The 57,671-nt window shown below is 44.2% G+C and carries 50 protein-coding genes, 1 tRNA gene and 2 other annotated features (2 of these 53 cut by a window edge); of the genes, 36 read left to right on the forward strand and 15 right to left on the reverse strand.

Annotation, left to right across the window (positions count from 1 at the left end):
• The 8 genes from arcC to IGJ44_RS04630 form a co-directional block, all read left to right on the forward strand.
• Window positions 1-689, forward strand: partial view of a carbamate kinase gene (gene arcC / locus IGJ44_RS04595; RefSeq protein ID WP_008379201.1) — the 3' portion only. Its footprint begins 244 nt before the window's first position; only the last 689 of its 933 coding nucleotides appear in the window; its start codon lies off the left edge, out of view; its stop codon occupies window positions 687-689.
• Between the two features lie 13 nt (window positions 690-702).
• Window positions 703-1,920, forward strand: a complete 1,218-nt coding sequence (locus tag IGJ44_RS04600) for a dicarboxylate/amino acid:cation symporter (RefSeq protein ID WP_015509197.1) — start codon at window positions 703-705, stop codon at window positions 1,918-1,920.
• A 48-nt stretch (window positions 1,921-1,968) separates the two neighbouring features.
• Entirely contained in the window at window positions 1,969-3,030 is a 1,062-nt protein-coding gene (gene allD / locus IGJ44_RS04605) for an ureidoglycolate dehydrogenase (RefSeq protein WP_167826869.1), read from the forward strand.
• A 227-nt stretch (window positions 3,031-3,257) separates the two neighbouring features.
• Entirely contained in the window at window positions 3,258-3,740 is a 483-nt protein-coding gene (ssb, locus tag IGJ44_RS04610) for a single-stranded DNA-binding protein (protein ID WP_167826868.1), read from the forward strand.
• A gap of 293 nt (window positions 3,741-4,033) precedes the next feature.
• Window positions 4,034-4,744 carry a gamma-glutamyl-gamma-aminobutyrate hydrolase family protein gene (locus tag IGJ44_RS04615; protein WP_167826866.1) on the forward strand — a complete coding sequence of 237 codons (711 nt, stop codon included), beginning with the start codon at window positions 4,034-4,036 and terminating at the stop codon, window positions 4,742-4,744.
• A gap of 28 nt (window positions 4,745-4,772) precedes the next feature.
• Window positions 4,773-6,416, forward strand: a complete 1,644-nt coding sequence (locus IGJ44_RS04620; RefSeq protein WP_167826865.1) for a peptide ABC transporter substrate-binding protein — start codon at window positions 4,773-4,775, stop codon at window positions 6,414-6,416.
• Between the two features lie 463 nt (window positions 6,417-6,879).
• Window positions 6,880-8,634, forward strand: coding sequence for an ABC transporter ATP-binding protein (locus IGJ44_RS04625; RefSeq protein ID WP_087627081.1), 1,755 nt, complete (start codon window positions 6,880-6,882; stop codon window positions 8,632-8,634).
• Entirely contained in the window at window positions 8,618-10,366 is a 1,749-nt protein-coding gene (locus tag IGJ44_RS04630; RefSeq protein ID WP_016610628.1) for an ABC transporter ATP-binding protein, read from the forward strand. The genes IGJ44_RS04625 and IGJ44_RS04630 overlap by 17 nt, the downstream gene beginning before the upstream one ends.
• A 137-nt stretch (window positions 10,367-10,503) precedes the next feature.
• On the opposite strand, the gene IGJ44_RS04635 is transcribed toward IGJ44_RS04630, so the two are convergent.
• Window positions 10,504-11,415 (reverse strand): LysR family transcriptional regulator, encoded by a 912-nt coding sequence (locus tag IGJ44_RS04635; protein ID WP_167826864.1) that lies wholly within the window; start codon window positions 11,413-11,415, stop codon window positions 10,504-10,506.
• A gap of 135 nt (window positions 11,416-11,550) precedes the next feature.
• A complete protein-coding gene (locus IGJ44_RS04640; protein WP_167826863.1) occupies window positions 11,551-12,390 on the reverse strand; it encodes a MetQ/NlpA family ABC transporter substrate-binding protein in 840 nt (279 codons plus the stop codon).
• 49 nt (window positions 12,391-12,439) lie between these two features.
• Window positions 12,440-12,671: a binding site (T-box leader), on the reverse strand.
• 201 nt (window positions 12,672-12,872) lie between these two features.
• Between IGJ44_RS04640 and IGJ44_RS04645 the strand changes: the two genes are divergently transcribed.
• A complete protein-coding gene (locus IGJ44_RS04645) occupies window positions 12,873-13,478 on the forward strand; it encodes a short chain dehydrogenase (RefSeq protein WP_167826862.1) in 606 nt (201 codons plus the stop codon).
• Between the two features lie 81 nt (window positions 13,479-13,559).
• Here the strand turns inward: IGJ44_RS04645 and IGJ44_RS04650 are convergent, their stop codons facing one another.
• The 4 genes from IGJ44_RS04650 to IGJ44_RS04665 all read right to left on the reverse strand — a co-directional run bounded on the left by IGJ44_RS04650 (window position 13,560) and on the right by IGJ44_RS04665 (window position 17,659).
• Window positions 13,560-14,144 carry an SOS response-associated peptidase gene (locus IGJ44_RS04650; protein WP_005225388.1) on the reverse strand — a complete coding sequence of 195 codons (585 nt, stop codon included), beginning with the start codon at window positions 14,142-14,144 and terminating at the stop codon, window positions 13,560-13,562.
• A 218-nt stretch (window positions 14,145-14,362) separates the two neighbouring features.
• A complete protein-coding gene (locus tag IGJ44_RS04655) occupies window positions 14,363-14,509 on the reverse strand; it encodes a hypothetical protein (protein WP_005234527.1) in 147 nt (48 codons plus the stop codon).
• 465 nt (window positions 14,510-14,974) lie between these two features.
• The gene (locus IGJ44_RS04660) at window positions 14,975-16,579 is read right to left on the reverse strand and encodes an amidohydrolase (protein ID WP_167826861.1); all 1,605 of its coding nucleotides are present in this window, start codon (window positions 16,577-16,579) and stop codon (window positions 14,975-14,977) included.
• Entirely contained in the window at window positions 16,580-17,659 is a 1,080-nt protein-coding gene (locus tag IGJ44_RS04665; protein WP_115232034.1) for an ABC transporter substrate-binding protein, read from the reverse strand.
• Between the two features lie 267 nt (window positions 17,660-17,926).
• Between IGJ44_RS04665 and IGJ44_RS04670 the strand changes: the two genes are divergently transcribed.
• The 4 genes from IGJ44_RS04670 (at window position 17,927) to IGJ44_RS04685 (ending at window position 21,195) form a co-directional block, all read left to right on the forward strand.
• Entirely contained in the window at window positions 17,927-18,895 is a 969-nt protein-coding gene (locus IGJ44_RS04670; protein WP_167826860.1) for an NADP-dependent oxidoreductase, read from the forward strand.
• A gap of 14 nt (window positions 18,896-18,909) precedes the next feature.
• Window positions 18,910-19,272, forward strand: a complete 363-nt coding sequence (locus IGJ44_RS04675; protein ID WP_167826859.1) for a TIGR02328 family protein — start codon at window positions 18,910-18,912, stop codon at window positions 19,270-19,272.
• 152 nt (window positions 19,273-19,424) lie between these two features.
• Window positions 19,425-20,486, forward strand: a complete 1,062-nt coding sequence (locus IGJ44_RS04680; RefSeq protein WP_167826858.1) for an LLM class flavin-dependent oxidoreductase — start codon at window positions 19,425-19,427, stop codon at window positions 20,484-20,486.
• Entirely contained in the window at window positions 20,479-21,195 is a 717-nt protein-coding gene (locus IGJ44_RS04685; protein ID WP_167826883.1) for an NADPH-dependent F420 reductase, read from the forward strand. Before IGJ44_RS04680 ends, IGJ44_RS04685 begins: the two co-directional genes overlap by 8 nt.
• 235 nt (window positions 21,196-21,430) lie before the next feature.
• Here the strand turns inward: IGJ44_RS04685 and IGJ44_RS04690 are convergent, their stop codons facing one another.
• A complete protein-coding gene (locus IGJ44_RS04690; protein ID WP_167826857.1) occupies window positions 21,431-21,883 on the reverse strand; it encodes a DIP1984 family protein in 453 nt (150 codons plus the stop codon).
• 561 nt (window positions 21,884-22,444) lie between these two features.
• Here IGJ44_RS04690 and IGJ44_RS04695 point away from each other — a divergent pair.
• Window positions 22,445-24,097 carry a peptide ABC transporter substrate-binding protein gene (locus IGJ44_RS04695; RefSeq protein ID WP_167826856.1) on the forward strand — a complete coding sequence of 551 codons (1,653 nt, stop codon included), beginning with the start codon at window positions 22,445-22,447 and terminating at the stop codon, window positions 24,095-24,097.
• Between the two features lie 93 nt (window positions 24,098-24,190).
• On the opposite strand, the gene IGJ44_RS04700 is transcribed toward IGJ44_RS04695, so the two are convergent.
• Window positions 24,191-24,272: transfer RNA gene (locus IGJ44_RS04700), tRNA-Leu, on the reverse strand.
• Window positions 24,273-24,902: 630 nt separating this feature from the next.
• Window positions 24,903-25,142: a binding site (T-box leader), on the forward strand.
• Window positions 25,143-25,233: 91 nt separating this feature from the next.
• On the opposite strand from IGJ44_RS04700, the gene IGJ44_RS04705 reads away from it, so the two are divergent.
• The 6 genes from IGJ44_RS04705 (at window position 25,234) to IGJ44_RS04730 (ending at window position 31,330) form a co-directional block, all read left to right on the forward strand.
• Window positions 25,234-26,076 carry an SAM hydrolase/SAM-dependent halogenase family protein gene (locus IGJ44_RS04705; RefSeq protein WP_151195832.1) on the forward strand — a complete coding sequence of 281 codons (843 nt, stop codon included), beginning with the start codon at window positions 25,234-25,236 and terminating at the stop codon, window positions 26,074-26,076.
• A 3-nt stretch (window positions 26,077-26,079) separates the two neighbouring features.
• Entirely contained in the window at window positions 26,080-26,634 is a 555-nt protein-coding gene (locus IGJ44_RS04710; protein WP_005225401.1) for an ECF-type riboflavin transporter substrate-binding protein, read from the forward strand.
• A 26-nt stretch (window positions 26,635-26,660) separates the two neighbouring features.
• Window positions 26,661-28,370, forward strand: coding sequence for an ABC transporter ATP-binding protein (locus IGJ44_RS04715; RefSeq protein ID WP_167826854.1), 1,710 nt, complete (start codon window positions 26,661-26,663; stop codon window positions 28,368-28,370).
• Window positions 28,360-29,190, forward strand: coding sequence for an energy-coupling factor transporter transmembrane component T family protein (locus IGJ44_RS04720; protein WP_151195831.1), 831 nt, complete (start codon window positions 28,360-28,362; stop codon window positions 29,188-29,190). Before IGJ44_RS04715 ends, IGJ44_RS04720 begins: the two co-directional genes overlap by 11 nt.
• A 443-nt stretch (window positions 29,191-29,633) precedes the next feature.
• Window positions 29,634-30,518: an ABC transporter ATP-binding protein gene (locus IGJ44_RS04725; protein ID WP_167826853.1), complete on the forward strand. Its 885-nt coding sequence runs from the start codon at window positions 29,634-29,636 to the stop codon at window positions 30,516-30,518.
• The gene (locus IGJ44_RS04730; protein ID WP_167826852.1) at window positions 30,515-31,330 is read left to right on the forward strand and encodes an ABC transporter permease subunit; all 816 of its coding nucleotides are present in this window, start codon (window positions 30,515-30,517) and stop codon (window positions 31,328-31,330) included. The genes IGJ44_RS04725 and IGJ44_RS04730 overlap by 4 nt, the downstream gene beginning before the upstream one ends.
• Window positions 31,331-31,615: 285 nt before the next feature.
• On the opposite strand, the gene ypfJ is transcribed toward IGJ44_RS04730, so the two are convergent.
• Entirely contained in the window at window positions 31,616-32,506 is an 891-nt protein-coding gene (ypfJ, locus tag IGJ44_RS04735) for a KPN_02809 family neutral zinc metallopeptidase (protein ID WP_167826851.1), read from the reverse strand.
• A 201-nt stretch (window positions 32,507-32,707) separates the two neighbouring features.
• On the opposite strand from ypfJ, the gene IGJ44_RS04740 reads away from it, so the two are divergent.
• From IGJ44_RS04740 to IGJ44_RS04780, 9 genes are all read left to right on the forward strand, one after another.
• Entirely contained in the window at window positions 32,708-34,348 is a 1,641-nt protein-coding gene (locus IGJ44_RS04740; RefSeq protein ID WP_008379149.1) for a BglG family transcription antiterminator, read from the forward strand.
• Window positions 34,345-34,773: a PTS sugar transporter subunit IIA gene (locus IGJ44_RS04745; protein ID WP_016610653.1), complete on the forward strand. Its 429-nt coding sequence runs from the start codon at window positions 34,345-34,347 to the stop codon at window positions 34,771-34,773. Before IGJ44_RS04740 ends, IGJ44_RS04745 begins: the two co-directional genes overlap by 4 nt.
• Before the next feature lie 12 nt (window positions 34,774-34,785).
• Window positions 34,786-35,067: a PTS sugar transporter subunit IIB gene (locus IGJ44_RS04750; RefSeq protein ID WP_005225413.1), complete on the forward strand. Its 282-nt coding sequence runs from the start codon at window positions 34,786-34,788 to the stop codon at window positions 35,065-35,067.
• 2 nt (window positions 35,068-35,069) lie between these two features.
• Window positions 35,070-36,320, forward strand: a complete 1,251-nt coding sequence (locus tag IGJ44_RS04755; RefSeq protein WP_060791761.1) for a PTS ascorbate transporter subunit IIC — start codon at window positions 35,070-35,072, stop codon at window positions 36,318-36,320.
• Entirely contained in the window at window positions 36,321-37,058 is a 738-nt protein-coding gene (locus tag IGJ44_RS04760; RefSeq protein WP_005225415.1) for an SIS domain-containing protein, read from the forward strand.
• A 399-nt stretch (window positions 37,059-37,457) separates the two neighbouring features.
• Window positions 37,458-41,585 (forward strand): S8 family serine peptidase, encoded by a 4,128-nt coding sequence (locus tag IGJ44_RS04765; RefSeq protein ID WP_167826850.1) that lies wholly within the window; start codon window positions 37,458-37,460, stop codon window positions 41,583-41,585.
• 136 nt (window positions 41,586-41,721) lie between these two features.
• On the forward strand, window positions 41,722-43,248 hold the full coding sequence (locus IGJ44_RS04770) for a hypothetical protein (RefSeq protein WP_167826849.1): 1,527 nt from the start codon (window positions 41,722-41,724) through the stop codon (window positions 43,246-43,248).
• A gap of 188 nt (window positions 43,249-43,436) precedes the next feature.
• Window positions 43,437-44,969, forward strand: a complete 1,533-nt coding sequence (locus tag IGJ44_RS04775; RefSeq protein ID WP_151195822.1) for a hypothetical protein — start codon at window positions 43,437-43,439, stop codon at window positions 44,967-44,969.
• Window positions 44,970-45,036: 67 nt separating this feature from the next.
• On the forward strand, window positions 45,037-46,566 hold the full coding sequence (locus IGJ44_RS04780; protein ID WP_430606210.1) for a hypothetical protein: 1,530 nt from the start codon (window positions 45,037-45,039) through the stop codon (window positions 46,564-46,566).
• A 352-nt stretch (window positions 46,567-46,918) separates the two neighbouring features.
• Here the strand turns inward: IGJ44_RS04780 and IGJ44_RS04785 are convergent, their stop codons facing one another.
• Together IGJ44_RS04785 and IGJ44_RS04790 are read right to left on the reverse strand one after the other, a co-directional pair.
• Entirely contained in the window at window positions 46,919-47,758 is an 840-nt protein-coding gene (locus tag IGJ44_RS04785) for an aldo/keto reductase (RefSeq protein WP_016610001.1), read from the reverse strand.
• A gap of 135 nt (window positions 47,759-47,893) precedes the next feature.
• Window positions 47,894-48,721: a manganese catalase family protein gene (locus IGJ44_RS04790; protein WP_005225417.1), complete on the reverse strand. Its 828-nt coding sequence runs from the start codon at window positions 48,719-48,721 to the stop codon at window positions 47,894-47,896.
• 186 nt (window positions 48,722-48,907) lie between these two features.
• Between IGJ44_RS04790 and IGJ44_RS04795 the strand changes: the two genes are divergently transcribed.
• Window positions 48,908-49,849 (forward strand): magnesium transporter CorA family protein, encoded by a 942-nt coding sequence (locus IGJ44_RS04795; RefSeq protein ID WP_167826847.1) that lies wholly within the window; start codon window positions 48,908-48,910, stop codon window positions 49,847-49,849.
• Window positions 49,850-49,921: 72 nt separating this feature from the next.
• Here IGJ44_RS04795 and IGJ44_RS04800 read toward each other — a convergent pair whose 3' ends face one another.
• From IGJ44_RS04800 to IGJ44_RS04810, 3 genes are all read right to left on the reverse strand, one after another.
• Window positions 49,922-50,773 carry a carbohydrate ABC transporter permease gene (locus IGJ44_RS04800; RefSeq protein WP_010747711.1) on the reverse strand — a complete coding sequence of 284 codons (852 nt, stop codon included), beginning with the start codon at window positions 50,771-50,773 and terminating at the stop codon, window positions 49,922-49,924.
• Window positions 50,763-51,635 carry a carbohydrate ABC transporter permease gene (locus tag IGJ44_RS04805; RefSeq protein WP_270287932.1) on the reverse strand — a complete coding sequence of 291 codons (873 nt, stop codon included), beginning with the start codon at window positions 51,633-51,635 and terminating at the stop codon, window positions 50,763-50,765. Before IGJ44_RS04805 ends, IGJ44_RS04800 begins: the two co-directional genes overlap by 11 nt.
• A gap of 91 nt (window positions 51,636-51,726) precedes the next feature.
• Window positions 51,727-52,986, reverse strand: a complete 1,260-nt coding sequence (locus IGJ44_RS04810; protein ID WP_087627106.1) for an ABC transporter substrate-binding protein — start codon at window positions 52,984-52,986, stop codon at window positions 51,727-51,729.
• 407 nt (window positions 52,987-53,393) lie between these two features.
• Between IGJ44_RS04810 and IGJ44_RS04815 the strand changes: the two genes are divergently transcribed.
• From IGJ44_RS04815 to IGJ44_RS04825, 3 genes are all read left to right on the forward strand, one after another.
• A complete protein-coding gene (locus IGJ44_RS04815) occupies window positions 53,394-53,642 on the forward strand; it encodes a GlsB/YeaQ/YmgE family stress response membrane protein (protein ID WP_005225422.1) in 249 nt (82 codons plus the stop codon).
• 184 nt (window positions 53,643-53,826) lie between these two features.
• Window positions 53,827-54,228, forward strand: coding sequence for an Ohr family peroxiredoxin (locus IGJ44_RS04820; RefSeq protein WP_430606214.1), 402 nt, complete (start codon window positions 53,827-53,829; stop codon window positions 54,226-54,228).
• A 77-nt stretch (window positions 54,229-54,305) separates the two neighbouring features.
• Window positions 54,306-55,331, forward strand: a complete 1,026-nt coding sequence (locus tag IGJ44_RS04825) for a hypothetical protein (RefSeq protein ID WP_430606215.1) — start codon at window positions 54,306-54,308, stop codon at window positions 55,329-55,331.
• A 60-nt stretch (window positions 55,332-55,391) separates the two neighbouring features.
• On the opposite strand, the gene IGJ44_RS04830 is transcribed toward IGJ44_RS04825, so the two are convergent.
• Entirely contained in the window at window positions 55,392-55,736 is a 345-nt protein-coding gene (locus tag IGJ44_RS04830) for a peptidase (RefSeq protein WP_005225425.1), read from the reverse strand.
• A gap of 292 nt (window positions 55,737-56,028) precedes the next feature.
• Between IGJ44_RS04830 and pepA the strand changes: the two genes are divergently transcribed.
• From pepA to IGJ44_RS04845, 3 genes are all read left to right on the forward strand, one after another.
• Window positions 56,029-57,105, forward strand: coding sequence for a glutamyl aminopeptidase (gene pepA, locus IGJ44_RS04835; protein WP_151195856.1), 1,077 nt, complete (start codon window positions 56,029-56,031; stop codon window positions 57,103-57,105).
• A 134-nt stretch (window positions 57,106-57,239) separates the two neighbouring features.
• Window positions 57,240-57,560 (forward strand): thioredoxin family protein, encoded by a 321-nt coding sequence (locus tag IGJ44_RS04840; protein WP_026008043.1) that lies wholly within the window; start codon window positions 57,240-57,242, stop codon window positions 57,558-57,560.
• 12 nt (window positions 57,561-57,572) lie between these two features.
• Window positions 57,573-57,671, forward strand: the start of a protein-coding gene (locus tag IGJ44_RS04845; RefSeq protein ID WP_005225429.1) for a universal stress protein. It continues 363 nt past the right edge of the window; 99 of the gene's 462 nt are visible here — the first part of the coding sequence; its start codon is at window positions 57,573-57,575; its stop codon lies beyond the right edge, outside the window.

Raw genomic sequence — 57,671 nt, forward strand, 5'->3', positions numbered from 1 at the left:
AAGGAAGTATCGGTTATTGGCTGCAAAATGCCTTGATCAATGAGTTTGCCACACGTCAAGCACATCCATCGGTGATCTCATTAGTCACCCAAGTTCGTGTCGATCCAGCAGATCCATCCTTTGAGAAACCTTCCAAACCAGTCGGACCTTTTTATAGTGAAGAGGAAGCCAATGCTGCGATGGCAGCCAATGGTGGGGTATATCAAGAAGATGCAGGGCGTGGTTACCGGAAAGTGGTTCCATCCCCGAAACCGCAAGAAATCGTTGAAAAAGAAGCCATCAAAACATTGGTCGATGCTGGTGTGATCACGATTTGCGCCGGTGGTGGTGGCGTACCTGTCGTTCGCAATGACAATGGGTTTACTGGCGTGGAAGCCGTCAACGACAAAGACTTTACCGCTAGTGTCTTAGCAAAAGATGTGCAGGCCGATCGCCTGATCATTTTGACTGGTGTCGACAATATCTACATCAATTACAACCAGCCGAATCAGCAAGCCCTAGGGGAAATCAGTGTGGCACAAGCCAAGGGCTACATCGAGGAAGGCCATTTTGCAGCGGGCAGTATGTTGCCAAAAATAGAAGCTGCGATTGATTTTGTTGAAGAAGATGCAGCCAGAACCGCGATTATTACCTCAATCGAAAAGTTAGCTGAACTGGATCAGCATACAGGAACCATACTTCGAAAATAAAGAGGGGATCAAAGTGAAAGCAAAAAAACTACCGATGGTGACGCAGATCGTTATTGCCGTTCTTCTAGGGATTCTTTGCGGTTTGTTCTTTGGGCAAGCCGCTTCGTTCCTAAAAATTTTGGGCGATCTTTTCTTGCGTCTGATGCAAATGGCGATCCCATTATTGATCGTTGGACAAATCATTCAAGCAGTTGGGGGGATTGCCCCGAAAGAACTCACTCGTTTGGGTGGAAAAACGATCGCTGTCTTTGGGATTTCCTCCTTATTCGCTGCTGCATGGGGCGTGCTGATGGCGCTCTTCTTTGCTCCAGGCAAAGGGATCGACTTTTCACAAGCTGCCGGCGAACCTCTGCAAGCACAAGAAATTTCTATATCAGAGACAGTGATCAACTTTATTCCCACGAATATTTTCGATGCGTTGAGTAAAGGGTCAATTATTCAAATCATCGTTTTTGGGTTATTTTTTGGTGTTGCTCTCAATCGCTTTATGCAAAAGAAACCTGAGTCAGCTCTTTATGGGCTGATCGTGGATCTGAATGAGGTCGTCATTGCCATCATTCGTTACGTGATGATCGTGGCACCAATCGGTATTTTTGCTTTGATCGCTTCAACGATCAGCTCCCTGGGCTTGCAGATCATTTTGCCATTAGGCAGCTATTTGCTTGTCTACGGTCTAGCCACCGTCACGTTCCTTGGGCTGTGGCTAGTCTTGTTGACCGTGTATTGTCGGATCAATCCGTTACGATTGATCAAAAATATGAAAAATATGTCGGTCATGGCATTGGCGACAACCTCCTCTGCCATCACGCTGCCGATCGCTATGGAAGAATCCCAGAATAAATTAGGACTCAGTAGCCGCATCACCAATTTGGTATTGCCGTTAGGGATGTCTTTGAACAGCAATGGGTCAGCGATGCATATGGCGATTACAGTCATGACGATCGCCCAAATGTATCAAATCAACTTTGACGGGATCCAAATGGTGACGGTAGCTGTAACTGCGACTTTCGTTTCTTTAGCCAATGCAGTTGTTCCCGGAGCGGGGTTAGTTTCCTTGGCAATCATTGTTCCCCAGCTCGGTTTACCAATCGAAAGCATTGCGCTATTTGCTGGTGTCGAATGGTTTGTTGGCATGCTGCGGACGATCTTGAACGTGAACTCAGATGTCTATTCAGCGCTTTTGATCGCTAAATCAGCTGATGAACTCGATCATCGCGTGTTTAATCAATAAGAGAAGCCGTTGCCAAGCGTGCTTCTCTTTTTCTAAGGAGGAAAAAAGATGGAAGAAATGAGCAGACGTTCTCTGCTGGAATTAGAAGCATTGATGAAAAAGAAACTCTTGGCTGCTGGTTTGCCAGAAGCCGCTGCCAGTGAAACAGCGGCACATTTGACCTTTGCGGATGCGTGCGGGATCCATTCTCATGGTGCCGTGCGGATGGACTACTATGCCGAGCGCTTAGTAAAAGGCGGCATCACGCTAGAACCAAACATGTCTTTTGAAAAAACAGGCGCCGCTACCGGAATTTTTCACGGAGATAACGGCATGGGGCATTATGTGTGCAACGAAGCGATTGCGATCGCCATTCATCTGGCGAAAGAAGCAGGGATCGCTGCAGTAGGAATCGAGCAGACCAGCCATAGCGGGACGATGGCGTATTACGTCAAACAGGCTGCTGAAGCCGACTTAGTGGCGATCGCCATGTGTCAATCGGATCCGATGGCGGTGCCTTTTGGTGGGACCGAAAACTATTTTGGCACCAATCCAATCGCGTTTGCAGCACCACGAGCCAATCATCCGCCGGTGGTTTTTGATATGGCGACAACGGTTCAAGCGTGGGGCAAAATTTTGGACGCTCGCTCGAAGAAGCAGCAGATCCCCGATACTTGGGCCGTAGACGAGCAAGGCTTGCCTACCACCGACCCTTATGCAGTCCAAGGATTATTGCCAATCGCTGGTGCCAAAGGGTATGGCTTGATGATGATGGTGGATATTTTAGCTGGCTCGATGTTGGGCTTGGCTTTTGGTAAACAGGTCACCTCCATGTATGCGGACTTGACGGAAAAACGTCGCTTAGGACAATTCCTTTTGGTGATCGATCCGTCTCGTTTTACGGACACCGAAACCTTCAAGCAAAGCATCGATCGGATGGTGACTGAGCTGCATGCAATCCCGCCAGTAAAAGGGCAATCACAAGTCTACTATCCTGGAGAGATCAGTCAAATACACTTTGAAAAAGCTCAGCAAGAAGGGGTCCTGATCCCCAAAGCGATCATCGATTATCTCGAAAGCGAAACCCTCCATTTTGATCGCTATGGGAGTCAAGATTCCTTTGCTAAATAAAGATTTGCAGAAGACGGTTGGTTCATAGGGGTATTGAACCAACTGTTTTTTGCTGTGTGGAGCAAAAAGGATTTTTCCGTCAAAAAATCGCAGCTTTTTGACAGGAGCAGACGAATTCTTTGAGTTGGTTCATTTTTTTCAAAGCATTTCTTAAGCCATTTAACCTTTGATTGCTTGTTTTTTGGAATATGGTAGAATAGGTCGCATAAGTTTAGATCACTCAAGAAATGAGAGAAAAGCGAGGATGCAGCGTGGCAATGAATAAAGTGGTTCTTACTGGGAAAATCGCAGCGATGCCTAGTAAAGAAGCGTTTGATGCGGCGGACGATCAGGGCGTACGTTTTGATCTTGTCATTGTATCTCAATGGCAAAACAGTGAAGAAGTGCATCATGAATGGTTTGCTTGTGTCGTTCATGGGAAACAGGCAGAGACCTTTTTACGGTATACTCAAAAAGGAGCAAGTATCAAAATCAACGGACACTTGCAAGGCTGTCCGTATGAAACAGCAGAAGGGCAAAGATTTTGTGCGGCAGAAGTCGTGGTGGATACCTTTCAAATTTTAGAGTTAGCAGAAGAACCAGCGTCGCCTTTTCCTAAAAAGCGACCATCGACACTTGATGAACCGACGCAAACAAAGTCGATCCGTAATGAAAAAGATCCCCTAAAAACACAGATGCTGGAGTTTTTAAAAGACAATCGATTATTTTAATGACGAAACATGCGGAAAGCAACGGCTTCTCGCATGTTTTTTTACGTAGAGAAAGCGTTGGTAAAATTCAATTATATCTGACTAGCGGTGTTCTTTATTGCGAATCAAAGAGGCGGTTAAATAGAATGGTGATTGTAATAAATGATCGCGAAAGTGAAAATAGTGTTTCACAAAAAGTGCTGATTGGTTTAGAATAGTTGAAACATATCTTGAGGGAAAAAGCGGCGCTTGCCTTGTTCAACTGCTAGATGTCGCTTTTTTCTGAAAAAATCGTTAATCAGGGAGGGATGTCGATGGGCAAACCAATTATAGGGATCGCTGCGAATGAAGTGCAAGATGCTGGCGATGTGCTGCATCATTTGCCGATCGCCTACACACCATTAGGGTATGTGCGAGCGATCCAGCAAGCGGGCGGACTGCCATTGCTCGTGCCAATCAGTGAGCCAGCTGCAGCCAAGGACTATGTTTCACAGATCGATAAACTGGTATTAGCTGGTGGACAAGATGTTTCACCCAAGTTTTATGGGCAGGAAGCCCATCAGGCAACTGGAAGCGGCTTTTTGGCACGGGATGAGTTTGAACTGGCGCTGATCGATGAAGCGCTGCTGCAAAAAAAACCAATTTTTGCGGTTTGTCGGGGGATGCAGCTGGTCAACGTGGCCTTTGGGGGCACGCTGCAGCAAGACATCAGTACCTTCAGTGAGATCATTCATATGCAGGCGCCGATTCCGAAAGAAGTGCCGACCCATGCCATCGCGACGGCTGAAAAAAGCATGTTGGCTCGTGTTTACGGTCAAAAAACAAAGGTTAATTCCTTTCATCATCAAGCGGTGGATCGATTGGCTCGTCCATTGCAAAAGACAGCTTGGAGTCCTGATGGCATCATTGAAGGCATTGAACACGTGGATCAGCGCTTGTTGGCGGTTCAATGGCATCCTGATTTTGCCTATGATGCGCTTATACAAGAACAAGCGGTTTTCAAGTATGTCGTTGACGTATTGTAAGAAAGAAAATCACGCAAGGAGGAGAAAAATGAAAAAGAAAATGATTGGTATCGCTGCTTTCACAGTATTGGTTTTAAGTGCCTGCAGTACCACGAGTCCCACGACGGATTCTGGACAGCAAGAGGAACAAGGAGCCGTTGCGCAAGAAATTCAAGTGTCAACCGCTGGCGCCTTATCAACCCTTGATAGCGGACAATACACGGATGTCAATAGTTCCGATATGATCGGACAAGTGGCAGAAGGGTTATACCGTCTGGATCAAGAGGGGGATCCTGAGCTTGCGATGGCCGCTGAAGAGCCTACGGTATCAGAAGATGGACTGGTTTATACCTTCACCATTCGTGATGCAAAATGGAGCAATGGCGATCCTGTTACAGCGGATGATTTTGTCTACGCCTTTCAATATGTTGCCAATCCAGAGAACGGTTCTAGCAGCAGCAATCAAATGGATGTGTTGAAAAATGGCAGTCAAGTACGTCAAGGAGATGCTGAGGTCAGTGAGTTAGGAGCCAAAGCATTGGACCAGCAGACGTTAGAGCTGACATTGGCAAGTCCAATCTCGTATTTGGATCAGATTCTGGTCGGGACACCTTTTATGCCAAAAAACCAAGCGTTTGCTGAAGAAAAAGGTGCCGATTATGGGTTATCAGCGGAAAATTTTGTTGGCAATGGCCCATTCTTGATCGAAGGGTGGAACGGAACCAATGAATCATGGACGTTAACGAAAAATCCTGATTATTGGGATGCTGAGAATGTCCAATTGACCAAGATCGACGTGCAAGTAGTGAAGGAAACGGCAACTGGTGTCAGTCTTTTTGAAACAGGAGAACTGGACTACACCACCTTAACGGATACGTACGCGCAGCAATACCAAAACTCAGCTCAAGCCAACTATGTGCCAAAGGCGCTGGTGGGGTATTTAAGTGCCAACCAAAAACGAGAAGTCACAGGCAATGTCAAGGTACGTCAGGCGATTTTACAAGCCATCGACAAAGAGGCATTTGCTGAAAATATCTTAGGCGATGGATCCACTGCATTGAACGGCTTTGTGCCAAGCAACTTTGCCAAAGATCCTGAAACAGACCAAGATTTTCGTGAAGAAAATGGCGATTTACTGCCGTATGATCTCACAGCCGCACAAGCGCTTTGGGCACAAGCCAAAGAAGAGTTGGGACAAGACGAGATCACTTTGGAACTGTTGTCAGCAGATACAGCAGCAGCCAAGAAAACCATCGAATTTGTCCAAGGACAGTTAGAAACCAATTTGCCTGGATTAACCATCGATGCCAAGTCGATTCCTTTACAAAACCGCTTGGACTTGCAATCCCAAGGTGAATTTGATCTCGTCTTCGGGACTTGGACACCAGATTACGCGGACCCGATCAACTTCTTAGAATTTTATGATTCGACAGGTGGCTTGAATACCTCTGGGTATGCTAGTGAAAGGTACGACCAAGGGTTACAAGAAGCACGGACGACTTTAGCAAACGACCCAGCTGCCCGTTGGGACTTATTAAAAGAACTCGAGAAACAATTGATCGTTGAAGATACAGCCGTCTTGCCGTTATATCAAGGAGCGGTAGCGTATTTGAAAACAGATCGTTTGCAAGGGGTGCAAGTGTTTCCTTTTGGACGAACAGTATCCTATCGCCTAGCATCTGTCACAGAATAAACAGGAAGTAAGAAAACAGAGGAACTTTTTTTCAACCAAGTGTGCTGACCATACAACGCTTGTTGAAGAGAGGGGCATCTGTTTTTTTATTTTGCCAGATTCCTTGCAGCGCTTAGGATAAATCGAGAATTCGTTTTCAAAAAATAGTTGTTAAAAAGCGAGAAATTGAGAAACGCCTTTTTAGAAAAGTCAATCTTTTTGAAAAAAAATTAATAAAAGTTGTTGCATTCTCAGAAACTTATCTGTAAAGTGTTAGGTGTAGTCAGCAAAAATAAAAAGAGAAGGAGGGATTACGATGCAAAAAGTATTTGATAAAAAAACAACCAAATTGAATAAAGTGAATCCCTCATTCGGTAACCATTAGTGTACAGATAATGTCTATAATAACGACGTTTATGCTCTGTCCTTTTTCCGAAGGGACAGAGCTTTTTTGTGTACTTTTTTAGAATGTGAGGGATAAAACATGAAGTATGTATTAAAACAATTAACAACGTATTTTAAAGAACATAAGGTGCGCTATACCTTTGTATTCGTCTTTATGGTGATCGCTAGTGCGATGTATGTCGCACCGATCTATATTCTGCGCTTGTTCATCGATGCGTTGATTCAAGATAATTTTGATTACTCCGTATTGATCCAATATGTGAGCCTCTTCGCGGGAGCTATCTTGTTAGGATATTTGGCGGAATTTGTTTGGACGTTTAATTTATTTATTGGTTCCTACGATTTGCAAAAACAATTACGGGAACAATTGATGAGCCACTTTCTCAAAATGGGGGCGCCGTTTTACCATCGTTTCCGAACAGGTGATCTAATGACTCGTTCCAGTGACGATGTCCAAGTGATGGGGATGACCGTTGGGTATGGACTGATGGTTTTCTTAAATACTAGTTTGTATCTAAGCTTTATCGTAGCGATGATGGCTGGGACGGTTTCTTGGCTACTGACCTTGATTGCCTTGATTCCAATGCCGCTTTTAGCCTATTACATTTTCAAATGGGGCTCGCAAGTCGATAAGGCGTTTACGGAAGCGCAGAATTCTGTTTCTGAGATGAACAGTGAAGTGCTGGAGATCATTGATGGCATTCGGGTCGTCCGAGCTTATGGACTAGAAGGAGCCACCACGGAACAGTTTCGAAAGAAAACACTGGAAACACGAGCGAAAAACAATATCGTATCTGAGATCGATTCCCGTTTTGGGCCGCTGATTACCATCATCTTAGCGATCAGTTTCGTGATGAGCTTTGGTGTGGGGGCGTTTCTTGTTGCCAACCAAACGATCACCATCGGTGCGATGGTCTCTTTCCAAGTGTACTTGACAATGGTCGTTTGGCCGATGATCTCGGCAGGAGATCTTGTGAATGTGATGCAGCAAGGTGCCGCATCCTGGCGTCGGATCAATGAAGTGCTGCAGACGGGGGATGAATTAGAAACGCCAGGTGAAGCCGACCTGCAAGCCATCAATACGATCCGTTTTGAAGCATATCATTTCCAATACCCGCAAGCAGCTCGTTATGTGTTAGAAGGACTGGATTTGACGATCACTCGTGGAGAAGTCTTAGGGATCGTTGGGAAGACCGGCAGCGGAAAAACGACGCTGCTAAGACAATTCGGTCACCGCTATCCATACTCTGATCAAGTCCCCTTGATCAACGAGCAGCCGTTGACGGCCTATCAAACAACAGCAGTGCGCAACCACTTTGCAGAAGTACCGCAAGAACATACCTTGTTTTCACGAACGATTCGCGAGAACTTGTTATTCGGACAGCCAGACGCTTCCGAAGAAGTATTGTGGGAAGCACTGGAAGCTGCTTGCTTTAGCGAAGACATCAAGCGGATGCCAGAAGGGCTCGAAACGGTCGTCGGTGAGAAAGGCGTTTCCCTTTCTGGTGGACAAAAACAACGCTTGTCCTTAGCACGGGCGTTTTTACGAAACAGTGAAGTTCTCTTACTGGATGATGCCCTTTCGGCAGTTGATGCCAAAACGGAACAAGCCATCATCACGAATTTGAAAACGATGAAGCAGGCACCGACCTCCATCATCGTGACCCATCGATTGTCCGCCATCACCGAAGCGGATCAAATCATCGTCTTAGAAGACGGACGGATCACACAGCGTGGTACCCATCAGGAGTTGATCGAAACGCCAGGCTGGTACCAAGAACAGTATTACCATCAACAGTTAAAGGAGGACGATACAAGTGTTCTCAACGATTAAGCGTTTGCTCACGTATTTGAGCTATTATAAAAAACAATTTACCGTGGGTGCGATCTTGCTGTTGTTGGCTGCAGCGCTCGAACTGACTTCCCCACTGATTGCCAAGCAGCTGATCGACCGAGTGATGACACCAGCGGTTAACAGTAGCAATTTAGACACGATGCTTTTGATCCAATTGCTCGCTGGGTATTTGCTGGTCAATTTGATTGGTTCCCTCTTTCGTTATATCAGCTTGCTGCAATTGCGAAAAATGTCCAACAGTATCGTCAAAAAAATGCGGGATCAGCTTTTTGACCATATGCACAAATTACCGGTTTCTTACTTTGACCAAATCCCAGCAGGTAAAGTCGTTGCACGAATCACGAATGACACCGAAGTCTTGCGGTCGAATTTCTACGTGATCGTGATCAGTAATTTGTTAAGCAACATCATCCAAATCATTGGTGCGTTTATTGCATTGTTTCTTTTGAACCGCACCTTAGGAGCAGCGATGCTGATTTTGATCCCGATTTTAGGAATCTGGCAGCATTTTTATACCAAATATGCCTCTCGTTACAATTTAGCAATGCGGGAGTACATCTCACAAATCAGTGGGCAGTTGAATGAATTTGTCCAAGGAATGGCGATCATCCAAGCCTTCCAACGAGAAAATCAGTTGCAGAAAGAATTTAATGAAACAGTAGAGAAATGGTTCAAAACTGGACGTAAATATCTTTTGCTCGATTCAAGTATCGCTTGGGGATTAGGCAACTTGTTGCGAAATTCAACGATCTTGATTTTGATCACGACCTTGGCCGCCTTTTTCCTTGATGGCCGCTTGGCGATCTCAGCTGGCTTGCTGTATGCCTTTATTGATTACATCAACCGCCTGTATGATCCCATCGAAGGGCTTGTCCAAACCATCACCAATGTGCAGCAATCATTAGCTGCTGGACAGCGGGTCTTTGAGTTTGCTGATCAGCCGGTTGAAAAACAACAAAGTGAGCGGCTGACTGTCACGAATGGCGATGTTTCTTTCCAACAAGTGACCTTTGGCTACGACCCTGAGCAAGCGATCTTGCACGATATCAACTTTGACGTTGCCGCAGGAGAGACCATTGCTTTAGTTGGTCATACTGGTTCTGGAAAATCGAGTATTTTGAACCTGTTGTTCCGCTTTTATGATCCGCAGCAGGGAAAAATCGTTGTGGATGGACAAGTGATCGCTGATTATGATCGTCATAGTTTAAGAGATTCAATGGCGATCGTCATGCAAGATCCCTATCTATTTACTGGAACGATCGCCAGCAACATCGGGATGAACGATCCAACGATCACCGAAGCGATGATTATCGATGCCTTGAAGCAAGTCGGCGCTGACTACCTTTTGAGCCGCTACGAAAAAGGCATCCATCATCCAGTCGTTGAAAAAGGCAATGAGTTTTCTAGTGGAGAACGCCAGCTGATCAGTTTCGCCCGTGCGCTGGTGTTTGATCCAAAAATCTTGATTCTGGATGAAGCGACGAGCCATGTGGACACTGAAACAGAGTCCATCATTCAAAAGGCGATGACCGTCTTGCAAAAAGGACGGACGACCTTCATGATCGCTCACCGTTTGTCAACGATCAAACAAGCCGATCAAATCTTGGTCCTAGACCAAGGGAAGATCGTGGAACGGGGAACCCATGCGAGTCTTGTCCAAGGGCAAGGAATCTATCAGCAAATGTATCAAATGCAGGCAGAGCAGCTGTAATCAGCGGTGATTGCCGACAACAGTAACCGTAAAAGAAAATCCTTGAGCCTCCTGCATGGGAAGTGGCTCAAGGATTTTTTATATAATGCGAAGGTGCAGCCAATCATCTATGGGGAGTAGGAAGAGGAGGCCTTCGCTTATATATCAGTAGGAAAAGAAGCAAGGTGTTGCCGTAATTTTGTTAAGAAACGCTCGCCGATCACTGATAATGGGCGAGCGTTCTTTTTAATGAGGATGATCTCACCCTCGGACACGTCGTTCAAAGGAAGAAAAGCCAAGCCTTGGCGTTCTGGATGGGCAACGATCCCCGAGCCGGTTCCATAAAGATCCGTCTGCTGTAATAGCTGGACCATCGTGCCTCGATCACTGACATGCATCACTTGGGGGCTTTGAGCAAAGTCGATCAAATCCTCGGAAAAGAACGAATAGCGTTCATCTTCTTGCAAAAAGCGTATTTGCGGATAAGGCGCAAGATCCTTTAAGGAAAGTCGCTTTTTTTCTGTCAAGGGATGAGTCCCTCGTAAAAAGACATGGGGGCGAAACCGTCCCAACGCCTCGAAGGACAATTGGGCGCCTTGTAACAGTCGTTCCAATCCTGCTTGGTTTTGCTCATTCAAATAAAGAACCCCAAATTCACTTCGATATTGCTGCACGTCCGTGATTACCTTTAAGGTCGTGGTTTCTAATAGGCGAAACTGGCGACAGTCGGGAAATTCCTGCAGCAGCTCACTGAAAATTTCAGCCGTGAAATCATAGTGCTGGCTTGCGATAGCGAAGGTTTGATTCGCTGCTTGCTTGCTGGAAAAACGCGTTTGCAGCTGCGCCACTTGACTCAAGATCGGCTGGGCATGGTCTAGAAATTCCGAGCCTTCGGCAGTCAAGCGGGCACCTTGATTCGTACGCTCGAAAAGCTGGACCTCCAATTCTGTTTCCAACTCTTTCACGGCTTGGGAAAGACTTGGCTGTGAGAGATACAGCCGCTTGGCTGCTTCACGAAAACTTCCATGGTCAGCGATCGCTTGCACGATCCGCATTTGTTGAATATTCAATTTTTGACCTCCTTTACAAAGATTCAGACGGAAAAAGGGTCCACCAATCAATAGTAGTCAGTTCTTTTCCTTCTATAATAGAAGCTTCTAAAAAAATAAGACGACAGTTGCTGCTTATTGCTACTTGTGAAGCGGTTATTGCAATTCTTCAGGAATAATCCAATAGCCCGTTTGATTCTCTTCTGCCAGCAGTTCTTTAAAGGCTTCAGAACGATATGCTGCCACCACTGCCTGTGCCCAATCACTGTCTTGGTTGGCTTCTTTGACCGTTGCCACCAGTTCATACTCTTGCAAAATGTCTTCACTTAATAAGCTTTCCTCTGCAGCAATTCCAGCACTGTAAACGATGCTGCCGGGAATCACCGCATAGTCTAAGTCTGCTAAGCTGCGGGGAATTTGCGCAGAATCCATCTCGACGATATCCAGGTTATAAGGATTGTCAGTAATGGTTCTTATCGTCGCGTCAATGGGCGCCACTTCGGGGTCAAGTTCGATCCAGCCAGCTTTTTGCAGCAGCAACAGGGCACGGGCGCTATTTGACGGATCATTGGGAATCCCGATGGTATCGTTTGCTTCAATCGCTGCTAAATTGTCCTTTCTGCCAGGATACAAGCCAGCTGGAACGGTAGGGATCGGTGTGATACCCACCAAATCGGCACCCGTGTTTTCATTAAAGTTCTCTAAATAGGCGGTATGCTGATCGACGTTTAAGTCGATTTCGCCATCGTTCAGTGCAATGTCTGCTTCCAATACCCCAGTAAAGCCAATATCAGTCACGGTATAGCCTGCTTCTTCTAAAATCGGTTTGATTCCCTGAAGAAACAGTTCGCTGTAAGGTCCTGGTGTCGTACCAACTCTGATTTCTGTCTGCTGCTCTTCGGCATTTCCGGTCACTTCTTCTTGGTTGCTACAGCCAGTAAATAAGACCAAGGACAACAGACCAATGCCCATACCTAATCGAATCCTTCGTTTCATACCTCTTCCTCCTTTTTTATAAAAAAAACCTTCCCAAAGACAATTCTTTGGGAAGGACGATCATTTCGCGGTACCACCTTCATTTGTTTTTTGCTGAAACAAAAAACCTCAGTCAGTTCATCAAATAAACTGCATTGCGCTATCGGGCTTTCTCCGTCGGGGATTGTTCGTCCACGAATGCTCAAAGGTCATCTTCGGATCGTCTTCCTTACTCGTTTCCACCAGTTCCGAGCTCTCTTGAAAGAAAGGGGGGATCGTACTCTTCTTCTCACTGCATGTGTATGAAATTAGTAGTATCTTAGAACAAGATGAGAAAGTTGTCAATTGCTTTCGTGATAGGTGATTCCAATCACTACGCAGGTAGTAGGGGAACAAATGGGGAAGGGTAAGAATAGATCAATAAGGCAGGAAAAGCAGATGAATGGTCGAAATCGCTTGGTTGGGTTAGAATCGAAGCACAAAACAAAAAAAGAGGCGAGGAAATGAAATTACTTTTGATTGGACACACCGGCACACTTGGGCAGCTTTTAGTTGAAGGCTTTCAGCAACTGCCAGAGGTGGAGCTGATCACGGCTAGCCGTAGCAGCGGCGATCATCAAGTCGAAATTGCGGATGCAGACAGTGTCAGCCAGCTATTTGCAGCTACTGGGAAAGTGGATGCCATTGTTTCCGCTGCGGGAAGTACAGTGTTTAAATCCTTTGAGGAATTGACGCCAGCAGATATTCAACAATCAGTGGCTTCGAAGCTGCAAGGACAAGTCAATCTTGCGTTGATTGGCCAGCATTTTCTCAATGAAGGCGGCAGTATCACACTGACTTCTGGAATTATCAAAGACGAATTTATCCCAATGGGCACGCCTTCAGCACTGGTCAACGGTGGTTTGGAAGCCTTCGTGGCATCGGCAGCTTTTGAGATCGGTCATGGGATACGAATCAATGCAGTCAGTCCCAATGCGCTTGTGGGCTCTTGGGAAACCTTCGCCGATTCTTTCAAAGGTTTTATTCCCGTTGGCGACGCACCCGTTTTTGCAGCGTATCAAAAAGCAGTCTTTGGGATCATGACTGGCAAAACCTTCACCGTTTATTAAGAAAAAGCAGAAGTAGGAAAAACCGCCAAATCAAAGCTGACTTGGCGGTTTTTGTTCTGCTGAAAAAGAAGTAGCAAGCAGTTAAGAAGAGAGCAATTGGGTTTTCAGCTTGGGCATTTCTGCTTTGAGTTGTTGGCGAGCAAAAGCCAAGTCATTGATCCAAGAAGCAATCGCTTCTTTTTCTAAGAACAGAGGCATTCGATCATGGACTGGTTCAACAGAATCGTTCGCGGCAGTCGTTAGAATGATTGATTCGGTTTCGATTTGATCCTCTTTTTGAAGGATGCGATAAAAACCAGCGGCATAAATCACGTGATCTTGCGAAAAGAGGAACTTTTCCTTTTCATGATTCCATTCATAGAAACCAGACATCGGAAAGACACAGCGATGCTCTTGGAAAGGCTTGCGAAAAGTCGGTTTCTCTTCAACGGTCTCAGAACGCGCATTGATCATCAAATGTCCTTTTTTAAAGCCGGTAAAGCCCCATCTTGTCACACCAGCAACAACTTGTTGTTGTTGATTTGCACCGATGGTTACGACATGATTGGAAGGGAAAACATCATTGACAGCGACAGTCTGTTGGCGCTTGCGGGCTTTCGCCGCGGCTTCTTGATAATATTCTGACAATTCGCCAGTTGTTGGGTCAAATAAGTATCGGCCGCACATGGACGGGTCACTCCTTTTTTTGGATTGGCTGGTGCCTTTGTTTCAGTATAAAGACTCAAGGCGTCAAAACCAACTAACTTGCTTCACTTCTCGATTCAACAAGAAAAGGAGCTTAAACATATGTAAAAAGTCAGGAGTATCGCTTGATTTGCTGGAAATCAGATAACAAAAAAAGGCAGTCACCTACTGAGGTTGACAGCCTTTTTTATTCTAGTTGGTTAGCCAATTTTTTTAACTCTCCCGCCGATTTTATTTGCGAAACGTTCAGCATCTTCTCTGCAAGTATAGGTCAATGCAATTGTTTTGTCCCGTGTTCTTTTTCCTTCGGCGGTTAGATAACCATGAAAGATTTTAATCGCATACAATAGATAAACACCTCCTTATCCTTGGTAATAATAACAAATTTACCGCTTACATTCAAGGTGTATGGTAAAAGTTTATTTTTTGTTAGTTATTTTATTAAGAATTTATTCAAAGGTTTAAGAAACGATTGAAGGAGAAAGGGAGGGGAGTGGAATAGACCAATGATTGCTGTTAAAAGGAAAAAACTCCAAGGAAAAAGAGGCATGTTTCTGAATTTCCATCAAATAAAGAAACTGGCAACCGCTTAAATTATTCTTTTGCTGCACCAATCGAATAGACCAATCCACGCGAATCAAAATGGCCGAAAGAAAACCTATGATAAAGCATAGCTGCCAAGCAGGGAATCCATCGTAAGGGATAGGGGCAAGTACGAAAAGGGAGAGTGGTCCAAACTAAGCACCTGTTTCTGTATTTTTTGATCAAAGAAAAACACCAGACCTTGTACTTTCACAAGATCTGGTGTTTCATCAGTTATCCCGATAAACAAACCGCCCATCAAATACGGTCGCTTCAACGGTCGTTTGAAGCAATTCTTCGGCAGTCAAAGGCAAGATGTTTTGGGACAAAATACAAAGATCGGCTAAACAGCCAACTTCTAATCGCCCGATATCTTGCCGACTCAATGCTTTAGCGGCGCCTGTGGTGTGGGCATAGAGGGCATCCGCGATGGAGATTTTTTCTTGTGGCATCAATCCGCCTGCTGGCTGGCCGTTTTTCTCTTGCCGAGCAACCGCATAATACAGCGAGTCTAAAGGGGTTACGTCGATCACGACTGGCGTATCAGTCCCAAAAGCCAAGGTTGCGCCTTGCTCTAGAAAGGACTGAAAAGGAAACATTTGACTGGCACGCTGAGGGCCTACTTCTTCATCGAGGGTCTCATAACCGACTAATAAATGGCTAGGCTGTACGGAGAGTACCAGTTGTTCTTGGCGAACTAGTGGCAGATCAGCGGCGTCCATCACTTCCAAGTGTTCCAAGGTGTTGGCTTTGCCTTTAGAAAGCGGGTGAGCAGCAGCACTTTCTTGATAAAAGAGGAGTGCTTGTCGAATCGCTTCATCACCGATGGTATGGATGCGCATCGGCCAGTCTTGCTGGTTGGCTTGTAAAATAAAGCGGCGCATCCGTTGAACATCGATCAAGGGCATCCCGACATCACCAGCAAAATACGGTGTTTCATATTCCTCTTTTAAAAAAGCCGTGTGCGTACTCGTCACGCCATCAAAAAATTGTTTGACGCCGCCCATTTGTACTTTTTCGGAGCGATAAGTATGGTAAGTTTCTTTCAGTTGCGTGATGTCTTCTCGCATGGCTGGATAAAAGACAGCGCGCAAGGTCGCTTCTGCTTCTGTTTGCCGATAAAGAGTGGGGTAGACCAAATCGTCCCAGCTTTCTCCTGTCAAGGCAACATCACCGATCGTCGTAATGCCGTATTGATTGAGCTGCTTCATATAGGTCAGAAAGGCAGCAGGGCTTTGTGCTTGGAATGACTGTAAAACCTTTGCTAAATAATGAATGGCGATCGCTTCTAAAAAGCAGCCGCTTAATTGTCCGCTGTTTTCGTCAAGCAGTGCCTCGCCGCTGATCCCTGCTGGTAAGTTCTCAGGTGTGATCCCTAAAGCAGCGATCCCTTGGCTATTCAACCAAATACTGTGGGCATCACCTGAAATCAGCATGACAGGCGTATCGGCACAATAGTTGTCGATCGAATCTTTCGTCGGGTAGACTTGCTGACCGAAATCACTGCTGAACCAGCCGATGCCGATTTTCCATCCATGGGTGATGGGCAAGGCGGGCACTTGCTGGGCAACGGCTTCTTCTGTCACTCCCGTAAGATGGGTCAGTGCCCCTTGATGGAGTAATGCGGAAAGATAAAAATGAACATGAGCATCAATAAAGCCTGGAATGATCATTTGTTCTTTGAGATCAATGACCTGGGTGTCTTCAGCAAGTGTTGGCAGCGCTGAAAGAGGACCCACAGCCGTGATTTTCTGGTCTTCTATCAGGAGAAAGCCCGCAAAAGTCGTTTTTGTTTTGGTATCAAAGATGTGTTCAGATTTTAGTAATAGTGACAATTATAATCCCAACTTCCATTCAAGGAAAAGATCGTTGTAAAGCTCAACCGCTTCTTTTCCTAAGTATTCATAATGTTCCATTTGTTCCATCGCACTTGGCTCAGGGTAGAAAGCCTTGTCAGCAGTCAGTTCTGCTGGCAGCATGGCTTTGGCCGATTCACTCGGCGTGGCGTAGCCCACGTATTCGGCATTTTGTGCGGCATTTTCTGGCCGCAGCATAAAATTGATGAAGGCGTAGGCTCCCTCAAGATTGCCAACGGTTTTCGGGATCGCAAAATTGTCTGTCCAAATCGCACCGCCATCATTGGGAACGATATAGGTGACGGCAGGATTTTCCGCCATCACATAAGCGGCATCGCCCGAATACCCGATTCCTAAAGGGGCATCGTTGTTGATCATCAAGGTTTTGATCTCGTCGGTCAAAACTGCTTTGACGTTGGGACGGATACTTTCCAGCTTCTTCAAGGCTTTGGCGACCTTGGTCGGGTCTTTTTCATTTTGGGAAAGACCGAGCGTCTGTAACGCGATTCCTAAGGTTTCGCGAGCACCATCCACCATCAATACATCATTTTTAAATGCAGGGTCCCATAAATCACTCCAGCCATGGATCGAAGAAACATCAACTTCTTCAGTATTTGCCATGATTCCGATCGTGCCCCAAAAATAGGGGATTGAGTAGGTATTGTCAGGATCAAAGGCTTGATCCATCAAAAAAGGCGACAGATCTTCCGTTCCCGTCAATTTCTGATGGTCTAAAGGCACTAACAATCCTTCTTCGATCATTTTCGGAATGATCGATTCGCTAGGGAAAACCAAATCATAGCGCGAGCCGCCTTGTTTGATTTTGGTTTCCATCGCTTCGTTGGAGTCAAATGTATTATAAATCACTGAGTAACCAGTCTCAGTTTCGAATGTTTTGATCAATTCGGGGTCAATATATTCGCCCCAATTGTAAATAATCACTGTATTTTTGTCGGACGACGTTGCTGCCCCCGATTCTTTCGTTAACACCGAAGCACCTAAAAACAGCAACGCGGTGATGCCGATCACACCGCCAAAAAATACCCACAACCTTTTCAATTCATCAATTCCTTCTTTCTCTACAATTTCGTATTTCTTGAGTAGCGTAATTGATTTTTAAAGAAAAGGCAATAAAAAAATGAAGAAAAAATAAACCCGTTTCTTTCAAGGCTTTGAAGGAGGAACGGCCAAGTGGCTGGGGCAGTTTCCAAACATATCATTTGTCAAATTCCCTCCTTTTGCCTAAGCTAGGGAAGTGAGAAATCAAGGGATGGAAAAACAGGAACCTCTCTTTGATGAAGAATGAATGTAAGGAGTGAAGCATCAATGGAAACACGTGCTGTCGTTATTGAAGCCTATGGTGGAAAAGACCAATTAAAAGAAGCAACGGTCCAATTACCAGAATTAAAAGCAAATCAATTATTAGTCAAAGTTGCCGCAACGTCCATCAACCCGATCGATTGGAAATTAAGAGAAGGCTATTTAAAACAAATGTTTCCGTGGGACTTCCCAATTATTTTAGGTTGGGATGTCGCAGGGGATATCGTAGAAATAGGTGCTGACGTGACAGAATTCAAAGTTGGTGATGCGATCTATGCCCGCCCTGAAACGACTCGTTTTGGGACGTATGCTGATTACGCCATCGTGGATGCTGAGTTAGCAGCGATCAAACCAGAAAACCAAAACTACGCAGAAGCAGCTGCAGTGCCATTAGCTGGTTTGACTGCTTACCAAGCGTTGTTTGAACACGGTCGTTTAAAAGAAGGGGAAAAAGTCTTGATCCATGCCGGAGCAGGCGGAGTTGGTACCTATGCGATCCAACTAGCAAAAGCAGCTGGCGCTTACGTCATCACGACGGCTAGTCCTCGTAACCATGAGTTATTGCAAAAACTTGGTGCCGATGAGATCATCGATTACCATACGACAGATTTTGAAGAAGTCTTGCAAGACATCGATTTGGTCTTTGATACGATGGGGGGCGACACCCAGAAGAAAAGTTTCACTGTCTTAAAACCTAAGGGCCGTCTGATCTCGATTTTGAGTATTGAAGACAAAGACTTGGCAAAAGAAAAAGACATCTTCGCCAAAGCAATTTGGTTACGAACCAACGGCAAACAATTGGCAGAATTGACAGAGCTGATCGAAGCAGAAAAAGTCAACAGTATCATCGGTGCAACCTTCCCATTGACAGCACAAGGAATTTACGATGCCCACGCATTGAGTGAAACACACCATGCAGTCGGCAAGATCGTTATTGAAAACCAAGACAATTTCATCAGCCAAGACGCAGAATAAAGGAGGCTGAACCGATGCGCTTATGGCATGAAGCGCTGATACCTGCTTTGCCTCGGCAGCAGCTGTTAGGCCAGCATCGTGAAGCAGCAGCCTTACGGGGGCTAGGCTGGGGTAAAAAGCACGCAACCGTCGATTACGTTTTTACCCATCCGCCCTATAAATTGTTTCAATACCATCAGTTAGTGCTGGATGAAATGAACCGTCGAGGCTATCGGCCAGCACCTGAATGGTACGATCCAGCGTATCGTGGCAAAAATCTGCCGCTGGAACCCTCCGTTCAAGCTGTTCCTTTGACTACGCCGATCTATCCAGAACATGATGAAGCATACTTGGAAGAATGCTTAGTGAATCTCCATAGTAAAGGGATCTATCTTTAAAGACCAAACACTTTCCTGAATTTTTGTTCGGGAAAGTGTTTTTTTGCTTTAAAATCGGTAACTTACAAAAAGTAAGCATATTGTTCGCAACTTTTTTTGTTCCTTGTTATAGTGAGAACAGAGAATCAGTAATGAGAAATGAGGAAAAGAAAATGACCATCAATCACAGAAATCTTGAATTTGGGTTAGATACGTTTGGCGATCTAGCCTTTGATGATACAACGAAAGAACGGATCAGTTACAGCGAATCGTTGCGCAATATCGTGGCAGAAGGAAAATTAGCCGATGAAGTCGGCATCGATGTCATTGCCTTAGGGGAGCACCATCGGGAAGAATATTCGATCTCAAGTCCTGATACGGTACTGGCGGCTTTAGCGATGGTTACCAAAACCATCAAATTAGGTACCGGTGTAACTGTCTTGAGTTCGGATGATCCCGTGCGGGTCTACGAACGGTTTGCGACCGTTGACGCGTTGTCGAACGGTCGTGCACAAATCATGCTGGGACGAGGATCTTTTACTGAATCATTCCCTCTATTCGGCTATGACTTGCAAGATTATGAAGAACTATTTGAAGAAAAAACAGCGATGTTTAGTGAACTGAGAAAAGGCAAACCATTAACTTGGGAAGGCAAGTTCACGCAATCCTTAAAAAATGTCGACGTTTTTCCAAAAATCGAGGGGCATCAATTAGATACCTATGTGGGTGTTGGTGGAACCCCTGAATCGATCATTCGTGCCGTCCGTTATGGGTTTCCCGTTATGTTAGCGATCATCGGTGGCGAACCTGCTCGTTTTGCGCCCTATGTTGATCTGTATAAAAAGGCAGCGCAGCAACTGGGGCAACCGATTTTGCCAATCGGCATGCACTCCCATGGTGTGATCGCCGACACCGACGAAGAAGCCTATGAAATCGGCTGGAACTACATCAAAAAGAGCATGGACAAAATCGGTCTTGATCGCGGCTGGCCAGCCATGAGCAAAGAGCGCTTTGACTTTGAAGTCGAACATGGTTCTTACTATGTAGGCAGTCCAGAAACTGTGGCGCAAAAAATTGCCCGTATGATGCCGCAAGTCGGTGTAGAACGCTTTGATCTGGTTTACGGTACTGGCGGACAGCTGCAAAAAGACCGTTTCAAAACGATTGAATTGTATGGAACCAAAGTGATTCCACGGGTGAAAGAATTGTTGGCAGCATGTGATGGCAATGCCTAAAACCATCGGTATTTTAGGCGCAGGCAAGTTAGGCTTAGCGCTCGCAAATCTTGGTGCCCAGGCGGGCTATCGGGTCTTGATCGCTAGTACGAAGCCAGCAGAAAAAATCGCCTTGTCCGTTTCTGTGTTGGCTCCGGGAGCGATCGCAAAAAATGCCGCTGAAGTGATGACAGAAGCCCAAACGATCATTTTGGCAATCCCATTGAGTAAGTACCAACAGCTGCCAGCAGAAGCTTTGGCTGGCAAGCTAGTGATCGATGCCATGAATTATTGGTGGGAAGTCGATGGCAAAGAAACAGAATACTCATCCATCGAGCAGACTTCTTCGGAACGTGTGCAACGCTATTTTTCCCAAAGTAAGGTAGTCAAAGGATTCAATCATATGGGGTACCACGACATCCAAGAGGAATCTTTGCTGACGAGAACAGCTGCTCAAGGAACTGCCAAAAAAGCCATCGCCATTGCTGGTGATGACCAAACCGCCCTCGATCAGACAGCAGAAATCGTTGCTGCCTTCGGCTTTGATCCCTTTCCTATCGGTGCTTTAGCTAATGGCATCATGTTAGAACCCGGCAGTCCTTTCTTTGGTGCCAATCAAACCAAAGAGGGATTGACGGCATTGATGAAGGCGTTTTGGAGCAGTGAGAAAGGGCAAGCGTTTCTGGCGCGTCCTTCTGCTGTGAGTAACAAGCAGCAGGCTCCCCAGTAAAAGAGCCGCCTCAAAGTACGGCTGGATACGATAAAAACAACCCTCTTCTCAAAAAAGAAGAGGGTTTTTCCCATCCAGTCAAATCAGCACGTGGTCGCTAAAAAATACAATGTAATTGTTACGATTGTGATTCTTAAGCAGTGGTTGTTACGTTTACGTCTCTGCCAGACGTTCCATAGTGTACATATCAGCCTGTACCTGCTTTGTGCTCGCCTTTGACCCCCACCCATGTTTGTTAAAGATCGACCAGCCAGTTGGTTTGTTGGATCTTTCCATCTAATTCTCGCAGCTGTTTGGCGGTCGTATTCAATTGCTCCGTTAGCGTTTTTGTATCGATCGTGCGCACCAGTCGAATTTCGTTGCGACCCATTCGGGGAGCTGCTTTGGTTTCATCCAGTGCTTGCGTAAGCAGTGCATGCTTGCGGCGCAGCTGTTCTCGCTGTTCTAGTGCTTCCATCAGCAATAACGCACTATCTGCTAAAGAGGCAGTCGCATTTTTCCGGTTGATGGCAACGACTAATTCGGAATACTGTTGATTGATCTCATCGTATTCCTTGAACAATTCTGTGATACTGCGATCCAAGGTATCGCCTTCTTGGACTAACACACTGTTAGAGATTTCATTGCGCAATTGAAACAGACGATTGTTCAAATCTCGTCTTAAAAGTAACGCTTCTGCTAATTTCATTTTGGCACACTCCTTTTTACAAATGAGAAGGCTTATCTAGTTCTTATCCTAGAGAAGAACGTGACGAAAGGCAAGCAAGACGCAAAACAAGCTCTGATAGAAAAATCATAAAAAACTGAATATTCGCAATTCTTGTTGACTTCCAAAAACACCAATAGTATACTTTAAAACAATCATGAAATAGACAAAAAAACGTCATTTACCTGTTTTTTAGATAAAAAGAAAGACGATGAAGAGAAGAGTAGCTTTGGAATCTGTTAGAAGAGAACCCGGATGGTGAGAAAGGGCAGCAGAAAAAAAGTGAAGATGAGCTCTGAGTGATCTGATTTGTTCACGCAAATCAGACGGAAAGCAGCCGTTACCGTGCCAAGTATCTTAGCGTACTGTTGAGGTGCCATTTGTGAGAATGGTGCGAAAAAGGGTGGTAACACGAAAATCTCGTCCCTTTGTTTGTCAAAGTTGATAAGCAAAGGGATGAGGTTTTTTCTTTTTATCGTTGAATGCGTTTTTTGCTGTCATGAAAAACACTTGCGTTGGTTGCGCAATCACATAGGAGGAAGAATGAAAATGATCTGGAAGAAGCGTTTATTGGTTGCAGCAGGAGTGATTGGGTTGACCCTTTCTGGCTGCACGACAACAGGAAATACTGAGGGATCAGAGGCTGAAACTAACGGAGCGCAGAATCAAGCGATCGCGGTGAGTCTACCAGCTGAGCTGACGACTCTCGATACGACCCAAACGACGGATAAAGCAACGTTTACCATCGTACAACATTTATTCGAAGGGCTTTATCGTTTCGATGAAAACAGTGAACCAGTTCCAGGCTTGGCAGAAGGAGTCGAAATCAGTGAAGATGGCAAAACCTATACCTTTACTTTGCGAGACGATGCGAAGTGGAGCAATGGCGAAGCGATCACTTCGGCTGACTTTGCTTATGCGTGGAAAAAGTTAGTCGATCCAGCAACGATGGGACCAAATGCCTATTTGTTGGATAATGTAGTCAATAGTAAAGACATTCGTGAAGGCAATGCAGACGTAGAAACGATTGGTCTAGAAACCCCAGATGACGCGACCTTTATCGTGCAGTTGGAGCAGCCGCAGCCTTCGTTTTTATCCTTGATTTCCATCGGCTGGTTGGCACCGCAAAATCAAGCCTTTGTTGAAGAAAAAGGCGAGACCTATGCCCGGACAAGTGAAGATTTGTTGTATTCTGGGCCCTTTACTTTAACCGATTGGCAACAGACAGGAGACGAGTGGACGCTAGTGAAAAACGACCAATACTACGATGCTGATGTCGTTCAATTGGAGGAGATCAAAGGCTCCACCATCAAAGAAGAAAATACGGGGATCCAATTGTTTGAAAGCGGCGACCTGGATTTGCAAAAAATCAGCGGAATCTATGTTCAACAATACGGGGACAATGAAGAACTAGTTACGCAAAACGATGTGGCGAACTTTTTCTTAGACTTCAATAAAACCGCCAACGATGCCTTAGCAAATGTTCATGTGCGTAAAGCGATCGCGTTGGCGATCGACAAAGAAAGTCTCGTGGATAATGTGTTGAACGATGGAGCGAAAGTTTTAAATGGATTGATCCCTACCGGCTTAGCTGCGAATCCAAATACTGGCGAAGATTTTCGAGCATATAGCGGTGATTATAACCTGTATGATTTAGAGGCTGCCAAGGAAGAGTGGGAAAAAGCCCAAGCGGAAATTGGCGAAAGTACGACGCTGCGTTTGTTAGTGACAGATGATGACAATGGCCAAAAAATCGGGGAGTACTTGCAAAGCCAACTCCAAGAGAACTTGCCAGGCTTGTCGATCTCCATCAACAAACAGCCACGTGCCAGCTTGAATCAATCAAGAGCAAATAGTGATTATGAGCTTTCCGTTTCTGGCTGGATCGCTGGAAGCAGTGATATGGATATGTTCTTTATCTTATACAAAAACGGCGCTTCCTTTAACTACGGCGGCTATGTCAATGAAGAATATACGGCGTTGACGGAAGATGCGCGCACCGTTCATGCCAATGACCCCGATCAATATTTTGAAGATTACAAAGCGGCAGAAGAAATTTTGTTGGAACAAGATGCTGCGCAAGTCCCTCTTTATCAAAGTGCTTCAAATTATCTAATCAAATCAAATGTTAAAGACATCCAATTCCCAGCTTATGGCGCGCATTTCTTTTTCCGCACCGCCTATGTTAGTGAATAAGGGGAAAAATAGTTGAATGAAACGCGCATGTTTATTCGATGAACATGCGCGTTTTGCAACAAAAAAAGCAGTTCAGAAAGCTGAACTGCTAAATGCGGAAGATGGGAGTTGAACCCACACGAGATAAACTCACACGCGCCTGAAGCGTGCGCGTCTGCCATTCCGCCACTTCCGCATAAGATAAAGATAATCCTTTCTAGGAAGAAATGCAAGTCCAATCTCACAAAAAGGAGCCCGCCAGCGGGGACTGGCGGGATAGGAGTAAAAATGAAAAAGTGTTAGGGTTGTTTGTTGGTATGCATTTATAATAGCGGGAAAATGTGAAAAAAAGTTGACGAATCAAACAGAATTCTGAGAAGAAATCGTCAAGAAAAAGTGAAACCATTTAAAACAGTCAGAAGACAAAAAGGAGCCCGCCAGCGGGGACTGGCGGGAAGGAGTAAAAATGAAAAAGTGTTAGGGTTGTTTGTTGGTATGCATTTATAATAGCGGGAAAATGTGAAAAAAAATTGACGAATCAAACAGAATTCTGAGAAGAAATCGCCAAGAAAAAGTGAAACCATCTAAAACGGTCAGAAGACAAAAAGGAGCCCGCCAGCGGGGACTGGCGGGAAGGAGTAAAAATGAAAAAGTGTTAGGGTTGTTTGTTGGTATACAGGTATCATACCGAGAAAATATGAAGAATTTTCGCGTGAAATTTAGAAATTGCGTGAATCTTTTGACAAATTATGGCTTCTGTTTGAATTTTTTCTTAAAAGAGAATTGACAAAAGGCACAAGCTTTGATAATTTAAATGAAACAAAATGCAAACGCGATGAAAAAGAAAGTAGAATCAAGGAAATTGTCTAGCAGAGAGTTCCAGCAGGTGAGAAGGAACGACAACGAATGATTTGAAAATGACTTTGGAGCGGATTTTCTGACTAATTAGGAAAATACGGTTGCCCCGTTAACAAGCGACAGTCTCCGAGTGTTTTCGGGTACTGAATGAGGTGAAGCCTGTGAAGGTTTTGCAGATTAAGGTGGTACCGCAGGTGATGCCCTTAGCTTTGGCTAAGGGCTTTTTTTGTGTCTGTAGGGTCAGCTGTTTCATGCGAAGGTTTTGTTGAAAAGGAGAAAGGTTGTTGGGAGGAGAGAAAATGCACAAATTAGTGGTTCAAACCGATTTTGGTTTGCAAGATGGAGCGGTTAATGCGATGTACGGGGTAGCTTATCAAGTGGCACCGGAGCTGGTCATTGCGGATTTGACTCATGAGATCGAGCCATACAACATTCATGACGCCAGCTATCGCCTGCTGCAAAGCGTCACCTATTGGCCGGCAGGAACGGTCTTTGTTTCAGTGGTGGATCCTGGCGTAGGGTCTGATCGACGAAGTGTGGTTGCCAAGCTGGCGACCGGGCAGTTAGTTTTGACACCAGATAACGGCACCCTGACCTATTTAGCGACTTATATCGGAATCGCTGAACTTCGGGTGATCAATGAGGCAACTGAGCGCTTGGCAGGATCAGCCGAAAGCCATACGTTTCATGGTCGGGATGTTTATATGTATAACGCCGCTCGGCTCGCCAGCGGCGCCATCAGCTTTGAAGAGCTAGGAACACCTGAACCTAAAGAAGCGATCCAAGTTTTTGCCATTGAAAAGCCAAGCCAAACAGCTGAAACGATCACAGGGACGATCGATATTCTCGATATCCGCTTTGGTTCGTTGTGGACGAATATTCCCCACACGTTCTTTAAGCAATGGCAGGTCCAATACAATGAGTCGCTGCTCGTCAGTATCTACTACCAAGATACCCTGCGTTATCAAGAAGAAGTGCGTTTCGGACGCTCCTTTGCGCAAGTGGCAGAACAAGAACCCGTCTTATATGTCAATTCCTTGCTGAATATCGGTTTAGGGCTCAACTTGGCTTCATTTGCTGAAACCTATAAAATCGGGACTGGCACGAATTGGAAAATTACCCTCAAAAAAAAGGAGAAATGAAAAATGAATCAATCAAAATTTACAGTGAAACACATTGTTGCAATCGGTATCGGTGCTGCGGTCTTTTTCGTCTTAAAACGTTTCGTCACGATCCCGACGGGGTTCCCAAATACAGATATCGCCACAGCCTATCCTTTCTTGGCGCTGTTAGGCGTTGTCTACGGTCCGATCGTGGCTGGTTTAGCAGGCTTTATCGGTCATGCTCTAGGAGATTTAACGACTTATGGTCCATGGTGGTCTTGGATCGCCGCCTCTGGGATCTTAGGGGTGTTCTTTGGACTTTTGACTCGTTGGATTCCAATCCAGCAAGGAACCTTTGGCGCGAAAGAAATTCGTACCTTCTTGATCGGTGAAACGATCGCAAATTTGGTCGTCTGGGTGATCATTGCCCCGATCGGGGATATTTTGATCTATGGCGAACCAGCGAACAAAGTCTTTACGCAAGGAGTCATTGCGGGATTGACCAATGCAGTCGTAACTGGGATAATCGGAGTGATCCTGCTAAAAGCCTATGCCCAAACCAAAACCAAAAAAGGCAGCTTGAGCAAGGAATCCTAACCAAAGAAATGTGTGAAGGCTAAAAAATGAAACAAAAAATCATTCAATTTACGAATTTTTCTTTCCAATATGATGCACAAGCGGAACCGACCTTGAAAAACATCGATCTAACGATCTATGAAGGAGAAAAAGTCCTGATCGTCGGTGCCAGCGGTTCTGGCAAAAGTACATTAGGAAAATGTTTGAACGGTTTGATCCCGCAAAACGACAAAGGCAGTAGTACTGGAGAATTGACGATCGGTACCAATGCCTTTGGGCAAGCTTCCATCTACGAGCTGTCTTTGACCGTCGGCACGGTGCTGCAAGACACCGATAGCCAATTTGTAGGCTTGACCGTAGCAGAAGATATCGTGTTTTCATTGGAAAACGATCAGCGCAGTCAAGCAGTGATACAAGAGGCGCTGCGTTTTTGGGCAGAAAAGACCGACTTAATGGATCATTTGGCGAAAAAACCGCAGGAATTATCGGGTGGCCAAAAGCAGCGTGTTTCAATGGCAGGTGTTTTGATCGATGAAACACCGATTCTACTGTTTGATGAGCCGCTAGCCAACTTGGATCCGCAAACAGGTGTGGAAGCCATCAAAATGATCGACCATCTGTATCAAGAGAAGCGTTTTACCACCATCATCATCGAACACCGCTTAGAAGAAGTGTTAGCCGCCGCTGTCGATCGCATCATCGTGATGGAAGAAGGCCGCATTCTTGCCGACAGTACACCGAATGAACTATTAAAAACGGATATGCTGCAGCAAGTCGGCATCCGTGAACCACTGTATTTAGCCGCTTTAAAAAAAGCGGGGGTTCCCGTGACTGACGCTGCTGATTTGGTCGCGGTAGAAGCATTTGCATCACCTGAGATTGCCGAAAAACTGACTCAGTTTCAAGAAAAATTTCCGAAACCGGCGCTTCCTAGCCACCAGCCACCGTTGTTGCAAGCAAAAAATCTATCGTTTTCCTACCAAGTGGGCAAACCCATTTTGCAGGCACTGGATTTTACCATCCATCAAGGAGAAATGATTAGTTTGGTCGGGCATAATGGCGCAGGAAAATCGACCTTGTCCCATTTGATTACCGGCTTTTTGACTCCGACTTCTGGCAAATTACTTTGGCAAGGAGCAGACATGGGCAATGATTCCATCAAAGAACGAGCGCAAAAAATCGGGTATGTTTTGCAAAACAGCAATCAAATGCTGTCAAAAAACTTCCTGTTTGACGAAGTTGCCTTAGGCTTGCGCAACCGCAACGTTCCAGAGGCTGAAATCACAGAAAAAGTTCACCAGACCTTGAAAATTTGTGGTCTTTATCCGTTTCGCTCATGGCCATTGTCGGCACTAAGTCATGGGCAAAAACGCCGAGCCGCCATTGCAGCGATCCTCGTCTTAGATCCTGAACTCATTTTATTGGATGAGCCGACAGCGGGACAAGACTATCGCCATTACACCGAAATGATGCAATTTTTACAGGAGTTGAACCAGCGGGGATTAACGATCGTTATGATCACCCACGATATGCACCTGATGTTGGAGTATACACAGCGGACGATCGTTTTGACACAAGGAACGATTTTGCTGGACGCACCGCCAGAAGTTGTTTTAGCAGACAAACAAGTGGTGAGTGCCGCGAACCTCAAAGAAACCAGCCTGTATACGCTGGCGACTCTTAACCAGCTGACAGATCCCGCCGCTTTTACTGCCGCCTTCATTGCCAGCGAGAAGGAGGAACACGATGGAAAGTAATCTAATCGGTTATCTTGACCGCAAAACGTGGATTCACCAATTAAGCGGTGCCGCAAAACTGATTTGTTTTTTGCTGCTATCCATCATCGGGATGATCTCTTATGATACGCGCTTTCTCATTGGACTGGCATTGTTTTCGGTCTTTCTATTTGCCAGTGCTGGAATTCGCTACCGAGATATCGCTTTTGTATTGAAATTTATCATCTTCTTTTCGCTTTTGAATTTGGTGGCGGTCTATCTTTTCGCACCAGAATATGGGGTGGAGATCTACGGTACGCGCCACGTGATTTTCGAAGGGATCGGTCGGTATACATTGACCCAAGAGCAAGTGTTTTATGAGTTCAATCTGTTGATCAAATATTTTGTCACGATTCCTCCAGGGTTGATTTTCTTGTTTACCACCAATCCTAGTGAGTTGGCGTCCAGTATCAACCGCATCGGGATTTCCTACAAGATCGCCTATGCAGTCGCACTGGCTTTGCGTTACATTCCCGATATTCAAGATGATTTTCGGACGATTGCCAAAGCGCAACAAGCACGGGGCGTGGAGCTTTCTAAAAAAGCACCTTTGCGCAAGCGAGTGGCAGGCAATGTCGCGATCGCGATTCCTTTGATTTTTTCCAGCTTGGAACGGATCGACCATATTTCTGCTGCCATGGAGCTAAGAAGGTTTGGCAAGCATAAGCAGCGTACCTGGCTGAAAGCTAAGCCGATCCAAGGCAAAGATCTCTTGGCGATTGCTGTCGTTTGCTTGATCGTGGCGCTTGGATTGTCCTTGATGGTCCTTAATGGCGGACGTTTCTACAATCCGTTTCGTTAATAAATCACCCCATGAAAACTTAAAAAAACGGACGCATTGTCAATAATGAAAGTGGGACGGATGATTCAGAATTGATTCATCCGTCCCAGAAATGATCGAGCCAAAAAACGCAGACCTAGCAGCAACTGACTTTAGTAAATGTAGCACGCGCTAAAGTTAATTGACTGACTATCCTGCGTTTTTTTGCCGATAAAAAAAGGAGCCCGCCAGCGGGGACTGGCGGGATAGGAGTAAAAATGAAAAAGTGTTAGGGTTGTTTGTTGGTATGTATTGATAATAGCGGGAAAATGTGAAAAAAATAGGAAGAGAAAGCAATAGAAGTGTGTCAATCTGTTGATGATTTTCGTAAAACATTCCAGCGGAAGCCTTTTAGATCTTTGATTGACGGAAACACGAAATAAGGCTACACTGATGGCATCAAAGCAGTACAAGGAGGGGACAGGATGGATGCCATTACGATCAACGGACTAAGCAAACAATACAACAAGAAGTACGCCATCGAGAACGTATCATTGCAAGTGGCAGAAGGAGAGATTTTTGGCTTTATCGGACCAAATGGTGCGGGAAAATCAACGACCATCAAAGTATTGTTGAATTTTATCAAACCAGATGCAGGACAGGCGGCGATTTTTGGACGAGATTGCCAACAAGCAGCCAAAGAGATCAAAACGTTTACTGGGTATGTTTCCAGTGATGTACGGTTTTATTCAAAAATGACGACAGCAGAACTACTGGCATTTACGGCGGATTTTCATCAAGTCAAGCAGCCAAAAAAAGAGACTCAGGAGTTGATGGAGCTTTTTCAAATTGATCCAAACAAATCGATCCCAGAACTTTCTTTAGGGAACAAGAAAAAAGTCGGGCTTGCGAGCGCCTTGATTGCACAACCGAGAATGTTGATTTTAGATGAGCCGACCAATGGCTTAGATCCCTTGATCCAAAAACGGCTGTTTGAAGAGCTTCTCAGAAGAAACAAACAGGGGATGACGATTTTTCTATCCAGTCATGATCTGCATGAAATTCAGACCTATGCCCATCGTACCGCCTTTATTCGTGAAGGACAGATCATCACCGTGAAAGAATTGAGTGAGGAAGAAAATTTCGGCAAAGTTGTAACGCTCACGAATGAGGACAGCCTCTCATTAGCCGGCTTGGAAAATGTACAGGTTCTTGCTCAGGAATCACACAGCCTGCGTTTTTTCTATCAAGGGGACATGAATCAGCTGGCACATTTTTTAACCAATCCTGCCATTAAAGAGTTCACGATCGAACACCCAACCCTTGAACAGCAATTTATGCTCCTGTATGAAGGAGGTTCTCAAAAATGACTTTAATGAAAATCGATCTTAAAAATACCTTCAAAGGCTGGCTAGTCTGGGCGATCCTTTTTGCAGGAATCATTTTTGCATTTACGGCTATCTATCCTCAAATGATTACGCCAGAAATGAAAACGTCGTTAGACCAGATGTTGGGCTCTTTCAGCCCAGAATTACTAGGCATCTTTAACATCCAACTGACAGGACCCTCAAGTTTGGTTTCTCCAACAGGTTTTTTCGGGTACTACTTTCAATACTTATTTATTGCTGCGTGTATTTATGGGATGCTTTTAGGCTTGAACAGTCTGATCACTGAAGAATCAGAAGGAACGATCGAGTATTTATATGCTCAGCCTATTAGCCGCAGAGAAATCGTTGGGTGGAAGTTCCTCGCTCGATTGTTGTTGCTGACTGGCTTTTGGCTGATTGCTTATGGCAGTAGTCTGGTCTCATTTGCTTTGTTCAAACTACCTGAAGATGACCTGTCTGCTTTTATAGAAGAAATCAGCAAAATCTTCGTTGCCGAGTATGGTGTCTTAGTCTTTTTCCTCTGTCTAGGTTTCTTTTTATCCACGATCTTGCGTTCCAGCAAACAAACCGCCAGCGTCGGCTTAGGCTGCGTGTTCGGTCTGTATTTGCTCGGCATCGTGGGGGAACTCTACGATAAATTGGAATGGCTAGCAGGACTTTCACCTGTGCGGATGGCATTACCCGTCCAACTCATGGATAACGGCGCGACATCAGTCCTATGGGTACTGCTGATCGGTATCATCTGTTTCTTTGGCACCTTTTCCCGTTATGAGCGCAAAGACTTGCAAGTCTGAGTATATCAATCAAAAGACAAAAAAAGAGCCTGTCAGCGGGGACTGACAGGCAAAGGAGTAAAAATGAAAAAGTGTTAGGGTTGTTTGTTGGTATGCTTATATAATAGTCTCGAAATGTGAAAAAAGTATGACGAAGCAGGCACGTTTTTGCGAAAAAATCATTGCGAAAGTTAAGAAAGCGTAAAGCGTCCCTTCACCAAAAGGCTTGAAGGGGCAACAAGAACCTAAAATCACTCCGAAGCAGCAGGCGGTTCATGCTGTTTCGGAGTGATTTTTTAGTTGAAGCTACTTGCTCAAGTCAAGGCTATCGACATTAAAGGTGTCGCCATGTGCTAAGTCACCATAACGATAGCCACGGTTAAACCAGTCCACGCGTTGCTGCGATGTGCCGTGCGTAAAACTATCTGGAACAACATAGCCTTGGTATTCTTTTTGCAGCGTATCATCCCCGATGGCATTGGCAGCCGTGATCGCTTCTTGAATGTCGCCAGCTTCTAAGATCGGTTGTCCTTGATAGGTTTCACCTTGCAAATATTTCGCAAAAGTACCAGCTAAGTAGTCAGCTTGCAGTTCCAAACGAACGCTGTACTGATTGTATTCCTTTTCTGAAACTTGCTGGCGGATTTTGTCCAATTGTTGGGTGATTCCCAGCTCATTTTGCACATGATGACCGACTTCATGGGCGATGACATAGGCCATTGCGAAGTCGCCGCTTGCGCCATATTTATCGGAAAGCTCATTGGCAAAGCTAAGATCAAGGTACACATTCTCATCTGCTGGGCAATAAAACGGACCAACCTGTGACGTGGCATAGCCGCATGCCGACTGGACACTTCCCGTAAATAATACGAGTGTCGGGTCTTGATAGGTTTCTTGCCGCTCTTGAAAAACGTCTTGCCAATAATCTTCTAAATAGCCGAATACGACTGCGGAAAACTCTTTTTCCTCCGTGTACTCACTGGTGCCCACATTTTCTGTCTGGTAATTGGCTGCTTGACCGCTGCCACCCAAGACATCCGGCAGCGAATTTAAATCACCACCGCTAAACAGGAAAAATAAAACAGCGATGATCACCGTACCGATCCCGCCACCAGCAGCCAGCATCCCGCCTGAGTTAGATGATCGCCCCGTTCGATCATCGACATTTCTGCTTTGTCTACTCCCACGCCATTTCATGTTATCTCCTCCTATATAAATCCTAGCTTAATTATAAGAGAAAGGCGGCAGATTGTGAAAAAAAGCGCCTTGAAATTGTTATAAAATGCCAGCAGGAGCCTTGAAAATCAAAGTGTACACTCCTTTTAATCATTCTTTAATCTAACAATTAGCCTTCTAATTTGGTACAGTAGCAATAAAATAGAGGTAGAGGGTGAGCGTATGAAAATGAATTATTCGGGGACATCGGAACGAAGGATTTTGATTTTTAAACGGTTGATTGCTGGCGAGCACCTCAGTTATCAGCAGTTAGCAGAGGATTATTTCGTTTCCCGCAGCAGTATTGCAAAAGATATTTCTTATTTAAAAGAACTGTTTCAAAAAGAAAGCTTACGTCTGAGATTTGATAATTCAGGTACATTTTTTGAAGGAAGTGAATCCCAGATCCATCGAGTGCTGAAACGCTTTTGCTTAATGATGCTGGATCAACCAGCGGCGTTTTCCTTGTTGGTGGAACCTGAGAAATACCAGGAAGTAAATCAGGCGTTTCGTCGAGCGTTAGTGGAAAAACAAGTGGAAATGCCCGACAGCTATATCCAAAGTATCGTCCTTTCCATCGTGCTGCTGATCGAACGGGCGAGTCATGCGGAAAACTTAGTGATTGAAGAAAATCGCCAAGTGGGGAAGCTGTTTTTGGAGTTCGACAAATATCCGTTAGTCTATGAGCTACTGAAAGAAATCGAAGAACAGCACATTTATCAATTTTCACCAAAAGAAGTGCAATATCTAACCTACCTGATCGTCGGTAGCGGCTTGAAATTTTTTATGAAAAGTGAAAAAGTTCCTTTCGTCTTTCGGGGAAAAGTACGCAACTTGATTCAAAAAATCAGCGAAGGCTTAGGCACCGACTTGACCCAAGACAATCGATTGGAAGAAGATGTGACGATCCATCTGTATCAACTGCTGTTGCGGATCGAAGCGCAAACCACAGTCATCAACCCTTTGTTAGAGGAAATCAAACAAAACTATCCTGCCTTGTATGGCGTGGTCTGGTTCTCGCTCCATGATTTTTTGAAAGCGTATCAAGTGGGGATCTCTGATGATGAGATCGGATTTGTCACAATCCATTTTCAAGCAGCGATCGAGCGAATGCGCCGCATGAACAAAATCATTTTTGTCTGTCCCAATGGCGTCGGCACTAGCTCGTTTGTCTCTGCGAAAATCCGTCGCATTCTGCCAGAGATCGACAGTATCGAAACCGTTTCAGTAGAAAAATTAAAGCAGATGGACATCTCGGCGATCGATTTTATTATTTCAACCATCGATCTTGTCGGGATTCAAAAACCTGTGGTGCGGATCTCGCCTATGGTGACCAATCGCGACATGAAGCGGATCATGAATCACTACATCGATTTAGTCATCGATAATGAGGCGGTGGTCGATCAAAATGGTTTACTTCTTCAAGCCCAATCGATGATCCAGCCAACCGTCTTTTTCGAGCGATTTGCCAGCAAAACAGAAGCCATCAATTTTCTGATCGAACAAACCCCTTTTAGTGATGAAAAACGAAAAGCGCAGTTTCAGCAATCCGTCATTGAAAGAGAGCAGCTACAATCAACCTATTTAGATAATGGCTTTGCCATCCCTCATGGCAATCCGAATTATGTCGAAAAAACAGCCATCTCGATTTTACTTTTGGATCAGCCAGTAGAATGGGGCAACCAAAAAGCCGACATCATTATTTTATTGATGATCCGAGAGGATGAGACGCAAAAGGTGGAACCAATGATGAAATTGATCATGCAAGGAATCGAAAACAAAGAATGGTTCCTATCAAAAATGTTGGAGGTTAAATCAGAATGAAAGTGAAGGATTCTTTGCCTGAAAAGCATATACAAACGGATGAGACAGTGGCAGATTGGCGCTCAGCCGTAAAATTAGCCAGCCAGCCCTTGCTGGATGAAGCGCTGATCACGTCAGCTTACATCGAAGCGATGATTCAAAGCGTGGAAGAAAATGGTCCTTACATGGTGTTGGCCGATTACTTTGCGCTGATGCATGCCCGTCCTGGAGAAGGGGTTTTGGAACAAAGTATGAGCCTTTTAGTAACGAAACAGCCCATCGATCTTGAGGGCAAACCGGTGCGGATATTTCTTGTCTTAGCCGCCGCAGATAGTCAAAGCCATCTAGAAAGCTTGAAAGAGATCATGGCGATCTTTATGGATGAAGAAAAATACAACGTGATATTAAATGGCGATCGGGAACAAATTTGTCAATTATTCCAATAGGAGGAAAAGGATATGAAAATTTTAGCAGTATGTGGATTTGGTGTAGGAAGCTCAATGGTATTGAAAATGACGATCGACAAGGTGATCAAAGAGTTAGGGTTGACGGCAACTGCCGAGAATACTGATTTATCAACGGCAAAAGCGACACCAGCAGATGTTTATTTTACGAGTAATGAATTATTGAATGAGTTAAAAGCATCCGTGAAAGCACCCGTTTATCCAATCAAAAAGTATATGGATAAAGAAGAAGTCAAACAGCAAATGGAAAAATTTTTAGCTGAAAGAGAGGGATAATCATGAATTTTGTCACGGATTATATTTTAAAAAATCCGCCAGTCCTACTGGGGATCATTGCCATGATTGGGTTATTGGTACAAAGAAAACCTTTTGCAGAAGTCGTCAAAGGAACCTTAACAGCTTCCTTCGGGATGGTGGCATTGACGGCTGGGGTAAATATGTTGGTGGGAACGATCGCACCGATCAATGCAGCGGTTCAAACCCAATTAGGCGTTGCTGTGTCAGATGGACTCTCTGACATCACCTTTACGGCAGAATACGGCGGAACAGTTGGTTTAGCGATGTTTTTCGGACTTGTCATTCATTTATTGATTGCTCGCTTTACACCTGTGAAGACGATTTTCCTCACCGGTCACATGTTGTGGTGGTTCCCATTTGTCATCGTCGCTGGGGGCGTTGAAGGCGGACTTACTGGAATCCCACTGTTGATCTTAGGGGCTGTTCTATCTGCTTGTTACTGGTCCTTCATGCCATGGATCATGCGTAAATATGTATGGGATGCCACAGGCGATGATTCATTCTTGATCGGTCATCCAACGGGGATCTTGTCATTGGTTTCAGGCTTTGTTGCAAAACGGGTCGGAAACAAAGAAAAATCGACGGAAGATTTGAAAGTGCCTGAAAATCTATCGTTTTTCCGTGAAATATCGATTACTGGCGCGTTAGTGATGTTTTTGATGAATATCGTTATCGGTTTGATTGCGCCCGTATTAGTTCCTGAAGGGGGCAACTTGGTGATGTTTGCGGTTGATGCTGGCTTGAACTTCGGTGCAGGATTATTGATCATGTTGTATGGGGTACGTCTATTGATCAACCAAATCATTCCCGCCTTTCAAGGGATCGCAGAAAAAGTCGTTCCTGGAGCGAAACCAGCTTTTGATGTGCCCATCTTGTTCAACTATCGTCCAAATGCTGTAATCATCGGCTTTATCGTGGCGATGATCACCTCAACGATTTTAGTGGTCATTGCCAATACGACCAACGTCTTTGGCATTTTGATCGTTCCTTTAGTCATCACCAGCTTCTTTGAATGTGGCGGTGCTGCGGTGATCGGCGAAGGACAAGGGGGCTTGCGAGGTGCCATTATTGGTACGATCACAGCTTCTGTCGTTATGGTAGCACTCGTTGGGATCTCTGCAGCGATGTTCTCAACGACGATTCAAAACTGGATCTTGATTTTCGGTGGGAACGATTTATCTCTATGGGGCATCCTTGGTGAATTGATCGGCAAGCTGTTTGGAGGGTTTTAAATGTTTCAATACTTTGAAAAAGCAAAAGAATTATTGTCTATTGTAGAAGAAAAAGAAGCACCAGCGATTGAGCAAGCCATTGAATTACTGACGCAAGCCAACTTGACCAAAAAAGCCATCTACATTTTTGGCGCAAGTCACGCTGGAATCTTAGCTGAAGAGATGTATTATCGAGCAGGCGGCATGATGACCATCAATGCGATCTTTGGAAGAGAACTGATGCTTGATCGCAGCCCAATCACCTTCACTAGTAAAATGGAGCGCTTAGAAGGCTACGGTAGTGCCTTGGCGGCGACCCAACCCTTTACAGCAGGTGATGTGCTGATCTTGCATTCGGTGTCTGGGCGAAACCCCGTTATCATCGATATGGCGCTTCATGCCAAAGAAAAGGGGGTCAAGATCATCGCATTAACGAACCTTACCTATTCGAAAACAGTCACCAGCCGCCATACTTCAGGCTTGCGTTTGTTTGAAACGGCGGATATCGTCATCGACAATCATGGGGAGATTGGCGATGCTGCGTGTACGATTCCTGACGTCGAACAAAAAGTCGGCCCCACATCCACCGTAGTCGGTGCAACGATCTTAAATGCGATCATCGTTGAAGTTTGCCAAAAACTAAAAGAAGCCGGTGTCGACTATCCGCCGATTTTTTACTCAGCGAACCTGGACGGCGGGGATGAATTGAACCAGTCCCTGTTTGAAAAGTACCAAGAAGCGATCCATTATCAGCTGTAAGTCAAGAGTTAGTCGTTCCTTAGCGAACTAAGACGGCCAAAGAAACCATTCAAGACATTTTCTCCTTGCGAGAGAATGTCTTTTTTTGCTTACTTGTTAGAAAAGGGCAGGAGCATAGGGATGAAAATGCGATTCAAGCAAAGAAGGCTTAAACTAGAATTGTGTATTTTTACTTAATAATGGTCTTTAAAAATAAAAATATATAAAATAATAGCTGAAATATGAATAAAATACTACAGAAACGATTGTTGTTTAACTTCCCGCTCGGTATAATTAGCTTGGGAGCTACAGCAAGACAACAAATAATGAATAAAAAATCTACAAACCGTTGATTAGAAAGGAGCAGCTTATGGAGTAGGTAGTGGGTATCGATTTTTCGATAAGAAGGAGAGGAAGAATATGAAAAAAGAAAAGAGAATGTTAGGTGATAAAAGTTATTGTGAAGAAACAGACAAGCGAAGGAGTCGGAAACTACATAAGTATCTGCTTGTCGGACTGATCGTTGTCCTTGTACTTAATCTATTTCCATTTGGTCGTTATGCTGACAATGTGGTAGAAGCCGTTACTTCTACAGAACAAAAGCAAAATAGTGAAGATGGTATCGAATATACAGAGATTCATTCAGCAGAAGAATTAGATACCTTAATACGTAAGGAACTAAACGGTAATTTTAAGCTAGTTAAGGACATTGATCTATCCGACTATCGTTCTAATACAAATACTGCGAATCAAGGATGGCTACCGATCCCAAACTTTACGGGTGTGTTCAATGGTAATGGCCATACGATCAGTGGGTTGCGGATAAATCGAACAGGTAGTAGTTTTTTAGGTTTATTTGGTTCAGTCAATGGAGCGACAATCAAAAATGTGACCGTTGCACTTGGTGGGGATATCCTAGGATCTTCCGCTGTTGGTGTCATTGCAGGGCGAACGACGCATGTAACAAACAATGGTGCCGTTTTAGAAAACAATCAGGTGATTGGCAACGGGCATACAGTTAGAGCCACGGCGCTGCTTGGGTATGCCGGCGGGCTGATTGGTTATTCTGGAGATAATACACGACTGGAAAACAATCAGGTAGAACATATCAGTGTCCTGACAAATGGCGTTAGCAATTACGCCGGAGGACTTGTCGGTGCTGCTCGTAACTCTTCATTATTCGATAATGCAATCAATCGTGCCAAGGTAGAGGCGTATTCCTATGCTGGAGGGATAGCTGGGGTTACTTATGGATACTCTGCTCAGGCGCACAGCAATGGCACATTAGTAACGAAAAATATTGTCGATACTGAAAGCAGCGTACAGGGAAGAGGCTCCTATGCCGGAGGGGCATTTGGGGCAATTTATGAAGGCAGTGAAGTGCGGCAAACACTGACGCATGCGAAAGTAGTCGGCAAAGGGTCCTACAATGGCGGCTTTGCTGGAGTTATTTACGATCGTTCAACGGTTGACCAGTCTGCGGCTTATGGTTCTGTCGAGGCTGTGCGCTATACAGGTGGCTTTGTCGGAGCGTTGTATAACTCGGCCTCTGTAAGTAATTCTTACGCACGAGGAGCAGTGACTGGAACAACCGAACTAGGTGGCTTTGTTGGTACATTCTATGATTCAGCGATCATTGAAAACAGCTATGCAGCGAATACGATCCATACGGATGAAAGAAATCAAGAGCGTGCTGGTGCTTTTGCCGGTCAACATCTTGGCACACGGCAACAATATGCAGGGACGAATTATTTTGATCAGCAAATAGCTGGTATCGCACAAAATTTAAGTAATGCAGGCGGCGAGCAAACGAGTGGTGCTAGACCTCAAGGAAAAGATACGCAAGAATTTTCACAGTCAGGGATATTCGAGGGGTGGGACTTTGAAGATACTTGGATCATTGATAAGGGCTATCCAGTATTTCAATTTTCCTATAAAGAACCTGACATTCCAAAGGAGATCGAAGAACCCATGATCATTGTTCATACAGCGTTTCCAGAAGGAGAAGTCACTGTCCCATTCATTGACATTGAGTATACAGCAACCCCAACAATAGGCAATGAGATTATAGAAGTCTATGTGAAGATCAACGGTAATTTTGATAGTTATTTGTATCTGAAAGGCGGGAATGGTATTACGCCCAAGGGTGAGTTGGGCACAGGGAGAGTTTTTTTCCGACCGATACAAGGAGAAAATCATATTGAGGTCGTGGCTTTTGATAGTAGTGGTGTGACAGGAAGTTATAAAGTTGATCAGCCTGTGAAAGTGGTGGAACATCCTGTTCCAGATTCACCAAAACCAGAAGAAATTAGTACGGAGTTCTTTTGGGAAGATGAACGCAGCTTTGTGAATAATCGCTTCCAGTTATGGCTTACAGGAGCTACCGTTGAGGAAAGAAAAAATGTGACGCCAGAGATGATTGAAGAAGCGCTTGCTTCCATTGATGCCACTTTATTGATCGAACCTGATTGGCTCGGTCAGCTTACTGTTCAAGTAAAAGAAAGTACAGCAGAAGAGCTGATTGAAATGATTGAAGATGTGATAGAAAATTTCCCAGAAGTCTTTGAAGATGGCAATCTTGATACATTAGATGATGCATCAATCAACGAAGTCACCCCTGTGGAAACAATGAGCAATAAGGAATATTTTCCTGACGATCCTTGGTGGAATAACGATGAATGGGGGCTACGTGCGATTAATTTACCCGAAGCATGGGCGTTATTTGGCACACATGAAAGGGAGAATGTCAAAGTAGGGATTATCGATGATGGTGTATGGGGGAAGCATGAGGACCTACAGATACCAGCTGGAAATATTGAAAATGATCCAAACGCTAAAATAAATACGGAACTATCTACAAATGATCATGGGACGCATGTTATAGGAACGATCGGAGCCATTCAAGATAATCAATTAGGAGTTAGTGGAGTGATTAATATTTCACGAAAGAATCTTCTTAGTTATAATTCGTTTGATGGAATAGCTACAAATAGAAACACGGGTAAAAAATTTTTATCAACCAGTGCTAATGCTCAATTAAGTGGTTTAAAATGGAATGTCGAAAATGGGGCTCAAGTTGTAAACGTGAGTCTTGGTGGTAGCGGATTTCAATTTCCGCAATTGGGACTTTTTAATATTTTCATTAGGAAAACTCAACGATTAGTTGATGAGAACTATGAGTTTGTCATTGTTCATGCTGCAGGAAACAATGCGATTGATGCTAGATATGGGCAATCCTTTTCTAATATTGGAGAAAATCATGCATTAAGAGAACGAATTATAACAGTCGGAGCAACGACTAATGTGAATAATAGAATTCGGATGGCTAGCTTCTCTAATTATGGAACAATTGTAGATGTTGTTGCTCCAGGGCATGATATAAAAAGTGCTTCATCGGTTAGCAAGGACTTATATGTTAATAAGAACGGTACTTCCATGGCAGCACCTCATGTTGCTGGTCTTGCCGCTCTTGTATGGTCGGAAAACCCAGGTCTTTCTGGTGCTCAAGTTAAGGGGGTTATTACCCAGTCTGCGATACGCTCTGGTTTAAAAGTCACAGAAACCAGACCAAATACTCCTGAAATGACCTATTATCAAGTAAGTGCTTTTGCGGCTTTAAAGCAAGCTCGTGGTGTAGATCCGGACAGGGATACGGTTCTGATTCGAGGGAAAGTCAGACAAGAATCTACCGGTTACTTATTAGAAAATGCTCGCGTTCATTTGTATCAGAATAATAAACTATTAGAACAAACATGGACGAATTCATTGGGTGAATTTCGTTTCTTCAATCAACCATCCGGTCATGATTATCGAATCACAGTTCATTACCCATGGCATATTGCTGCAAGAATCAATAATTTTTCTGTTCCAGAGGGTATCAAAGAAAGAGATGTTGGGACAGTTGTTCTACATGATTCCTCTTATTTAGGAATTGACACTGTCTTTTTATTAGATGATTCTGGCAGTATCAGCGCGAATAATTTTAGGCAGATGACTAATGAAGTACAGGCATTATTTTTAAATGAAGATGCTTTTACGAGTGACGATCGGATTAGCTTGTTTACCTTTAATTCGAGAGTAAATCGGCATTTCTCATTTTTAAATCCTTTACTTGCAGCTGAGCGGCTTCCTAGGCAAGTTGGCGGTAGTACTGCATTAAACCAAGCAATTGCGCAAGGTAGCCAAGAATTTGAACAGTATGGACGAAAAAACGCAAAAAAAGTAATGGTTGTTCTTACAGATGGACACAATAATATTTCAGGTCCCCCAGAGGCAGAATTGATCCAACAGGCTAAAGAAAACGATGTAACAATCTTTTCTATAGGGGTGGGGAATAATCTAAATCAACGCTTTCTCGAAAATATTGCAAAAGAAACAGATGGTGAATTCTTCCACATCTCTAACTTCCAACAATTAGCAGAAATTTTTGAAAAAATTCGTTACGAGCTATTTGATGAAGATATTCAAAAGCTGCAAATCGAACTCTCAGAAACTAGTGCTCAAAATCTTCAGACGACCAATGTGGAGTCTGAACGTTTAGCAGCATAAGATTCTTTTTAAGGAATCTAAATTTGTTGTTCATCAAATGGTTGTCAATTAGTTGATGTTTAACTAATGAAAAAATAATCATTTGATGAACATTTTTCATAAACTTCCAAAACCTTAGATGTAAGGAGTGAATTGAATGCAATCAGATCAACACATAACCTCAATGAGTAAGAAAGAGGCTGATAGAGCAAATCCCTTATGTATCATTCTTTGTATTTTATTAATTTGTTTCACCATCTGTCACTTTTTAGTTTTACCTGTAAAAGCAGCCGAAGTTTCAGATACTGATTCAATTCAGATAGAAGGCACCTTAGCGGACATCCTCAACAGCGAAAGAATTAATCCAGAACCCACAGAGCCGCTCACTGAACCATTGCTGGAAATCGTCACGGAACTTCCGAATTCAGAATTGATGGTTCCTTTTTTAGAATTGATTTATGCGGTCACACCAAGCGAAGGGCAAACTTTAGAAGAAGTCTATGTCAATGTGAACGGCGAATACGATCAGCACTTGTATCAAAAAAAAGCGGGAGAACCTGAAGTTACAGAGCGAACATTCGGTGAAGCTCGTCTCTTTCTTTCTACCGATGAACAGGAGAGCCGATTTGAATTAGTCGCTGTCGATAGCAGTAACAAAATGACTTATTATCCCATAGAGCAGTCATTTTGGTTATCCGAAAATCCCGAACCACCGTCGCCGACTATCGCTGATGTAACGACGGAAGATTATTATGGGAAAGAAGTGACCTTTATTAATAATCGGGTCCATCTCCAATTGAACCATGAGACTTATACGCAAAAAAATGATGAAGGGTTCGAAACGATGCTTGACCTTGTTCTTGATGAATTTTCCTACTACGATATGGAGCTGGTCGCTGGACCAGACAGAAATGATCGAGTAGTGGTTCAGTTGAAGCAAACCTCGTATGAGGAACTGGGCAGACTTATTTCTGATTTGAATCTTTTCACACGTGATGTGATTGCCAATGGGAGGAGAGAGGAAATCGATTTAGCAGCGGCTGAACGTCTCCCAAAAACAGAGGAACCTGTCAATCGTTCTGTAGAATTCACACCAGAGATGCTAAAAATCGGCTGGGTACCGGGTTTGTTTTTCCGAAGATATCAGGACAATGTGGTAGGTTTCAAGCTGCATGAAGAAACCACATTTTTAAGTCCAGAATCATTTCCTGAAACTTATCTTAGCAAGGCACTGATAAAAGAAAAAATCGATGAAGCTGTTGCAACGATTGGCGGCGTTCGTTTAGAAGAAAATCGACCTTCCTATCCTTATGTGGAAGTAGGCGTTGCAGGAAATACCCCAAGGAATTTAGTGAAAAAAGGGCAACAACTACTAACTGATTATCCCGAAGTCTTTTCAAAAGGGTATGTAATAATCAGAGAAAGTCAAAAACTTCATAGTGTGCCAGATGTCTATCTACGACGATGGCGTGTTATGAGCACCTTTGAAGAACGGAACTATCCTATCTGGGCGACCATCAATAGGAATGGCACAGTATCATCCATATACAAAATGGGCTTAAGAGGGTTGCCGACTATCGTGAAACTACTAGGAGGCGCCGGTCTATTTTGTGGCATTCTGAGTTTCGTCATCTTCATTTACCGAAAAAGACCTCCTCGCAAGAAACATGAATTTTGGGGTTGAAATTCGTTGAAGGACAAATGAATCTCCTTTCATTACGAAGGCAGGCTTCAAAGGCAATGATTTATTTCTATAAGGTAGAGAATGTTTTTGTGTAAACCTTTTGGTTCCAAATGTGTAACAAATTAGAATCTGATACAGCATACGATGTGGTGCGTATCTCAAATCAATAAAAGAAGGGAGTTAAATAGATGCAATTCATTGATTATGCGGCATCAATCGTCGAGAGAGTCTTTAGGGAACTCTTTCGCCACTTGAAAATCTGCTACCTGCTCTTCTTTACTCTTGCCACTTATCACTTTACAAGCATACAAGTATCAGCAGTCGAAGTACCAACCGACCAGTCCCAAGGCATCTTAGCCGACATCCTCAACAGCGAAAGGAATAGCCCAGAGCCCACAGAGCCGCTCACTGAACCATTGCTGGAAATCGTCACAGAGCTACCCGATTCAGAACTAATGATTCCCTTTTTTGAATTGATTTATGCAGTGACACCAAGTGAGGGGGAAATGCTGAAAGAAGTCTATGTCAATGTGAACGGTGAATATGATCGGCATTTGTATCAAAGAGCGATAGGGGAGCCGAAGGTCATGGAGCGAACATTCGGTGAAGCTCGTCTCTTTCTTTCTGCCGATGAACAGGCGAGCCGATTTGAATTAGTCGCTGTCGATAGCAGTAACAAAAGGACTTATTATCCCATAGAGCAGTCATTTTGGTTATCGGAAAATCCCGAACCGCCGTTGCCGACTATTGCCGACATATCAATACTTGACCGTTATGAAGGAAAGATAGCTTTTGTACATAATCGTCTCCATCTCCAATATAATGACGAGATACTTACAGGAATAAACGAGCAAAACGGCGAAACGAGTTTAGATCAGCTGTTGGATGAACTTTCTTATTATGACATGGCGTTGATTGCTGGACCAGACAAGAATGAGAGAGTAACGATTCAGTTAAAGCAAACTCCTTATAGAGAGCTTAATAGATTCTTTCGTGATTTAGAAACATTTACTTCTGGTATTGTTACCGATGGAGAAATTGAAGAGATGACTTTAGCTGAGGCGGACCAGTTACCCAAAACAGCAGCACCCATCGATCGCTCGGTTGAGTTTAAACGTCACATGTTAAAAATCGGCTGGGTACCGGGCTTGTTTTTCCGAAGGTATCAGGACAACGTGGTAGGTTTCAAGCTGCATGAAGAAACCATTTTTTTAAATCCCGAGTCGTTTCCTGAAACTTATCTCAGTAAGAAACTGATAAATGAAAAAATCGACGAAGCTGTTGCAGCGATTGACGGCGTTCGTTTAGAAGAAAATCGACTTTCTTATCCTTATGTGCAAATAGCTGTAGGAGGAAATACACCAAGGAATTTAGTGAAGAAAGGGCAGCAACTACTGACGAATTATCCCGAAGTCTTTTCAAAAGGGTATGTAATAATCAGAGGAAGGCAAAATTTTTATGGCTATACTACCACAGACGAATACAAACGACGATGGCGTGTTATGAGTATCTTTGAAGAACGGAACTACCCTATCTGGGCAATCATCAACCCGAACGGCACAGTTTCGTCGTTAACGAGTATGGGTTGGCACGGCGTGACTGTCAGCATGGCGTTAGTGATAGGATTTGCTTCTATCGGCTTTATTGTGTTTTTATTTGAATTTTTTGCTTGTCAAAGGGCAGAAAAACGGAAGAGGAATAGGGAACCAGGTAAAAACTGATACCCGTTTGTCATTCTTAAAATCTGAAAGAATTCTGTTACCTCTAAAGAAGAAAGGAGCAAAGTGAATGCAAGTCGCTGCGAAAATAAATTCAACCGACGAGAAAGGTATTAAAAACCTCTTTCGCAACCATAAAATCTTTTGTTTGTGTTTCTTTTCTCTTGCCATCTATCATATGACCAGTTGGCAAGTATCAGCAGCCGAAGGACCAACCGACCAGTCCCAAGGCGTCTTAGCTGACATCCTCAACAGCGAAAGGAATACTACAGAACCCACAGTTCCGCTCACTGAACCATTGCTGGAAATCGTCACAGAACTTCCCGATTCAGAATTAATTATTCCCTTTTTTGAATTGATTTATGCAGTGACACCAAGTGCCGGGGGAACGCTGGAAGAAGTCTATGTCAATGTAAACGGCGAATACGATCAGCACTTGTATCAAAGAAAAGCGGGAGAACCTGAAGTCACAGAGCGAACATTCGGTGAAGCTCGTCTCTTTCTTTCTACCGATGAACAGGAGAGCCGATTTGAATTAGTCGCTGTCGATAGCAGTAACAAAAGGACTTATTATCCCATAGAGCAGTCATTTTGGCTATCCGAAAATCCCGAACCACCGTCGCCGACTATCGCTGATGTAACGACGGAAGAGTATTCCGGTGAAGAAGTGACCTTCATTAACAATCGGCTCCATTTTCAACTGGATAGGGAGCGCTTTAATCGAGAATTCGGGTCAAACCATGAAACGGTTTTAGACAAATTACTTTATGAACTTTCATATTTTGGTGGTGAACTTCTATCCGGTCCAGATAAAAATGATTTTGCAACAATTCGTTTGAAGGGAACTTCTTATGAAGAGCTTGAAAGGATTATACAGAAGTCAATCTCAGAATCCTATGGATTTATCGCTGATGGAAAGATCCAAGAGATAGCTTTAGCCACATCAGATTTATTGCCTAGTGAGGAAGAACCTGTCAACCGCTCCTTTGAGTTAAAACCTGAAATGGTGCGAGTTGGTTTTGTTCCTGGATTGTTTTTGAGAAGGTATCAAAACAATGTGTTGAGCTTTCAATTGCATGAAGAAACATCTTTTTTGAATGCTGAAACGTTTCCAGAGACTTACCTTAGTAAAAAACTGATAGAAAATAAGATTGATGAAACAATTACAGCAATAGATGGGATTCGCTTGGAAAGAAATCCTTCTAGTTATTCTCTTTTCCGCGTAAAGGTTGCTGATGGGACACCTAGAGAATTGATAAAAAAAGCCCAAAAACTATTGGCAGAGCACCCCAACATTTTTGCAGAAGCACGTTTAGCTATATTGGCAGACATAAAAACACCACGTTATGCCACAATTCCTGAATACGAAAGAAAACCTCTTGATAGGCGATTAAATCACTTAGAACAACAAATATACCAATTTTGGGGAAGGATTAATGAAAATGGCACAGTTTCTTCAATGGCAGATATTGGCTTGAGAGGGCTGCCGACTATCGTGAAACTACTAGGAGGTGCCGGTCTATTTTGTGGCATTCTGAGTTTCGCCATCTTCATTTACCGAAAAAGACCTCCTCGCAAGAAAAACGAGTTTTGGGGATAACGTTCATTGATGGGCATGTGAAAATTCCTTTCAAGCTGAAGGAAAACGGGGGAAACGCTGTTGTCTTTAAGTGTCGAAACGGTGAAAGACAACCATTTTTCGAGAAACCAACATTCGATCAAAAGCTGTGATGAACGCCTAGCTGAGGCTTGTCACCTTTAAGATAATCACACTGCTAGCAAGGAAATTTCTGCCAAAAAGAACTATTTTGATCGTACGACCTTGATCCACGCAAAGCTAACCACTGGAGCCTTGGTTACATAAAAAACCTCTCAAAAGCAGCTGGTCGCTGATTTTTGAGAGGTTTTGTCTACCAAGAGATAGCTATGGTGTTTTTTCCAGTTGAAATTGTTTATTCAAATTCTTCATACTCATTTGGGTCTTGCCCATCGATGCGGCCGTCTGCTTTGTTTAACTGATTGATTTGATTGATTTCATCTTCAGTCAGTTCAAAGTCGAAGATCGCAAGATTTTCTCGTTGATGGGCGAGGTTTCTTGATTTTGGAAGGGGCAAAATGCCACGATCCACATGCCAGCGCAAGATGATTTGACCAGCTGATTTTTGGTATTTTTCAGCTAATTCAGTGATCAGTGGTTCTTTCAGGGCATCGCTGCCACGACCTAATGGGCTCCAAGCTTCCGTTACGATGCCGCGTTTTTTGTTTTCTGCGACCATTCGTTCTTGGACCCAGTAAGGATGGATCTCAATTTGATTTAGTGCAGGAGTCACACCAGTTGCTTCAATGATGGCATCCAAATGTTCTGGTTCAAAATTGGAAACGCCGATGGAACGGATCAAGCCTAATTTTTGGGCGGTCACTAAGGCTTGCCAAGCTTCGACATATTTGCCGCGTTTTGGTAATGGCCAGTGGATCAAAAAGGCATCGAAGTAGTCGAGCCCCATGCGAGCAAGGGATTCTTGAATGCTGGTTAAGGCATCATCATAGCCATGGTATTTTCCTGGTAATTTTGAGGTGATATAAAATTCTGAACGTGGGATACCCGAGCGACGGATCGCTTTGCCGACAATGCCTTCATTGTCATAATTGGTTGAAGAATCGATCAAGCGATACCCGTCGGCGATCGCTGCTTGCAGCTGGCTCAATCCTTCGCCACCACGGATCTGATAGGTACCGATGCCCACTGCGGGGCGTAAATTGCCGTCGTTTAATGTCAGTAAAGGTGCTTTCATAAAATGATTCCTCCTTTTCTTCTCTACATTCTACTCTAACGCTTTTTTGACAGGAACGTAACCAACTTGCTCAAACAGACAAAGAAAAAAGAGCAACGGTTTCTGTTTCAGAAACAATTGCTCTTTTTGATCAAATTATTTTTCAGGCGGTGTGCCATACATTTTTGGTGTGACTTGATCGAGTTTTGGCGCTTTTCCTTCGACTTTTGGTTCGTCTAGCCATTGGTATTCGCCTTCACCATCAAGGGCTTTGCCTTTCGCCCAAGAGCCTTCTTTACTTTGGTCGCCTTCTGAGAAGTTATAGAAATCATAAGCGATATCTAAGCGTTCGTTTTTGCGGTCAAAGGTAGTCGGCACTAAAATTGAGCCTTCGTTTTCTTCCAATTCTTTCACGGCAGCTGCCCAGAGATTTTGGTGGTAGCTATCACGTGCTAATAAGACCGAAAGTAAGTCTTTGACCCCACGGTCATCGATCATTTCATAGATGCGTGCTACTTGCAGACGACCTTGTGATTCCGCATTTAAGTTGGCACGGAAATCAGCAAGTAAGTTGCCACTAGCAATGATATACGCACCTGACCATGGATTGCCGACGCTATCAGCAGGACGTGGTCCTAAGCCGGCAACGATGGCATGTTGCGGATTCATTCCAGAAATGATCGCACCGATCGTTGGGTCTTTTTTCATAGCCGCTTCTTGATCTTCCACAGGTGCACCTTCCAGTAGACGTGCAACCATCGTTGCTAACATTTCAACGTGTCCAAGCTCTTCAGTAGCGATATCCATTAACATGTCTTTGTATTTTTCTTCCCCACGGCAGCTCCATCCTTGGAATAAGTATTGCATGGCAACACTCATCTCTCCATATTGTCCACCGATTAATTCTTGAAGGTATTTCGCAACTAACGGATTTGGTTTTTCTGGCTTAGCTTCAAACTGTAATTCTTTCTGATGACGAAACATACGATTCCTCCTAAAATTTTTTTATTGGGCCCATAAAAAGTTTCTCATGAATCGAAACGTTCGTCTAATAAAACGCACTTTGACAAAATGGAAAAAGCATCGAAAAGAAAAGCCATTTATTTTGACAAAAAGCCGTAAGCGTTAGATAGTTAAATTAAGAGAGAATTAGAAAAGGAGCGAGTCACCATGTTTCAGTATTACAAAATGGAAGACCGAAAAATAAGGAAATCTTCGGAGGAGGATTACAATTGGCTAGTGGTTTCTGGCACAGATCCAGAGGAACAACGACACTTGTTAGATAAGTATCAACTGCCTGAAGATATTTTTATTGGCGCCAATGAACCGGAAGAAGTGTCACGTTTGGAATACTTGCGCAACACCAAGTTAAATCATCCGATTCTCTATACCTTGATCGATTTGTCGGAAGTGACACAAGATCGGATCGAAGACCGTCTTGAGCCTGTGACTTTTATCTACACCAAAGATCTATTGATCACGTATGTCTCCCATCAATCCAATCTGATCAAACGATTGATCGAAAAGCATGAACAAGATATTCAACGGTATGAAGATATTGTTGCCTATTCGACGTTGATGATCTACACCCATTACATCAAAGGTTTGCAGGAGATGAAGAAGCAAATCGATGATTTGGATCAAGCAGCCCGTAAAACGACGGAAAACAAGGAATTGTTTAACTTAGCCGATACCGAGCGAGACATGGTCTATCTTGATCACACCTTGCGGGACCAAAACCATACTGTCGATCGATTGATGGATCGCAAAGAATTTTTGGATCGTTTGGATAATGAAGCCCTTGTTTATGACATCAAGCTGCGGCAAAAATTTGCCATGAAAATGGTCACTATTTATCGCGACTTGTTAGAAACCATCGGTGGCTTGTTCTCTGATATGATGGACAACAATCTAAACCATCTGATGAAATACTTAGATTCTGCGGCATTAGTGGTGGCTGTGCCGTCCTTGATCGCGGGGCTATGGGGGATCAACACCGGGGGACTGCCAGGAAAAGACAATGCCATCGGCACGATCATTGTCTTTGGTTTGGCTATATTAGTCGGCATTTTAACTGCCGTCTACTTGTCACGAAAAGACTTTTCAAAATAAAAAGCGCCGCTGCTCTGTTGCACCATTCATCCATAAAAGGAGAAAGGTGTGACGAAGCAGTCGGCACTTTTTTTATTTTAGTCCGCTGTCTAAATTGCTATCGAGAATCCAGCGCTGAAAGGCGAGGAAGACCAGCAGCAAAGGCAAAATGGAAATTACCGAGGCAGCGATCAAAATCGTCCAATTGATATTTTCCGCGCCCACCAAGCTGCGGATCGCCACTTGCAAGGTGTATTTTTTCGGATCATTCAAGACGATCAAGGGCCAGATATAATCATTCCACCGCCACTGGAAGGAAAAGATCCCCAGTGTCATAATGATTGGTCGGGCAATCGGCAGCATGATTTTCAAAAAGATCATCCCATCCGAAGCGCCATCGATACGGGCTGATTCAATCAGATCGTCAGGAACGGAGACGAAAAAGGTCCGAAACATAAAGATACCAGTTGCTGTATTGATGGAAGGGATGATGATCCCCAGCAAGTTATCATATAAGCCTAGCGAACGAATGACGGAAAACGTTGGGTTCATGATAACTTCCGTCGGCAGCATGGTGGTGGCGATGATACAGATGAAGAAAAAACGCAACCATTTGGCATCGTATTTTGCAAAGGCATAGCCACAGGCGGCGCTGACTAGGATCGTCAATAAAGTGGTGACGACCGCTGAAATCAACGTATTATTGAAGTAACGAAAGAAATCCAATGTCGTCCAAGCATCAATAAAGTTTTGAATGGTTGGATTTTCAGGAATGATTTTCAAGGGATAAGCAAATAATTCGGTTCCTGGTTTAAAGGCACTCAATAAGAACCAAAGCAGTGGGAAAAGGTACAGCAGGGAAGTGATGATCAGTGCCAGCGTTAAAAAAAACATCGCTGACTTTCTTGTGACAGGTCGTTTGGTTTTGATGGTCTTAGATGTCATTCTTGCCGCCTCCAATCTTCATTTGTGCTAAGCCTAACAGTAAAAGAATCACGAAAAGTACCATGGAGGCAGCACTGGCATAGCCGACCCGCATTTTGTCAAACCCAGTCGTATAGATATATTGCACGATCAACATGTTGTCGGTTCCTGGACCACCATTGGTCAGCGATTGCACGAGGGCGAACTCTTTCATAGCGCCGATCGAAGCCAATAAGATGACCATAAAGGAAGTCGGCCGCAGCATAGGCAAGGTGATGTAGCGTAATTTATGCCCAAAGCTGGCGCCGTCGATCTCGGCAGCTTCATACAATGAGCGAGGGATATTTTTCAAAGCTGCAGTAAATTGCAGCATGTTAAAGGCAGTCCCGCCCCAGATGGCAGCCAAAATAATGACAGAAAAGGCAGCATTCGAGTCGGTAAACCACGGGACAGTTTGTTGTCCTGCTTGCTCTAGAATAAAGTTGATAAAGCCAAAGTTTTCACCAAACAACCATTTCCAGATAACCCCAGCGATGATCCCAGAGATAGTCCATGGTAAGAAAAAAATGATCTTTGCGAGAAATTTGCCTTTCGCCAGCTGACTGTTCAACATCAAAGCGACGGCGAGAGAAACGACATAGATGCTTGGGACCAGAATGATCACATAACGAAATGTACGAAATAGTGCTTTATAGAAGCTGGCGTCTTGAAACAATTCTTGATAATTCGCCAAACCGATAAAATTGGCTGTCGCAAAGCCTTTATAGTCGGTTAACGAGTAATAAAGTCCTAAGAGTGCTGGAATCAAAAAGAAGATAATGAACAAAATGATGCTTGCGCCAGTGAATAGCAACGGCCATTTGTTTTTTTGTAAAGTACTCACAGAAAATTCCTCCTCCGACGATCGTATCAGCAACAAAGAACCCGCAGTCTGCAAAAAGTCAGACTATGGGTTCTTTGTGGTTGAACGTCTGTTATTTCTTCAAAAACCCATCATTGTAATCCTTGATCGTCTTGTCGATTGCCTCATCTAATGTAATTTCATCATTTAATACTTGCACGATGGCATCACGGTAAGCCCCTGTCAATCCAGTGTAGCCTTTCATACTCATCGTCACTTGATCGGTAGTTTGCTTGCTGCTGATTGGTTGAGCAGCGGCTGCGATCTCTTGGTTGTAGATTTCATAAGCATCCTGGCCTTGTTCATAGTCGACCGTCAAATCTTCCACCGCAGGTAAGTAGCCAGCATAGGTACAAAGCTGTTTGTAATTTTCTTCTTCGTACAACCATTTGATGAATTTTTCGCCTTCTTCACTGTTTTTACTATTGTTGAAGCCGGTGATGAAGTTGCCGCCCATATTGACCGCGCGGGTCTCTTCATAAGGAGAATAGGTGGATTGCCAGTTAAAGTTGCTGATGTTGGTAGAAAAATCAACGATCTGCCAGCTGCCAGAAAAGTAAGCTGGAACACGGCCGCTCTTGAACATAGCAGAAGCATCTTCTCCAGAGGTCCAAACCGATTTTGGCATCACTTCGTCATTGTTCAAATCAACAAATTTTTGCAAAGCCGCTTTCGTAGCATCATCGGTCGTGTAAGAATCACCGCTGTCATCTAAAAAGAAATCTTGTCCCCCGTATTGATAGGTGAAAGCCCGTAAACGGTGATCCGACGCGTCCATGACCATGCCGTATTTGGCATCGGTTTTTTCAACGACTTCATTGATCGCAGTTAAAAATTCATCCCAAGTCCAAATATCCTCTTCCGAAGTGGGGTAGGTCACACCAGCTTCGTCAAACAAATCCGTATTGATAAACAACCCAGTGGCAGTGACATCAGAAGGGAGTGCTTTGACGACATCTGCTTCATCTTTGATCGTCATCGATTCCAATGTTTTTGCCTCACTGGCAATGTCTGATAGATCCATCAGATAGTCATTCCAGTCAGGTTGAACGGTAGAAACCCGCACGACTTCTGGCGCATCATCCGCTTGAACAGCTTTGGTGATCTTTGTCAGCAAGTCCGCATAAGGCACATCGGTGACTTCGACAGTCACACCAGTTTCTTCCTTGTATTTTTCCGCCATTTTCGAATAAGCGCCGCCTTCACTGGTATCTCCAGAAACGAACATACGAATCTGCTTGTTCTCGCTGGCACTGTCACCACTGCCGCAGCCAGCGACCCCTAACATCACTGCCGCCAAAGACAAAATTGAATACCCTATTTTTTTGTTCATTTTGTTCCTCTCCTTTATTGAATGATTTTTTGTCCAAAAAAACGTTTCCAATCGAAAACGATCGAAACGTCCCCCAATGAAAAATAGCTGATGTACTGAAAAGATAGCAGTCCTAGGACTGATTGAGGAGTGAAAAGTGCCAATTATCTGACAAAATAAGAGTGGTTCTCCCTCAGTTTAGCGGATAAGATGCAAAATACAAAATAAAACGATTTCAAAAAATGCACCAATACTAAAAAAAACGAATTAAAGCTCTTACAACGATAATTAGGAAGTACTGATAAACGTTAATATAACAAGGTTTGAAAATTTTTTTTGCAAATTGAGTGCAAATCTTTTGTCTAAAACGGGGATTAAGCGTAACATAATATGTGTAATAACTACTTAAAAGAAAGAAGGAGAAAAATATGCATTGGTTATGGGTATTAATCGTAGGAGCTATTATCGGTTTGATCGCCGGAGCTATCACAAATAAAGGTGGATCAATGGGTTGGATCGCCAACATCGTTGCAGGTTTAGTAGGTTCAGCTATTGGACAAGCGATCTTAGGTTCTTGGGGTCCATCACTTGCTGGAATGGCAATCGTCCCATCAATTATTGGTGCGGTTATTGTAGTTGCTGTTGTTTCATTCTTCTTAGGACGTTCAAACGGCTAGTCCATTCAGCAATTGTTTTCATTCATTTATTTCGGGTAGGAACTACCTTGAATAGACAGGCAAATCCAGAGTTTCTGGGTTTGCCTTTTTTGTTTTTTAAAAGGATGCATAAGCAATCCCTTTGTCAGATTAGAAAATTGTCGTTACACTTGAAGTAGGTCAAAAAAAGAAAGGAAGAGGTTCAATGAAAAAGCAATATGAAACAGCGATGATCAATCGAGGCGGACGTGTCGGAGAGGTCGAGGCACCAAACGGTAGTTTTCACCTGAAAATCGACAAGCCAGGTCTTCATAGTGAAGGGACCAATCCAGAGCAATTATTTGCCGCAGGCTATGCTTCATGCTTCAACGGTGCCGTACAGCATATGCTGAAAGAGCATAACATCGAATCCGAATCCGAAGTTAAAGCAAGAGTGTCTTTGTATCAGCATGAGGACGGTAGTTACCAAATCGGCGTGATTTTAGAAGTATCGTTACCAGGCGTTGAAAAAGCCGAGGCAGAGAAAATCGCAGAAGAAGCCCACGATTTTTGTCCGTATTCTCGTGCCACTCGCGGCAACATTGATGTCGAAGTTCGAGTAGTCTAAGCAGTATTACGAATAGGCAAACAATAAGCGGTTGGGAAATCAGCCGACAAGAGGGAATTCATCAAGGAGGCCAATCAATGAGACAAACAGAGAGCTTGCTGCTTTTGGGCGTGTTTGTGGTTGGCCTTTTTGTGATGTACAGGCTAAAAAAGCACCGACAGGCGCGCCACAACCAAGCACTGGCAGCTCAACTGAAGCGTTATCCCAGCGTGCGGCAAGCGTGGCTGGCAGCCGGGGCAAACAGGGAAGCAGTCCTTTTGGTTCCAGGTTTAAAAGAAGCCACTGCCGCAGTGGCAACGACGAAAGCAGAAACGAGGCTGCACAAGCATGCGAATCAGTGTGAAGCAATGACCCCACAAGGGTTGGCTGTTTCCGAGGACTATTTGTTCCTCTCAGCGTATTGTTCGCAGCAGGAACATCACTCACAGCTTTATATAATAGAAAGAACGAGTGGACGGCATCTGAAAACGGTAGTTCTGCCAAAACGCCCCCATGTCGGTGGACTAGTCTTTGATCGAGCAACGCAAATGCTGTGGCTAACCATTACAGGGAAAGGAATGGGGCGCGTGGCGTGTGTTTCTCTACAAGCACTGCTGGAAGATGATTCCTTGGCAACCAATCAGCCTATCGCTTATCAGCAAGTCATCGAATTGGCAGGCATCACTCACAGCTCCTATTTGGCAGCCGATAGCGGTGAACTTGTCTCAGGGACCTTTGCCTTGAAACAAGGAGGCGTGGTGGCGAATTATGCGTTGCCTGTTCTTTCAGCCAGCGGTCGCAAAACGCCTCCTCGCATCAAGCCGCGTAAGAGAAGGGTCACCACCACGAAAGTCCAAAGTATCGCCTTTACCACTGAATACATGTTGCTGGCACGTTCCTTTGGACCAGGGTCGGCGGAGTTATGGGTCTTTTCAAAGGATGTAACGGTGCTGACCCGCAAACATGCGTTGCGGCGCATCAAGTTTCCCCATTACCTTGAACAGATCGTGGTAGAAAAAGGACAGCTGTACTGCTTGTTTGAAAGTGGGGCATGGGCGTATCGGCAAAAAGGCGGCAGCATCGATGAAGTCGTGGTATTGGATCTTGCGACCTTGCTCCAGTAAAAGCACTGCTTAAAAAGAAAAAAGACCAGCCTCTTAAGAAGCTGGTCGTAAGTGCAGTGATTAGTCCACGATTGCTCGTTGGATATCTAAGACGGTACCTGTATGAGCATCTGCCAAAAATTCATAGGTGACAAGCTGCCCGTCTTCGGTGCGGGTGATGCCGCCAGTATATCCTTGGGAAGTGATCGCAAATTTGCGCAAAGGTTGTTTTTCGAAATTGATCCAAGAACCTTCGATCGGTCCTTCTTTGATAAATGCTGCTTTTATATTGTCTAAGACATCATCGGCATTCATGGCTTGCCTTTTCTTCAACCAGATCGTTGAAAAAATCCCTCCTGCAAAGCCAAGACCTAAACCGATGGTCAGTCCATTTTTAAAATAATGCAATGGATGCTCATTCTCCATCTAATGTCCCTCCTAAAGTAAGTTTTCCCGAATGTTTTGATCTCGGTGAAAGCACAGGTTCTCTTAACAATAGTTTACCATAGTTTAGAAATATTCTATAAGAAAAATAACCAACAATAGAAATTTGCGCTATAATAAAGAATATCAGTAGGAATAAGGAGGAAGAGAGCACATCCGTTGTTTCACCCAAAAATTGCTGGAAAACACAGCAACAGCAAGCGTTGCTTTTTCAAAAAAAGCAGCTTTGTTTCTTTAGGGCAGCAAACAACCGATCCGTGTTTCTCGAATGATCATGGAAGAAAAAACATTTCAACGCATCAAAGAACTAACGGAGTTACAAGGAACCAGCGGGTTTGAACACGACGTGCGGGCGTATATGCGTGAAGCGATGACCCCCTTGGTGGACGAGATCCAACAAGACGGCTTAGGCGGCATCTTCGGTTTGCGTCACCACCAAGAAGCAGATGCACCGCGAGTGATGTTAGCTGCTCACATGGATGAAGTTGGTTTCTTATTGACGACGATCACCGATCGCGGCTTATTCAAAGTCACTCCTTTAGGCGGATGGAACCCTTATGTGGTTTCTGCTCAACGCTTTACATTGAAAACAGCGAAAGGCGATTATCCATGTGTTTCTTCTTCAGTACCGCCACATTTGTTGCGAGGAAGCAGCGGTCAAAAAAATGTCGAAGTCACAGATATTTTGTTTGATGCTGGGTTTGAATCAAAAGAAGAAGCAGAAAGCTTTGGTGTACGTCCTGGCGATACGATCGTCCCACAAGTGGAAACCATCAAAACAGCCAATGGGAAAAACATCATCTCGAAAGCTTGGGACAACCGTTACGGCTGTGCAGTCGTATTAGAAGCACTTGAAGCCTTGAAAGAGGAAACGTTAGGCCATACGCTGATTGCTGGTGCCAATGTTCAAGAAGAAGTCGGCTTACGAGGTTCTCGTCCGTCTGTGACGAAATTCAAACCCGACTTGTTCTTTGCGGTCGATTGCTCGCCAGCAGATGACACAGTCACCAAAAATGGCACCTTTGGTCATCTAGGGGCAGGGACTTTGATGCGAATCTATGATCCAGGCATGATCATGTTGCCACGGATGAAAGAATTCTTGTTGGATACAGCAGAAACCAACAACATTCCGTACCAATACTTTGTTTCCAAAGGCGGTACCGATGCTGGTGCGGCACACATGGCAAATGAAGGGATCCCAAGTTCAGTCATCGGTGTTCCTGGACGTTACATCCATACTCACCAAACCCTATTCAGTATCGCTGATTATGAAGCGGCACGGGAAATGGTGATTCAAGTCTTGAAAGGTTTGGATCGTTCAACCGTTGATACGATCTTGGCAGGACAATAAGCGAGAACGAACGAAAGCAAAGAGACAGCCATCCGTTGTCTCTTTTTTTTCTGCAGGGCTTTCCAAGATCAGCATGTCAGTTGGTAGTCCCTGAAAGAAAGGTGTATACTGAAAGAAAAGAAAGTGGTGAGCATTTGATTATTCCAAAAGATTTAGCAGAGTTAGCAACATATGTGGAGAAAGGCAAAAATGTCTTCTTTTTCACCGCCGATTGGTGTGGCGATTGTCGATACATCAAACCGCAATTGCCTGAGATCGAAGCGGACTTTCCAGATCTTCAATTTATCGAAGTCGACCGTGATGAATACATGGATGTAGCGGTTGAATGGAACATTTTTGGGATTCCTAGCCTCGTCGTTATCGAAGACGGCAAGGAGCTGGGACGGTTAGTCAACAAGGATCGCAAAACCAAAGAAGAGATCGAAGCCTTTTTAACCAGCGTACAATCAGCATAGGAGGGGAAAAAGATGGAAGCACAAAGATATCAAAACATTTTAGTAGGGATCGACGGTTCAGATCAAGCGATGTCTGCCTTCAAAAAAGCAGTGGAAGTCGCTCGTCGAAAC

Source organism: Enterococcus sp. DIV1368d (assembly GCF_050542975.1).
GTDB classification, from domain to species: domain Bacteria; phylum Bacillota; class Bacilli; order Lactobacillales; family Enterococcaceae; genus Enterococcus_D; species Enterococcus_D casseliflavus.

Excerpts from the sequence above, each read along its gene's own strand:
- IGJ44_RS04740 (WP_008379149.1), top strand. The coding sequence starts at position 32,708 with ATGAAAATGAATTATTCGGGGACATCGGAACGAAGGATTTTGATTTTT.
- IGJ44_RS04730 (WP_167826852.1), top strand. The coding sequence starts at position 30,515 with ATGACTTTAATGAAAATCGATCTTAAAAATACCTTCAAAGGCTGGCTA.
- IGJ44_RS04645 (WP_167826862.1), top strand. The coding sequence starts at position 12,873 with ATGAAATTACTTTTGATTGGACACACCGGCACACTTGGGCAGCTTTTA.
- IGJ44_RS04755 (WP_060791761.1), top strand. The coding sequence starts at position 35,070 with ATGAATTTTGTCACGGATTATATTTTAAAAAATCCGCCAGTCCTACTG.
- IGJ44_RS04725 (WP_167826853.1), top strand. The coding sequence starts at position 29,634 with ATGGATGCCATTACGATCAACGGACTAAGCAAACAATACAACAAGAAG.
- IGJ44_RS04675 (WP_167826859.1), top strand. The coding sequence starts at position 18,910 with ATGCGCTTATGGCATGAAGCGCTGATACCTGCTTTGCCTCGGCAGCAG.
- IGJ44_RS04680 (WP_167826858.1), top strand. The coding sequence starts at position 19,425 with ATGACCATCAATCACAGAAATCTTGAATTTGGGTTAGATACGTTTGGC.
- IGJ44_RS04670 (WP_167826860.1), top strand. The coding sequence starts at position 17,927 with ATGGAAACACGTGCTGTCGTTATTGAAGCCTATGGTGGAAAAGACCAA.
- IGJ44_RS04705 (WP_151195832.1), top strand. The coding sequence starts at position 25,234 with ATGCACAAATTAGTGGTTCAAACCGATTTTGGTTTGCAAGATGGAGCG.
- IGJ44_RS04785 (WP_016610001.1), bottom strand. The coding sequence starts at position 47,758 with ATGAAAGCACCTTTACTGACATTAAACGACGGCAATTTACGCCCCGCA.
- IGJ44_RS04795 (WP_167826847.1), top strand. The coding sequence starts at position 48,908 with ATGTTTCAGTATTACAAAATGGAAGACCGAAAAATAAGGAAATCTTCG.
- IGJ44_RS04615 (WP_167826866.1), top strand. The coding sequence starts at position 4,034 with ATGGGCAAACCAATTATAGGGATCGCTGCGAATGAAGTGCAAGATGCT.
- ypfJ (WP_167826851.1), bottom strand. The coding sequence starts at position 32,506 with ATGAAATGGCGTGGGAGTAGACAAAGCAGAAATGTCGATGATCGAACG.
- IGJ44_RS04685 (WP_167826883.1), top strand. The coding sequence starts at position 20,479 with ATGCCTAAAACCATCGGTATTTTAGGCGCAGGCAAGTTAGGCTTAGCG.
- IGJ44_RS04745 (WP_016610653.1), top strand. The coding sequence starts at position 34,345 with ATGAAAGTGAAGGATTCTTTGCCTGAAAAGCATATACAAACGGATGAG.
- pepA (WP_151195856.1), top strand. The coding sequence starts at position 56,029 with ATGGAAGAAAAAACATTTCAACGCATCAAAGAACTAACGGAGTTACAA.
- IGJ44_RS04790 (WP_005225417.1), bottom strand. The coding sequence starts at position 48,721 with ATGTTTCGTCATCAGAAAGAATTACAGTTTGAAGCTAAGCCAGAAAAA.
- IGJ44_RS04640 (WP_167826863.1), bottom strand. The coding sequence starts at position 12,390 with ATGAAACGAAGGATTCGATTAGGTATGGGCATTGGTCTGTTGTCCTTG.
- IGJ44_RS04780 (WP_430606210.1), top strand. The coding sequence starts at position 45,037 with ATGCAAGTCGCTGCGAAAATAAATTCAACCGACGAGAAAGGTATTAAA.
- IGJ44_RS04625 (WP_087627081.1), top strand. The coding sequence starts at position 6,880 with ATGAAGTATGTATTAAAACAATTAACAACGTATTTTAAAGAACATAAG.
- IGJ44_RS04760 (WP_005225415.1), top strand. The coding sequence starts at position 36,321 with ATGTTTCAATACTTTGAAAAAGCAAAAGAATTATTGTCTATTGTAGAA.
- IGJ44_RS04720 (WP_151195831.1), top strand. The coding sequence starts at position 28,360 with ATGGAAAGTAATCTAATCGGTTATCTTGACCGCAAAACGTGGATTCAC.
- IGJ44_RS04800 (WP_010747711.1), bottom strand. The coding sequence starts at position 50,773 with ATGACATCTAAGACCATCAAAACCAAACGACCTGTCACAAGAAAGTCA.
- IGJ44_RS04695 (WP_167826856.1), top strand. The coding sequence starts at position 22,445 with ATGAAAATGATCTGGAAGAAGCGTTTATTGGTTGCAGCAGGAGTGATT.
- IGJ44_RS04690 (WP_167826857.1), bottom strand. The coding sequence starts at position 21,883 with ATGAAATTAGCAGAAGCGTTACTTTTAAGACGAGATTTGAACAATCGT.
- IGJ44_RS04825 (WP_430606215.1), top strand. The coding sequence starts at position 54,306 with ATGAGACAAACAGAGAGCTTGCTGCTTTTGGGCGTGTTTGTGGTTGGC.
- IGJ44_RS04620 (WP_167826865.1), top strand. The coding sequence starts at position 4,773 with ATGAAAAAGAAAATGATTGGTATCGCTGCTTTCACAGTATTGGTTTTA.
- IGJ44_RS04810 (WP_087627106.1), bottom strand. The coding sequence starts at position 52,986 with ATGAACAAAAAAATAGGGTATTCAATTTTGTCTTTGGCGGCAGTGATG.
- IGJ44_RS04770 (WP_167826849.1), top strand. The coding sequence starts at position 41,722 with ATGCAATCAGATCAACACATAACCTCAATGAGTAAGAAAGAGGCTGAT.
- IGJ44_RS04765 (WP_167826850.1), top strand. The coding sequence starts at position 37,458 with ATGAAAAAAGAAAAGAGAATGTTAGGTGATAAAAGTTATTGTGAAGAA.
- ssb (WP_167826868.1), top strand. The coding sequence starts at position 3,258 with ATGAGAGAAAAGCGAGGATGCAGCGTGGCAATGAATAAAGTGGTTCTT.
- IGJ44_RS04830 (WP_005225425.1), bottom strand. The coding sequence starts at position 55,736 with ATGGAGAATGAGCATCCATTGCATTATTTTAAAAATGGACTGACCATC.
- IGJ44_RS04715 (WP_167826854.1), top strand. The coding sequence starts at position 26,661 with ATGAAACAAAAAATCATTCAATTTACGAATTTTTCTTTCCAATATGAT.
- IGJ44_RS04650 (WP_005225388.1), bottom strand. The coding sequence starts at position 14,144 with ATGTGCGGCCGATACTTATTTGACCCAACAACTGGCGAATTGTCAGAA.
- IGJ44_RS04750 (WP_005225413.1), top strand. The coding sequence starts at position 34,786 with ATGAAAATTTTAGCAGTATGTGGATTTGGTGTAGGAAGCTCAATGGTA.
- allD (WP_167826869.1), top strand. The coding sequence starts at position 1,969 with ATGGAAGAAATGAGCAGACGTTCTCTGCTGGAATTAGAAGCATTGATG.
- IGJ44_RS04820 (WP_430606214.1), top strand. The coding sequence starts at position 53,827 with ATGAAAAAGCAATATGAAACAGCGATGATCAATCGAGGCGGACGTGTC.
- IGJ44_RS04775 (WP_151195822.1), top strand. The coding sequence starts at position 43,437 with ATGCAATTCATTGATTATGCGGCATCAATCGTCGAGAGAGTCTTTAGG.
- IGJ44_RS04710 (WP_005225401.1), top strand. The coding sequence starts at position 26,080 with ATGAATCAATCAAAATTTACAGTGAAACACATTGTTGCAATCGGTATC.
- IGJ44_RS04815 (WP_005225422.1), top strand. The coding sequence starts at position 53,394 with ATGCATTGGTTATGGGTATTAATCGTAGGAGCTATTATCGGTTTGATC.